Source organism: Bradyrhizobium sp. BR 10289, from assembly GCF_019455385.1.
Lineage (GTDB): Bacteria > Pseudomonadota > Alphaproteobacteria > Rhizobiales > Xanthobacteraceae > Bradyrhizobium.
The window spans coordinates 1-55976 of record NZ_JACOFR010000029.1 but is presented as its reverse complement, the minus strand read 5'-3'; the positions used below and the strand labels follow the sequence as shown (position 1 = coordinate 55976).

General features: G+C 61.6%; 55 protein-coding genes and 3 pseudogenes. 36 read left to right on the top strand and 22 right to left on the bottom strand.

Going from position 1 to position 55976, the window contains the following annotated elements:
- The first annotated feature begins 735 nt into the window (after window positions 1-735).
- Window positions 736-1470, top strand: a complete 735-nt coding sequence (locus tag HYH08_RS32415) for an outer membrane protein (RefSeq protein ID WP_035703233.1) — start codon at window positions 736-738, stop codon at window positions 1468-1470.
- A 509-nt stretch (window positions 1471-1979) separates the two neighbouring features.
- Window positions 1980-3839 (top strand): PAS domain-containing HWE histidine kinase family protein, encoded by a 1860-nt coding sequence (locus HYH08_RS32410; RefSeq protein WP_035709162.1) that lies wholly within the window; start codon window positions 1980-1982, stop codon window positions 3837-3839.
- 350 nt (window positions 3840-4189) lie between these two features.
- Here HYH08_RS32410 and HYH08_RS32405 read toward each other — a convergent pair whose 3' ends face one another.
- Window positions 4190-4327 (bottom strand): hypothetical protein, encoded by a 138-nt coding sequence (locus tag HYH08_RS32405; RefSeq protein WP_194403769.1) that lies wholly within the window; start codon window positions 4325-4327, stop codon window positions 4190-4192.
- Window positions 4328-4685: 358 nt separating this feature from the next.
- Between HYH08_RS32405 and HYH08_RS32400 the strand changes: the two genes are divergently transcribed.
- Window positions 4686-6038 carry a transposase gene (locus HYH08_RS32400; RefSeq protein ID WP_220013884.1) on the top strand — a complete coding sequence of 451 codons (1353 nt, stop codon included), beginning with the start codon at window positions 4686-4688 and terminating at the stop codon, window positions 6036-6038.
- Between the two features lie 353 nt (window positions 6039-6391).
- On the opposite strand, the gene HYH08_RS32395 is transcribed toward HYH08_RS32400, so the two are convergent.
- Window positions 6392-6847 (bottom strand): carboxymuconolactone decarboxylase family protein, encoded by a 456-nt coding sequence (locus HYH08_RS32395; RefSeq protein WP_028141951.1) that lies wholly within the window; start codon window positions 6845-6847, stop codon window positions 6392-6394.
- Window positions 6848-7057: 210 nt separating this feature from the next.
- Between HYH08_RS32395 and sigJ the strand changes: the two genes are divergently transcribed.
- The 5 genes and pseudogenes from sigJ to HYH08_RS32370 all read left to right on the top strand — a co-directional run bounded on the left by sigJ (window position 7058) and on the right by HYH08_RS32370 (window position 11378).
- Window positions 7058-7960: an RNA polymerase sigma factor SigJ gene (gene sigJ / locus HYH08_RS32390; protein WP_228748236.1), complete on the top strand. Its 903-nt coding sequence runs from the start codon at window positions 7058-7060 to the stop codon at window positions 7958-7960.
- A 449-nt stretch (window positions 7961-8409) separates the two neighbouring features.
- The gene (locus tag HYH08_RS32385) at window positions 8410-10008 is read left to right on the top strand and encodes a tetratricopeptide repeat protein (protein WP_220013883.1); all 1599 of its coding nucleotides are present in this window, start codon (window positions 8410-8412) and stop codon (window positions 10006-10008) included.
- A gap of 22 nt (window positions 10009-10030) precedes the next feature.
- Entirely contained in the window at window positions 10031-10597 is a 567-nt protein-coding gene (locus HYH08_RS32380; RefSeq protein ID WP_220013882.1) for a hypothetical protein, read from the top strand.
- 144 nt (window positions 10598-10741) lie between these two features.
- Window positions 10742-10942: a hypothetical protein gene (locus HYH08_RS32375; protein ID WP_220013881.1), complete on the top strand. Its 201-nt coding sequence runs from the start codon at window positions 10742-10744 to the stop codon at window positions 10940-10942.
- A gap of 20 nt (window positions 10943-10962) precedes the next feature.
- Window positions 10963-11378, top strand: a pseudogene (locus HYH08_RS32370) (hypothetical protein).
- Between the two features lie 663 nt (window positions 11379-12041).
- Here the strand turns inward: HYH08_RS32370 and HYH08_RS32365 are convergent.
- Entirely contained in the window at window positions 12042-12773 is a 732-nt protein-coding gene (locus HYH08_RS32365) for a winged helix-turn-helix transcriptional regulator (protein ID WP_097661455.1), read from the bottom strand.
- A gap of 130 nt (window positions 12774-12903) precedes the next feature.
- On the opposite strand from HYH08_RS32365, the gene HYH08_RS32360 reads away from it, so the two are divergent.
- Both HYH08_RS32360 and HYH08_RS32355 read left to right on the top strand, forming a co-directional pair.
- Complete coding sequence (locus tag HYH08_RS32360; RefSeq protein ID WP_220013880.1) at window positions 12904-13662, top strand: hypothetical protein; 759 nt, start codon at window positions 12904-12906, stop codon at window positions 13660-13662.
- Between the two features lie 29 nt (window positions 13663-13691).
- A complete protein-coding gene (locus HYH08_RS32355; RefSeq protein ID WP_220013879.1) occupies window positions 13692-14147 on the top strand; it encodes a vanadium-dependent haloperoxidase in 456 nt (151 codons plus the stop codon).
- Window positions 14148-14260: 113 nt separating this feature from the next.
- Here the strand turns inward: HYH08_RS32355 and HYH08_RS32350 are convergent, their stop codons facing one another.
- Entirely contained in the window at window positions 14261-15364 is a 1104-nt protein-coding gene (locus HYH08_RS32350; protein WP_220013878.1) for a DNA topoisomerase IB, read from the bottom strand.
- Between the two features lie 261 nt (window positions 15365-15625).
- Between HYH08_RS32350 and rnhB the strand changes: the two genes are divergently transcribed.
- Complete coding sequence (rnhB, locus tag HYH08_RS32345; protein WP_220013877.1) at window positions 15626-16450, top strand: ribonuclease HII; 825 nt, start codon at window positions 15626-15628, stop codon at window positions 16448-16450.
- A gap of 28 nt (window positions 16451-16478) precedes the next feature.
- Here the strand turns inward: rnhB and ligD (HYH08_RS32340) are convergent, their stop codons facing one another.
- Together ligD (HYH08_RS32340) and HYH08_RS37570 are read right to left on the bottom strand one after the other, a co-directional pair.
- Window positions 16479-17426 carry a non-homologous end-joining DNA ligase gene (ligD, locus tag HYH08_RS32340; protein WP_220013876.1) on the bottom strand — a complete coding sequence of 316 codons (948 nt, stop codon included), beginning with the start codon at window positions 17424-17426 and terminating at the stop codon, window positions 16479-16481.
- 13 nt (window positions 17427-17439) lie between these two features.
- Window positions 17440-17901: an MOSC domain-containing protein gene (locus HYH08_RS37570; RefSeq protein WP_349631486.1), complete on the bottom strand. Its 462-nt coding sequence runs from the start codon at window positions 17899-17901 to the stop codon at window positions 17440-17442.
- Between HYH08_RS37570 and HYH08_RS37840 the strand changes: the two genes are divergently transcribed.
- The gene (locus tag HYH08_RS37840) at window positions 17797-18045 is read left to right on the top strand and encodes a hypothetical protein (RefSeq protein ID WP_220013875.1); all 249 of its coding nucleotides are present in this window, start codon (window positions 17797-17799) and stop codon (window positions 18043-18045) included. The two genes, HYH08_RS37570 and HYH08_RS37840, sit on opposite strands and share 105 nt — an antisense overlap.
- On the opposite strand, the gene HYH08_RS32330 is transcribed toward HYH08_RS37840, so the two are convergent.
- Together HYH08_RS32330 and HYH08_RS32325 are read right to left on the bottom strand one after the other, a co-directional pair.
- Window positions 18003-19679, bottom strand: coding sequence for a DNA polymerase/3'-5' exonuclease PolX (locus HYH08_RS32330; RefSeq protein ID WP_220013874.1), 1677 nt, complete (start codon window positions 19677-19679; stop codon window positions 18003-18005). The two genes, HYH08_RS37840 and HYH08_RS32330, sit on opposite strands and share 43 nt — an antisense overlap.
- A complete protein-coding gene (locus tag HYH08_RS32325) occupies window positions 19680-19895 on the bottom strand; it encodes a hypothetical protein (RefSeq protein WP_228748228.1) in 216 nt (71 codons plus the stop codon). It lies immediately after the preceding gene.
- Between the two features lie 286 nt (window positions 19896-20181).
- Between HYH08_RS32325 and ligD (HYH08_RS32320) the strand changes: the two genes are divergently transcribed.
- Window positions 20182-21123: a non-homologous end-joining DNA ligase gene (gene ligD / locus HYH08_RS32320; protein WP_349631484.1), complete on the top strand. Its 942-nt coding sequence runs from the start codon at window positions 20182-20184 to the stop codon at window positions 21121-21123.
- A 35-nt stretch (window positions 21124-21158) separates the two neighbouring features.
- A complete protein-coding gene (locus tag HYH08_RS32315) occupies window positions 21159-21464 on the top strand; it encodes a hypothetical protein (RefSeq protein ID WP_220013872.1) in 306 nt (101 codons plus the stop codon).
- Window positions 21465-21980: 516 nt separating this feature from the next.
- Here HYH08_RS32315 and HYH08_RS32310 read toward each other — a convergent pair.
- Window positions 21981-22841: a LysR family transcriptional regulator gene (locus HYH08_RS32310; RefSeq protein WP_220013871.1), complete on the bottom strand. Its 861-nt coding sequence runs from the start codon at window positions 22839-22841 to the stop codon at window positions 21981-21983.
- A 135-nt stretch (window positions 22842-22976) separates the two neighbouring features.
- Between HYH08_RS32310 and HYH08_RS32305 the strand changes: the two genes are divergently transcribed.
- Together HYH08_RS32305 and HYH08_RS32300 are read left to right on the top strand one after the other, a co-directional pair.
- Window positions 22977-23726, top strand: coding sequence for a pirin family protein (locus HYH08_RS32305; RefSeq protein ID WP_220013870.1), 750 nt, complete (start codon window positions 22977-22979; stop codon window positions 23724-23726).
- Between the two features lie 197 nt (window positions 23727-23923).
- Window positions 23924-24550, top strand: coding sequence for an isochorismatase family protein (locus tag HYH08_RS32300; protein ID WP_220013869.1), 627 nt, complete (start codon window positions 23924-23926; stop codon window positions 24548-24550).
- A gap of 150 nt (window positions 24551-24700) precedes the next feature.
- Here HYH08_RS32300 and HYH08_RS32295 read toward each other — a convergent pair whose 3' ends face one another.
- Complete coding sequence (locus HYH08_RS32295) at window positions 24701-25519, bottom strand: 3'-5' exonuclease (RefSeq protein ID WP_249782305.1); 819 nt, start codon at window positions 25517-25519, stop codon at window positions 24701-24703.
- A 297-nt stretch (window positions 25520-25816) separates the two neighbouring features.
- On the opposite strand from HYH08_RS32295, the gene ku reads away from it, so the two are divergent.
- The 3 genes and pseudogenes from ku (at window position 25817) to HYH08_RS32285 (ending at window position 27747) form a co-directional block, all read left to right on the top strand.
- The gene (gene ku, locus HYH08_RS32290; RefSeq protein ID WP_220013868.1) at window positions 25817-26746 is read left to right on the top strand and encodes a non-homologous end joining protein Ku; all 930 of its coding nucleotides are present in this window, start codon (window positions 25817-25819) and stop codon (window positions 26744-26746) included.
- A pseudogene (locus HYH08_RS37565) lies at window positions 26743-27079 on the top strand (hypothetical protein). The gene ku and the pseudogene HYH08_RS37565 overlap by 4 nt, the downstream one beginning before the upstream one ends.
- Entirely contained in the window at window positions 27079-27747 is a 669-nt protein-coding gene (locus tag HYH08_RS32285) for an HAD family hydrolase (RefSeq protein WP_220013914.1), read from the top strand. The pseudogene HYH08_RS37565 and the gene HYH08_RS32285 overlap by 1 nt, the downstream one beginning before the upstream one ends.
- A gap of 85 nt (window positions 27748-27832) precedes the next feature.
- Here HYH08_RS32285 and HYH08_RS32280 read toward each other — a convergent pair whose 3' ends face one another.
- Together HYH08_RS32280 and HYH08_RS32275 are read right to left on the bottom strand one after the other, a co-directional pair.
- Window positions 27833-28177 (bottom strand): response regulator, encoded by a 345-nt coding sequence (locus tag HYH08_RS32280; RefSeq protein ID WP_220013867.1) that lies wholly within the window; start codon window positions 28175-28177, stop codon window positions 27833-27835.
- 60 nt (window positions 28178-28237) lie between these two features.
- Window positions 28238-28479: pseudogene (locus tag HYH08_RS32275) on the bottom strand (ATP dependent DNA ligase); the annotation flags it as partial.
- Window positions 28480-28546: 67 nt separating this feature from the next.
- On the opposite strand from HYH08_RS32275, the gene HYH08_RS32270 reads away from it, so the two are divergent.
- Window positions 28547-28741, top strand: coding sequence for a DUF3606 domain-containing protein (locus tag HYH08_RS32270; RefSeq protein ID WP_220013866.1), 195 nt, complete (start codon window positions 28547-28549; stop codon window positions 28739-28741).
- A gap of 31 nt (window positions 28742-28772) precedes the next feature.
- Here HYH08_RS32270 and HYH08_RS32265 read toward each other — a convergent pair whose 3' ends face one another.
- Entirely contained in the window at window positions 28773-29039 is a 267-nt protein-coding gene (locus tag HYH08_RS32265; protein WP_220013865.1) for a hypothetical protein, read from the bottom strand.
- A 238-nt stretch (window positions 29040-29277) separates the two neighbouring features.
- On the opposite strand from HYH08_RS32265, the gene HYH08_RS32260 reads away from it, so the two are divergent.
- Complete coding sequence (locus HYH08_RS32260) at window positions 29278-30969, top strand: recombinase family protein (RefSeq protein WP_220013864.1); 1692 nt, start codon at window positions 29278-29280, stop codon at window positions 30967-30969.
- 300 nt (window positions 30970-31269) lie between these two features.
- Window positions 31270-32514 (top strand): Gfo/Idh/MocA family protein, encoded by a 1245-nt coding sequence (locus HYH08_RS32255; RefSeq protein WP_220013863.1) that lies wholly within the window; start codon window positions 31270-31272, stop codon window positions 32512-32514.
- 39 nt (window positions 32515-32553) lie between these two features.
- Here HYH08_RS32255 and HYH08_RS32250 read toward each other — a convergent pair whose 3' ends face one another.
- From HYH08_RS32250 to HYH08_RS32240, 3 genes are all read right to left on the bottom strand, one after another.
- A complete protein-coding gene (locus HYH08_RS32250) occupies window positions 32554-34710 on the bottom strand; it encodes an exonuclease domain-containing protein (RefSeq protein ID WP_220013862.1) in 2157 nt (718 codons plus the stop codon).
- Window positions 34711-35009: 299 nt separating this feature from the next.
- Complete coding sequence (locus HYH08_RS32245) at window positions 35010-35381, bottom strand: response regulator transcription factor (protein WP_220013861.1); 372 nt, start codon at window positions 35379-35381, stop codon at window positions 35010-35012.
- Window positions 35382-35392: 11 nt separating this feature from the next.
- Window positions 35393-41041 carry an AAA family ATPase gene (locus HYH08_RS32240; RefSeq protein WP_220013860.1) on the bottom strand — a complete coding sequence of 1883 codons (5649 nt, stop codon included), beginning with the start codon at window positions 41039-41041 and terminating at the stop codon, window positions 35393-35395.
- Window positions 41042-41330: 289 nt separating this feature from the next.
- Between HYH08_RS32240 and HYH08_RS32235 the strand changes: the two genes are divergently transcribed.
- Window positions 41331-41993 carry a response regulator transcription factor gene (locus tag HYH08_RS32235; protein WP_220013859.1) on the top strand — a complete coding sequence of 221 codons (663 nt, stop codon included), beginning with the start codon at window positions 41331-41333 and terminating at the stop codon, window positions 41991-41993.
- A 120-nt stretch (window positions 41994-42113) separates the two neighbouring features.
- Here HYH08_RS32235 and HYH08_RS32230 read toward each other — a convergent pair whose 3' ends face one another.
- Together HYH08_RS32230 and HYH08_RS32225 are read right to left on the bottom strand one after the other, a co-directional pair.
- On the bottom strand, window positions 42114-42863 hold the full coding sequence (locus HYH08_RS32230) for an SDR family oxidoreductase (protein WP_220013858.1): 750 nt from the start codon (window positions 42861-42863) through the stop codon (window positions 42114-42116).
- 70 nt (window positions 42864-42933) lie between these two features.
- The gene (locus tag HYH08_RS32225; RefSeq protein ID WP_220013857.1) at window positions 42934-43794 is read right to left on the bottom strand and encodes a sensor histidine kinase; all 861 of its coding nucleotides are present in this window, start codon (window positions 43792-43794) and stop codon (window positions 42934-42936) included.
- 83 nt (window positions 43795-43877) lie between these two features.
- Here HYH08_RS32225 and HYH08_RS32220 point away from each other — a divergent pair, with 83 nt between their 5' ends.
- The 11 genes from HYH08_RS32220 to tetH all read left to right on the top strand — a co-directional run bounded on the left by HYH08_RS32220 (window position 43878) and on the right by tetH (window position 52355).
- A complete protein-coding gene (locus HYH08_RS32220) occupies window positions 43878-44804 on the top strand; it encodes an MBL fold metallo-hydrolase (RefSeq protein WP_220013856.1) in 927 nt (308 codons plus the stop codon).
- 25 nt (window positions 44805-44829) lie between these two features.
- Window positions 44830-45816 carry an alpha/beta fold hydrolase gene (locus tag HYH08_RS32215; RefSeq protein ID WP_220013855.1) on the top strand — a complete coding sequence of 329 codons (987 nt, stop codon included), beginning with the start codon at window positions 44830-44832 and terminating at the stop codon, window positions 45814-45816.
- A 44-nt stretch (window positions 45817-45860) separates the two neighbouring features.
- Window positions 45861-46682 carry an alpha/beta fold hydrolase gene (locus HYH08_RS32210; RefSeq protein ID WP_220013854.1) on the top strand — a complete coding sequence of 274 codons (822 nt, stop codon included), beginning with the start codon at window positions 45861-45863 and terminating at the stop codon, window positions 46680-46682.
- A 170-nt stretch (window positions 46683-46852) separates the two neighbouring features.
- Window positions 46853-47752 carry an MBL fold metallo-hydrolase gene (locus HYH08_RS32205; protein ID WP_228748226.1) on the top strand — a complete coding sequence of 300 codons (900 nt, stop codon included), beginning with the start codon at window positions 46853-46855 and terminating at the stop codon, window positions 47750-47752.
- Between the two features lie 108 nt (window positions 47753-47860).
- Window positions 47861-48313, top strand: a complete 453-nt coding sequence (locus tag HYH08_RS32200; protein ID WP_228748225.1) for a cytochrome P460 family protein — start codon at window positions 47861-47863, stop codon at window positions 48311-48313.
- The gene (locus HYH08_RS37560) at window positions 48310-48741 is read left to right on the top strand and encodes a hypothetical protein (RefSeq protein WP_349631483.1); all 432 of its coding nucleotides are present in this window, start codon (window positions 48310-48312) and stop codon (window positions 48739-48741) included. The genes HYH08_RS32200 and HYH08_RS37560 overlap by 4 nt, the downstream gene beginning before the upstream one ends.
- Entirely contained in the window at window positions 48738-49124 is a 387-nt protein-coding gene (locus HYH08_RS32190) for a YidH family protein (protein WP_220013852.1), read from the top strand. The genes HYH08_RS37560 and HYH08_RS32190 overlap by 4 nt, the downstream gene beginning before the upstream one ends.
- Window positions 49125-49170: 46 nt before the next feature.
- Window positions 49171-50421, top strand: a complete 1251-nt coding sequence (gene soxC, locus HYH08_RS32185; protein ID WP_228748224.1) for a sulfite dehydrogenase — start codon at window positions 49171-49173, stop codon at window positions 50419-50421.
- Entirely contained in the window at window positions 50408-50950 is a 543-nt protein-coding gene (locus HYH08_RS32180) for a c-type cytochrome (RefSeq protein WP_220013850.1), read from the top strand. The genes soxC and HYH08_RS32180 overlap by 14 nt, the downstream gene beginning before the upstream one ends.
- A gap of 2 nt (window positions 50951-50952) precedes the next feature.
- Window positions 50953-51453, top strand: a complete 501-nt coding sequence (locus HYH08_RS32175) for a DUF302 domain-containing protein (RefSeq protein ID WP_349631482.1) — start codon at window positions 50953-50955, stop codon at window positions 51451-51453.
- 128 nt (window positions 51454-51581) lie between these two features.
- Window positions 51582-52355, top strand: a complete 774-nt coding sequence (tetH, locus tag HYH08_RS32170; RefSeq protein WP_220013849.1) for a thiosulfate dehydrogenase — start codon at window positions 51582-51584, stop codon at window positions 52353-52355.
- Between the two features lie 129 nt (window positions 52356-52484).
- On the opposite strand, the gene HYH08_RS32165 is transcribed toward tetH, so the two are convergent.
- The 3 genes from HYH08_RS32165 to HYH08_RS32155 are packed head-to-tail and all read right to left on the bottom strand — an operon-like array spanning window position 52485 to window position 54109.
- Window positions 52485-53207 carry an SOS response-associated peptidase gene (locus HYH08_RS32165; protein WP_220013848.1) on the bottom strand — a complete coding sequence of 241 codons (723 nt, stop codon included), beginning with the start codon at window positions 53205-53207 and terminating at the stop codon, window positions 52485-52487.
- A gap of 5 nt (window positions 53208-53212) precedes the next feature.
- Window positions 53213-53662, bottom strand: a complete 450-nt coding sequence (locus tag HYH08_RS32160; protein ID WP_220013847.1) for a hypothetical protein — start codon at window positions 53660-53662, stop codon at window positions 53213-53215.
- 15 nt (window positions 53663-53677) lie between these two features.
- Complete coding sequence (locus HYH08_RS32155) at window positions 53678-54109, bottom strand: hypothetical protein (RefSeq protein ID WP_228748223.1); 432 nt, start codon at window positions 54107-54109, stop codon at window positions 53678-53680.
- On the opposite strand from HYH08_RS32155, the gene HYH08_RS32150 reads away from it, so the two are divergent.
- Entirely contained in the window at window positions 54068-54415 is a 348-nt protein-coding gene (locus HYH08_RS32150) for a DNA cytosine methyltransferase (protein ID WP_349631480.1), read from the top strand. The two genes, HYH08_RS32155 and HYH08_RS32150, sit on opposite strands and share 42 nt — an antisense overlap.
- 320 nt (window positions 54416-54735) lie before the next feature.
- On the opposite strand, the gene HYH08_RS32145 is transcribed toward HYH08_RS32150, so the two are convergent.
- Window positions 54736-54972, bottom strand: coding sequence for a hypothetical protein (locus tag HYH08_RS32145; RefSeq protein WP_220013846.1), 237 nt, complete (start codon window positions 54970-54972; stop codon window positions 54736-54738).
- A 285-nt stretch (window positions 54973-55257) separates the two neighbouring features.
- On the opposite strand from HYH08_RS32145, the gene HYH08_RS32140 reads away from it, so the two are divergent.
- Complete coding sequence (locus HYH08_RS32140; protein WP_220013845.1) at window positions 55258-55860, top strand: hypothetical protein; 603 nt, start codon at window positions 55258-55260, stop codon at window positions 55858-55860.
- Window positions 55861-55976 lie beyond the last annotated feature (116 nt).

Sequence of the window (55976 nt, the reverse complement as noted above, 5' to 3'; positions counted from 1 at the left end):
CACAGGGATAAAGGCGGTCCTGCGATCGAGCGCAACTCGCATATCGCGGCACACCACGCATGCAAGGCTTTTCGAAAGTTTGCGGATGGGCTGCTGCCTGGAAGGCTTTTTCCGTGCGAGCAGGGAAAGCGACCAGTGGACCCAGTGGACGCAGATGATACAGGGCCGGCGGCCAAGGGGACCGACTGGACGGCCGAGCAGGTCACCATCGCAGTCGCTAAACTATTTCCTGATGCTCGGACGCGAACGAGCCACCGACAAGATTGGCCGAGCACTACCGGCGGCTGGAGCGGGAGGTGGGACGGTCGGAGAAGTCGATCGAATGGAAGCAACGTGTCGGCTGTTCTGGAGTGGCTCGGGATCGCCTGGATTCCGGGCCTGTTGCCCACAATTCGCAGGACTCCCTGTCGCAGTCCGTCGAGGTCCGGTTGGGTCTACATCCGAAAATTGTAACGGACCCCGTGCCGTTGAAGCCGCGCTTCACGTCGTCAGTGACTGGCCAGAAGCAAAAGAGTCTGCCGGCCTTGAAGACGTTCGCCACCCTATAAGAAATGCTAAGCCTTGTGGAACTTAAGTGTCTAATTGATATGAGCTATTTGGAATTATCGCGGCAGAGTGTTGCAAGCCGGCTACAGCAACGAGCGAGGGAAAGGTTAAGGTGTGCTCGGCAGTGGGGGTACGCGTGTCGTGCTTTCAACTCTTTTTCGGGGAGACACTTTAGTGAGAAGACTTCTGATGACAACGGCCGGGGCATTGGCGCTCGGTCTATCGCCTCCGGCCAGCGCGGCAGATCTGGCTGCGCGTCCCTACACGAAGGCACCTCCAATGGTCGCCGCGATCTACGACTGGAGCGGCTTCTACATCGGCGCCAACGGCGGTTGGGGCTCAAGTCGCAACAGCTGGGATTCGGTTGCCCCGTTCCTGGTGGGCCCCGAAGGTTCGCACGACGCAACGGGCGGCGTTGCGGGTGGTCAGATCGGCTATCGCTGGCAGACTGGAACATGGGTGTTCGGCCTCGAAGCGCAGGGCGACTGGGCTGACCTGCGAGGCAGCAACTTGAGCACGCTCTTCGGACCGGGCTTCCGTAACGAATCGCGGATCAATGCGTTCGGTCTGTTCACGGGTCAGCTCGGCTGGGCCACCAACAACGTCCTGTTCTACGTCAAGGGCGGTGCTGCTGTGACCGACAATCGAAACCGGATCTACTCGACTGCGACTGGCGCCTTGCTTGCCAGCACCGGCGATGACACCCGTTGGGGCGGTACCGTCGGCGTAGGCTTTGAATACGGCTTTGCCCCCGGCTGGTCGGCTGGTGTCGAATACGATCATCTGTTCATGCAGGATCGCACCCTTACCTTCACAACCCCCGCGGGCGTTGCATTCGGTGCGGATCGCATTCGTCAGGATGTCGACCTCGTCACGGTTCGCGTGAATTACAAGTTCGGCGGGCCCTCTGCCGGACGGTACTGACCGCAGCTTTCTCATATCCAGTAAACTGGCCTGGCCGCATTTGCGGTCGGGCCTTTTTCTTCATCATTTTGTTTTCGCTTCTTGATTGTCTTGAACACCAATGAGCGCCCGCCTGAAAGGCGATGAGGTGGAGTCCGCTGTGGGTCAAAAGTGGCCTCCAGTCGGCATGGCCGTGAAGGTCAGCTAGGGGCCAACAGCGGAAATCCAACTTGGGTTGAAATGAAGAGGGCCGCCAACCCGGGGGCGTCTTTAGTCAATGCGCGTCCGGGTGAAGACGCCTATGATCACACCGGTATGGTCCCGAACCGTCACAGTCTCTCGGCTTCGCTCTGCCAACTTCTTGCCCACTTGCAGAGCTTCCCGGGGGCGGTCTAGATCGAGAGAGATCAGCAAATATTTTGGACGGGACAGAGCCGGCCCATCAGTTCGCTCTGTAAGGACATGCCAGGGGGTATCCGTCCGCCGAAATGCTGGATAAGTTGCTCCCGGAGGGCTGAGACGGGCATTCGATGCGTGACGAGATGCTGACATTCCTGAACGGGGGAGGACGGATGGGAGAGCGCATCCGCCTGTTCGACTGGAGGTCAAATTCACTCGGGCCTCCGGATTCGTGGCCGCAATCGCTTCGTTCGGCACTGTCCATTTGCCTGTATTCGAGCTTTCCAACGGCGATCTATTGGGGGCCGGACTTCAGGCTCCTTTATAATGACGCGTGGTCTGTCATCCCGGGCGAGCGCCATCCCTGGGCTCTCGGCCGCCCCGCCAAGGAAGTCTGGTCCGACATCTGGCACGTCGTCGGCCCGCAGTTCGAGAACGTGATGGCCACGGGTGAGGGCTTTTCTACCTATGACGAAATGCTGCCAATGGTGCGTGGCGGCGTCCAGCAGGAGACCTACTGGAACTACAGCATCAGCCCGATCCGCGGCGAAGACGGCGAGGTTGCGGGCATCTTCAATCAAGGCAACGAGACAACTCAAATTGTCCTGGCGCGGCGTAGCTCCCAGCAGGAGATTGCGCGTCTCTCCCTGATGTTTGAACAGGCGCCAGGCGCGACGGCCGTTCTGCGGGGGCCACGCCATGTCTTTGAAATCGCAAACCCCGCTTACTTGCAGTTGGTGGGCCGTAACGACATCCTCGGCAAGTCGGTCGACCAGGCCCTGCCCGAGGTGGCGTCGCAAGGTTTCATCGAGCTACTCGACACCGTCTACAAGAGCGGAGAGCCTTACGCCGGGCGCGCCATTCCGGTCGTCCTGGATCGAAGTGGAATTCGCGAGCAGCGGCATCTCGACTTCGTCTATCAGCCGATAAGCGACGGCGCGGGCGACCGGTACGGCATTTTCGTGCAAGCGACCGATGTGACGGACACGATCCGGGCGGTGGCTGCTCTTCGCGAAAGCGAGGAACGTTACCAGGCCATCGTTAACTCCATCGACCAGATGATCTGGTCGACGCTGCCTGACGGCTATCATGATTATTACAACGACCGCTGGTACGAATATACGGGGATGCCCAAAGGTTCAACCGATGGTGAGGCCTGGAACGGAATGTTTCACCCCGACGACCAGGAGCGAGCCTGGAAATTGTGGCGCCACAGCTTGGCTACGGGCACCCCCTATCATATCGAGTATCGGCTGCGGCACCGCTCGGGTGAATATCGCTGGGTGATCGGACGTGCACAGTGCGTCCGCAACGAGGCGGGCGAAATCATCCGCTGGTACGGCACGTGCACTGACCTGCATGATTTGAAAATGGCCGAGGAGGCCCGGCAGCTGCTGATGCAAGAGCTGAATCATCGGGTGAAGAACCTCTTCCAGCTCTTCGAGGCCATGGTGTACATGACGGGCCGATCGAGCAATACGACGGCTGAAATGAGCTCCGCGCTTAAAGCACGTTTGCAAGCGCTATCGCGGGCACATGACCTCGTCCGGATCGGCGCAGCAGATTCGATGCCGGCGCATTCGGTGTTGCTCATCCATCTTGCTGAACAGATATTGGCACCGCATTTGAGTGACGCGCAACATGGCAAAGTGAGCTTGGCCGGACCGGAAATCCTGCTGGGCGAGAAATCAGCCTCCGCTATGGCGCTCATCCTGCATGAGCTTGCCACGAACGCTACCAAGTATGGCGCACTGGGTCGTGCAGACGGGAAGGTGATGATCGGCTGGGAACTTGCTGGAAAAGATCTGGTTCTGACGTGGAGCGAGCGCAATTCCTCTGCTGCGATTGCCAAGCCGACATCGACCGGTTTCGGCAGCAGGCTCATTAAGTCTGCGGTCGAAGGGCAGCTCGGCGGAAAAGTCGATATTGTTTGGAAGCCTTCTGGCGTACAACTCCGCCTGGAGTTAAGCCAGGCACGGCTGCGCGACTGATCGGAGCACTTCGCTCAACGCAGCATTGATCACAGCGGTTCGCGATTTAGCTCGAAGTTCTATGTACTCCAGTCGCGTCCATAGAGCCCACTTTGTCTGATGTCTGAAAGGGTCAAGGGCCGTCCATGGCAGCCGGATGTCCCTGATGCGGTCATTCTTTGGAAGCGGAAATCGCAGCTCTGTGGGCGGAAGTCAGCAACGGGTCAGAAGCGCCGGTTTGAGCAGCGCCGCGTCACTTCCGGTATGCCCCCGATGCGCTAACAATACCTGAACTAAAACGCACTTCGCCATCGGGCCACAAGCGAAAGTCAACGTCGGCTGAATGATTGAGGCCGCCAACTGAAGCAGCCTTAGTTCAGCTTGCGCTTTAGTTCTTGGACGAACTTCCGCTGCTCCTCGATGTCCTCTTCGACCATCTGGCGCAGTTCGTCGATGGGAGACGGCTTTTGACTTGCGCGGGGCTTCTTGGGTGGTTTCTTGTCGGTCATCAATCCTCCCAGATTAGCTCCCCGCATTGGCATTTGTACACGTACACGTATTTTCCCGTCTTTGTGCTCCAAAGCCGTTCGAGAAGCCGCGTCCTCTTCCGGCACTTAGGGCAAAAGAGCGGGGTTTCGATGTGATGCTCTGGCATGGCGGCGGTCCTCTCGAATAGAGCCAGACGCTAAACCTCCTTTGACGTTCCTAAAAATAACCAAGGATACTCAAATGGGAACAAACGGCGACTTCTATACGGAATGAGAACGGTCCAAAAGTCTGCTCAGGGTCGATTCTGTTGAAAAAGGCTGCAGTTGCGACTCAGAGGTAGCGGTGATTCAGTCTGTCTAATCGGCAGGACTGAAGATCATGATGGGGCATCGGCAAGTCGAACAGGCTGCTTTGTTCTACGAGTTCTCGCTCGAGAGGCACGTGCCTTCCGACCATTTGCTTCGCTCGATCGATAGATTTGTCGATCTTGAACAGATTAGGCAGGACCTGGCGCCCTTCTACAGTGCGATCGGCCGGCCTTCGATTGATCCCGAACTGATGATACGGATGCTCTTGATCGGCTATTGCTTCGGTATCCGATCGGAGCGACGTCTGTGCGATGAGGTTCACCTCAATTTGGCTTACCGCTGGTTCTGCCGGCTCGGCTTGGACGGTGCGGTGCCGGATCACTCGACGTTCTCCAAGAACAGACATGGTCGCTTCCGAGAAAGCGATCTCTTCCGCCGCGTGTTCGAGAGCGTCTTGCACCGTTGTATCGAGGAACGGTTGGTCGGCGGTGAAGGATTTGCCGTCGATGCGAGCCTGATCAAGGCCGACGCCAATCGGCAAAAGGGGATTGAAGGAGACAAGGGACTTCCAGCGGAGGCAGCGGGCCGAGCGATAAACGAGTACCTTGCCGTCCTTGACGATGCCGCTTTCGGAGCAGCGACTGAGGTCACTCCGAAGTTCGTGTCGCCCGCCGATCCGGCGGCCCGCTGGACGGGCGCACATGGCGGCCAAGCTTTCTTCGCCTACTCGACAAACTACCTGGTCGACGTCGAGAACGCGATCATCGTCGACGTCGAGGCGACGACGGCAATTCGGCAGGCGGAGGTGTTGGCTGCCAAGCGCATGATTGAGCGGTCGCTCGAACGGTTCGATCTTTATCCGAGCCGGCTCCTCGGCGACAGCGGCTATGGCTCGGCCGAGATGCTCGCCTGGTTGGTCTACGAGCACGGGATTGAACCCCACGTGACAGTGTTCGACAAGTCGGCCCGCACAGACGGTACCTTCTCGCGCGAGGACTTCACCTATGATCACACCAGCGACGTCTATACCTGCCCCGACGGCAAGATGCTGACAACAACCGGAACACTGGTGAACGACGGCGCGACGATGCTCTACCGAGCGAGCAAGCACGATTGCACAGACTGCGCCTTGAAGGCTCGCTGCTGCCCCAAGGACTTGGTCCGCAAAGTGTCTCGCTCGATCTACGAGGGCGCTCGCGACATGGCGCGCCAGATAGCACGATCATGGGAGGGCCGTACCTCACGCCGGTTGCGAAAGAAGATCGAGATGCTGTTCGCGCACCTGAAGCGCATTCTCAAGCTCGACCGTTTACGATTACGAGGCCCGAACGGCGCACGCGACGAGTTCACTCTCGCAGCCACCGCGCAGAACCTTCGGAAGATGGCCAAGCTGATCGCGATGCCGGCCGCAAGGCCAGGATAGGACCAACTCGATCTCATCCTGGTTCAACGATTACAACGGAATACTGCCGACCTTTTTCAACGAAATCGGTCAAAGGCTGCCCTCAGCAGCCAGCATGCCCTCGGTCGGGTCATTGCCGCGCGGTGGGCTGAGGTCACCCACGGGCCAATAGCTGGCATTGTAGTCGGCGCAATGCCTAGGCTTGCGATTCCGGAAGAAGCCTTCATCTCGGTAAAGCTCTGAGCGAGAGACCTGAGGCGCGCGGCGAGCTACAGCTCTCCGGGCGCAACTTCCGCTCCGGTTCATAGGCCGGCACCCGCGGCTCCGCTTCGGAACGGCCCTTGGGCCATTCCGAATCGATGCGAAGAAGCGGATCAGGCCTTGGCCTTGACCGGGAGCCGAAAGGGCGCCCCCAACCGGTTGAACGCGTTCATGGCCGCAATCGTAATCGTGAGGTCCACGAGATCCTTTGGGGCGAAAGCCGCGCTTGCGGCCGCATAGGCCTCGTCGGAGGCGTGCGTCTCGCTGACGAGCGTAACTTCCTCCGCCCACGCGAGGGCAGCCCGGTACTTGTCGGGAAACAGGTGGGGCACCTCGGCCCAGACTGGAACGAGGGCGACTTTTTCAAATGACATCGTGGCCAAGAGGTCCCGGGTGTGCAGGTCAATGCAGTGCGCGCAGCCGTTGATCTGCGAAACCCGCAGGAAGACGAGGTGGATCAGTTCGTGGGGCAGGTCGGTACCCGTGGTGATGTAGTGGTGGATGCTGAAGAGCGCCTTTGCACCGTGGGGTGCCACTTCGTTCCAGACCAGCCGCTTGTTCTCGCTCATGACGTGCCTCGTTGTTCGGAACGCCGGAGATTCGACGCTCGGAGCGATGACGGGCCAAGCGGTCAGGGTGTGACATGACACTCGGCGGTTCCATTCAAAGCGGCCGATGTCACATCCACGCAGGTCCGATCGTCTTATTCTCGGGTTCGGGATGCGCGAGCGACGGTGACAGCGGATATGATCTGCGAGGAAACTGGGCGGATGGAGGCGATGGACGATCAGCGGACCACTGAGTTCGAAGCGGAGCGCAGGCGCCTGACACGCTTGGCCTATCGGATGATGGGCTCGCTCACCGAGGCGGAGGACGTCGTTCAGGACGCATGGCTACGGTGGGTCGGGGTGGAGGGTGGCGTCGATTCGCCTCCCGGCTATCTGACCCGCATTGTCACACGCCTGTGCCTCGACCGACGCCGCTCCGCGCGGGCGCGCCGGGAAACCTACGTCGGACCCTGGCTGCCAGATCCTCTCGTCGGTTCCGTGGAGCCGAACGAGACGGTCGCCGACGACGTCACGGTCACGTTGATGCTGGCCCTTGAGCGCCTGTCGCCTCTTGAGCGGGCCGCTTTCCTTCTCCACGACGTTTGTGACGTGCCGCTGACCGAAGTGGCCATCACGCTCGGCCGCCAGCCGGCAGCTGTTCGTCAGCTCGCGGCGCGCGCCCGCAAGCACGTGCAGACCGCACGTCCCCGCTTTGATGTCGAACCCGCGGATGCGGATCGGATCACCCGTGCTTTCTTCGCCGCAGCACGCGACGGGGACGTGGCGGCGCTTTCGGGGCTGCTGGCAAGGAATGTCGAGATCCATACCGATGGCGGCGGCAAAGTCCTTGCTTTCCGCAATGTCATTCGGGGGGTCGAGCGGGCCCTGCGCCTATTTGCTAGGCAGCGACGCAAATACGTCGTACCGCCGAAGCTGCTTCGTGTCGTCACCATCGACGGCCTGCCAGGCTACGTTAGCCTCGATGGACGCGGCGTTCTGCAGACGACTGCGCTCGACATCCGCGAGGACGGGATCACCGCGATCTACATCGTCAAAAACCCGGACAAGCTGTCGCACTTAGCGACAGAAATGGAATTTCCAGCTCGCATCTCGCCGATACCGCCAGCTTCATGAACTGCCCGAGTGACTGCGGCAACGTGGAGAGTCGTTCGATGGGCTGCATATGAGGCTCGCCCACGGTCGACGTCCGCTCCGGGTCATTCGCGTCGATCTGACCGCGTTCTCCGCACGTCCGGTGTCGCCTCAATTGCTGCCATGCTGAGCTCGACTTTCCTCCTTCGCCTGAGGACAAAAGCCCTCACTACAACCTTCTTACATCGCGCCATCGGTTTTGCATTTTAGCGGCATTGCATGCGACCGCTTCCCCTCCGGATATTCCGCTTGCAGAAGGATGAATTCTGACAGGCGTTCTTCCCTAACCACATCATTCCCTCCTATTGACACCTGCCGCAAATGGGCAAATCCTTTCCAAAGCGAATTTTCAGCACGATAAATTTCGGCGCTAAGGCCTTTCTTTGGCGCCTTCTGAATCCATTTGCTTCTAACCGAAAACGGAGGGGCCCATGCGCGCGCTCGCTTTAAGAAGCGTCTCTCTTCTCCTCGCCACTCTTGCTTCGATCTGCGCCACGGCCTGCGCCCGCGCACAGGATGCGACCGACGAGCAGTTTGGCAAGGTGCACTTCCAGACCACTTGCAACGAGGTCGCGCAACGCCGCTTTGATCGCGGCATGCGCTACCAGCACTCGTTCTGGTACCGGCCTGCGAAGGAGATTTTCAAGGAGACGTTGCAAGCCGATCCGGAATGCGCGATCGCCTTTTGGGGCATTGCACTGAGCCTGCTCTACAATCCTCATTTTCCCGCACCGAAGGAAAATCTCGCCGAGGGCCTCGCCGCGCTGCAAAAAGCCAAGGCACTCGGCGCCAAGAGCGACCGCGAACGAGACTATGTCGACGCACTGCTGGCCTTCTACTCGGGGGACGAGAAGACGACGTTTGGCCAGCGGGCACAGGCCTATCTCAAGGCAACCGAGGCCGTCGCGGAGCGCTATCCCAATGATGACGAGGCGCAGATCGCCTACGCCATCACCCTGAATGTCCCGGCCTCACCAAACGATAAGACGTATGCTAACCAGCTCAAGGGCGCGGCCATCCTGGAGCCGATCTTCAAGCGGCAGCCGCGGCACCCCGGCGTCGCGCATTACCTGATCCACCTCTATGACTATCCGGCGATAGCGGAGCAAGGCCTCGACGCTGCCAAGCGCTATTCCGAGATCGCGCCGGCGGCGCCGCACGCCTTGCACATGCCGTCACACATCTTCACGCGCGTCGGCTACTGGAACGAATCCATCGATGCCAATAGCCGTTCCGCCAAGGCTGCCAAGGAGGGCAAGGACCCTAGCGAGCAGCTCCACGCCGACGACTACATGGTCTACGCCCTGCTCCAGCTTGCACAGGACAGCCGAGCCCGCGACGTCATCGCGGACATGCTTGCGACCACGGGCTATGCGCCGGCCGTTCGCGCCGGCCCCTACGCGATAGCGGCGAGCCAAGCGCGCTACATGGTCGAGCGAGGTGATTGGCCGAGGGCTGCCGCACTGAAGGTCGAGCCGAGCCGGTTTGCCTATGTCGATGCGATCACCTACTTCGCCCGCGCCCTCGGCGCCGCGCGCTCCGGCAATGCCGACGCAGCGACGGCGGACATCGCCAAGCTGGCGGAGTTGCGGGACAAGCTGCAGCAGGACAAGGACGCCTATTGGGCCGAAATCGTCGAGATCCAGCGGCAGGTCGCCACAGCCTGGCAGCTCAACGCCTGGGGGAAACCGGCGGACGCGTTGGAAGCGATGCGCCTTGCGGCCGATGCCGAAGACAAGACCGAGAAATCCATCGTCACGCCTGGACCGCTTGCTCCGGCACGCGAGCTTTATGGGACCATGCTGCTCGAACGCGGCATGGCGACGGAGGCATTGGTCGCGTTCGAAAGCACGATGCGCAAGGAGCCCAACCGGTTCGGCGCGATGATCGGCGCGGCTCACGCCGCCGAGAAAGCAGGGGATGCCGTGAAGGCACGCCAGTACTATGCGAAGGTGGTCGACATGGCACGGGATGGCGACTCCTCGCGGGAAGATCTGGCGGCCGCACGAAAGTTCATGGCTCAGAATTAGAGAGAGTTCGGCGGCAGGTGCTATGCGTCTGACCAGCAAATTCACCGCGATCGGCGCAGCCGCGGCACTGTTCTGTGCGGTCGCTGCGGTCTGGATGCTGCGATCCGGCGACCTGACACGTGCAAGAGCGGCAACCGGGCAGATCCGCCCGGTGTGGACGGAAACCGAGTGGCCCTTCGGGGTAGATCCTTGGGGGAAAGGCAAGGCGTTTCGCTGCAATGCCAACGATTGCGGCGGTGAGGTCCAGCTTTACGTTCGCGCCAAGCTCGGCTTTTGCAATTGCACCACCGGCGTCGCCGACGATACTGACCTCGAGCAAATGGGCGACTTGGCGCTGATTGGTAAGACAACGCCGATCGGTGCCAGTCGGGAGATTGTCGTTGGGCCCATGCAAGGCCGCAGCCGCGCGTATCGGGTCGAGGGAAATGGTAACGCAGCGCTTTCGTTCGCTTTCAATCAGCGCTGCGACATGGTGGCTGCAACGGCCTTGGTTGGACGGGGCGTACCCGGCTCACTGGAGCCAGCGGTGCTGGCATTCCTCAACAGCGATCGCATGTTGAAGTGGGCCGAGATCGCGTTAGGTTTATAACTCGGCGCTACCTCGAAGCTCGCATTTCGGCACGTCAGCGTCGCTCCCTAATCCCCGAGCACAAATCCGCAAACTTAGCATGCCTCAATCGTAAGATCGGGAAAACTCGGCTAAGATGCTACTTTCCCTTGTTGGGGGCATTTCATGTTCGACATGGCAACCACGGCGCTTTTGCGCGCGGTTTTCGACGAAGTGTGCGAGGGTCTTCCGCAGCGCGAGATCGGCGCGCGGACGCGTGTGGCTTCGAAGATCCTGGAGGCCGCCAATGGCGGCGAGCTCTGTCCCGAGGACCTCAGACAGGTCGGCCGCAAGGCCCTTTCGCACGCGCCCACCATGTGGCGCTAACTGAAAACCGGGACGCGGGCGTGAACTTCCAGGTCACCGTTTTGAAGATTTTGGCGGCATATCCGGACGGGTTTGCCGTCATGGAGGACCTCAAGCGGGACATGGCAATTCTGGCGACCAGTGGCCGCGATTGGGCGGACCGGACAGGCGGCTCGCGGCACGGGTTCCGGATCTCGACATCTGGTCACAAGGGCTGGTCGAACGCATCAGCGGCGGCTGGAAGATCACTGTAAAGGGACGGGCTGTGCTCGAGTTCATGGAAGCTCGCCCTGCTGCGCCGGAGCCCATTCCGGTGCCTTCGGTTGAGCAGACGGTCGTCGCTTCGCCGACACTGGTTCCTCCGCTGCGGCAGCCGGCCGACCGGGCCAAGCGCCGCCGCGAACGTCGGGAACGGCGCCGCGAGGCGCGCGAAAGGGCTAGGGCCAACGCTTCCTAAGTAGGATCAGGCCAAGAAAAAGCCGCCGGTACGCGCGGCGGCTTGGATAGTGCCGGACTGCCGGTTACTTCCCCAGCCCCAAGCGTACCGCCGTTACCTTGTTTGCGGCCATGCCAGTCCGACCTACCGGACGAGCTTCGATTCGGCGATCGGCGAGCCGAGTTGTGCACCGGCTCCTACAAAGCCGGCAGAGGTCCAACGAGGAGGACGGAAGGCGAACCCGCGCGGCATCACCAGCTGCGAACGCCCCCGGCCCGTACCATGTCCAGCACACCGGATTCGAACGGAGGGCCCGTTTCCGCCGACGAGAGCACCTGCCGTTTCAGCCGGTCCGGCAGCGATCAGGACACAAGGAGGGCGCACGGGCGCTCAATGGCCGCCGTGGCATGGGATCAATGAACATCCCTAGGGGCACAGATGTCCAGTGGTGGTGATGATGTCGCCCAAGTCTTCCGCTGCGACTGCGAACTCGGCTCTGTAGGGGTCTAAAAGAGCCCGGACGCGATGAGGTGAACCTGCTGCAGGTTGGGAAGCTGGCCCGCGGACGGTGATATAGCGATGGTGACGAGGGGCCGGCTGGGCGTCGCCTTCGACACCCCGGCCGATCCGACCCCGTGGCGGCCTGCGACACACCGCGGAAGACGCCGCCGATGGGGCGGCCGATTAAATCGCTCCGGTGGTGCGCTCGCGGACAACTCCCTTCACGACAGGAAAGTCGCGCCCGACGATTTTATCGAGCCGGATCCACGTCGGCACCTCCTTGATCAGGCGACGATCTGTCCCTTCCACGATGATCTCTTTGCCTTCGACCTGCCGCCACGGCAGATATCCCAAGTACACCGCAACGAAATCGGCGATTTTGCCGCGGAAAATAACGTCGACTGCGAAGCCGGGATCCTTGGCGCAGACGTCTACGCCCTGCGGATCGAGGACCAGCCACAGAATGCTGTACTTCGTTCGGTTGGCCGGCACGCCGGCGAATTCGAAGCGAGCGACGACTTTCTTATCAATGGCGTCCCGAACCGCCCTCTTTCGGAAACCCCATACAAGGAAGAAGGGATCAAGGTCCGTCGGCTTGATCGCATCCCGCGCGTGTACCAGACCCCAATGTCCCATCTCGCTGACGATCGGCCGGAGTGCCTCGCCAGCGGGGGTAAGCCAATATTCGTGTCCAGTCCCGTTGGACCGCGCGCGCCTTTCGATTATTCCTTGATCTTCCAATTCGCGAAGTCGTGTCACAAGGACCGCTCTCGAGATAAGCGGCACGCCACGATGAACATCGTTGAATGTTCGGTTGTCAGCCATCAATTCGCGCAGGATCAGCGGCGTCCAACGCGTCGCCAGTACCTCAGCCGTTTTAGCGATGGGGCAAAATTGGTCATAGCCGTCTTGCATGATCGCGATTGAACCACCGAAGGCTTTGCTTCGCTAGTTCGAAAAACAGACTTGAGCGGAACCGGTAGCGATGTTTGCCTCGGCGCGCCCGGCTCTCACGCCTGGTCGGTCGCAGCAAACGGAGGCCTACATGAACCGAGCACCCCTGCGCCGCAGCATTCTCGCCGGACTGATGTTGTCGCTCCCTGTCACTTCTGCCTTTGCGGATGTCATTTCAGACTGGAATGAGCGAGCTGTCACTTTGCTGCTGGCCCAAAAGCTGGGACCGCCGGCGGCAGAGCGCGTGCTGGCGATGATGCACCTCGCCATGTTCGATGCAACCAACTCAGTGGAGCCGAGATACGCACCGTTCCTCACCAAGCTTCACATCAGCCGCGAAGTCTCCAAAGAAGTAGCGGCAGGCGTTGCTGCCGCAACCGTACTACTCGCGAGCAGCCCGGAGGCAAACGCGCCCGAGCTCAAACAAGCGCTCAGCAACGACCTTCAGCGCGTCCCCGACGGCCCAGCGAAGGAAGAAGGCATTAGAGTTGGCGAAACGGTGGCCGCGAAAATCCTGACGAACAGAAAGGACGACGGGTCCGCCGCGCCCGACGGCCATCGGCCCATCACCACTCCGGGCGTCTACGTTCCGACGCCCAGCCTGGTCGTCGCACAGTGGCCGGGCGTTCGACCCTTCGCGATGAATAAGGCTGACCAATTCCGACCGGAGCCGCCCGTTGCGCTCTCCAGCTCGGAATGGGCGCACGACTTCAACGAGATTTCCAAAGTCGGCCGCTTCGACAGCAAGTCCCGCACCGCGGATCAGACCGAAGCGGCCAAGTTCTGGATCTCGATCGGCGGCGACGTGTTCTATCCGCTCGCACGCGCTCTGATAGCCGCAAGAAGCTAGACCAAACCGATAATTCCCGCATCTTTGCCTTGATCGCCGTCGCTCGGGCAGACAGCCTGATTGCAGTGTTCGACGCCAAGTACCACTACAATTTCTGGCGGCCGATTACGGCGATCCGCAATGGCGACAGGGATGACAACGCCGAAACAGAGAGGGACCCATTGTGGCGTCCGATCGCGGATACTCCGATGCACCCAGAATACCCATGCGCTCACTGTGTGCAGGCGTCTGCTATGTGTGCGGTTCTCGAAGCCGCATTGGGTACGACCACGTTCTCTGAGATCAGCATGACGAGCACCACTGCGCCGGGGGCTGAGCGCCGCTGGACAGACCTTAAATCATTCATCAACGAGGTGTCCGAAGCCCGGGTTTGGGCAGGCTTTCACTATCGGTTCTCGACAAGGGTCGGTCGTGAGATGGGGTATGAGATCGGCAAGTACGTCGTCAAGAATCTTCTCAGGCCGGTGGAAAGCGCGTCTAAGTGACTAACAACAGTTATTTGACCGAGGCCGGCCGGTGCGCTTGGCGAGTCCAGGCATGAAGATAGGGTAGGCCGTCCTTCGCGGCGCCGCCAGCGTGGTAAGCGTCGCAGGAGGCACTAGTCGGGGGCCTTCAAAGAATCGAGGCGTTTGCGGAGAAACGCCAACACCATGACTTCATCCGACGTGAGCTTGGCATACTGTCGCTTGAACTTCCGAGCGATCTTGGCTTCGATCATCTTGACAAGATCACCGGACATGTAGGCGTTCAGGACTTCCGGGTGCACGTAGCACTTGCGGCAAATGGCCGGCGTATTCCCGAGCTGCTTGGAGACGCTTTCGATCGCGGCGACGACGTTGCGCTTCGCCTCGGCCTGGCTGTCGTACTTCTTGAACTCGGTCAGCGCCAACGCCGCCAGAACCGTCCCCGCCCAAGTGCGGAAATCCTTGGCGCTGAAGTCCTCGCCCGTGATCTCCTTGATGTAAGCATTGACGTCGCCGGAATCGACCGTACGCGGCTGCCCGTCGTCGTCCAGGTACTTGAAGAGCTCATGTCCGGGGATTTCCGCGCAGCGCTTCACGATGGCGGCAATCCGCTTGTCCTCGACCCGAAGTTTCCACTGTTTGCCCGACTTGCCCGTGAAGTCGAACCGAAGGACGCCGCGACCCACCGCAACGTGCTTCCGTCGCATGGTGGTGAGCCCGTAGGATTTGTTTTTCTCGGCATACTCGGCGTTGCCGACCCGGATCAAAGTCTTCTCCAGAAGGCTGACGATCGTGGCAAGAACCTTCTCGCGAGGTAGTCCTTCCAGCTTCATGTCGGCCGCGACACGGTCGCGCAGCGCGGGCAACGCGGCTGCGAACTGGACGATGTGTTCGTACTTGTTCTGGTCGCGCAGCTCGCGCCATTTCGCGTGGTAGCGGTACTGCTTGCGGCCCCGCGCATCGAGCCCGGTCGCCTGGATGTGGCCGTTCGCCGAGGGGCAGATCCAAACGGATTCATAGGCCGGCGGGATACCGATGGACTTGATGCGCCGGATGACGGCGGCATCGGTGATGCGCTTGCCGTCCTTGTCGTAGTAGCTGAAGGTAGTCCCCGTCCGCTTGCGGGTGTAGCCGGGCGCGGAGTCGCTGACATAGCGAAGACCTTCTTCCGCAATGGCTGCTGCGACCTCGGCGGTGCGGTCCAGAACCTGTTCTTCGTTGCGAGTCTCTCGGAGCATGGGCCTGTTCCCTCGGAAGCACCCAGGGATCGAGGCTCCACTCCTTTCTAAAGGAACGGAGACAGCGGTTGGTTCCGTTCGTGAGATCGGCGGTTCGTAGATAAGATCAGTGGCCGCGCAAGATACTTGCCCTATCTGAAGCCGGCGGTTCCTTTCGACGGTCCGCTGCGCAGGCCGACGATGGCTGCAAGGCCGAGCTTCAGACAATCGCCACAAAGTTTACGGACACGCTTTCCCAATTAGTCTGTGCGAAGGTCCGCTATGTCCCAATATTCGCTCGATGTATTGCGTCAGCGCTATGTCGTCGAGAAACGACCGCTCGAGGCCAGCGTCGAGCAGATCCTGCGGGCTGACGCTCGCGCGGGAGCCCGCGCGATCCTGGCTTCGATCGATAAGAGGCGCTTCGAAAACAGGTCCGAGGGGCAGCGCCTCCGCAAGATGCTGCGCTTCGAGACCTCTCTCTGGGAAAGCGGCCTTCATGCTGTGGCAGGCGTGGACGAGGCCGGAATGAGCCCTCTTGCGGGGCCAGTATCCGCGGGCGCGGTGATTCTGAAACCCGGCACGCGGATCGTCGGGATCGATGACTCGAAGAAGCTCGACGCCGCGGCTCGCGAAGAACTCGCGAAGGAGATCAAGGCAAAGGCAGAGAGTTGGTGTGTGGCGTTCGTAGAGGTCGAGGAGATCGACGCGATCAACATCTATTGGGCTGGCATCCAGGCCATGCAGCGTGCGGTCCGGGGGCTGGGATTGACGCCGCAACACTTGCTGATCGACGCCAAGCGATTGAAGGAGATCGACATCCCTCAGCAGGCCATCATTAAGGGCGATGCCAAGTCAGCCAGCATCGCTGCGGCGTCGATCCTCGCGAAAGTCGAGCGCGACATCGTCATGCGGACCCTCGACGCGCGTCACCCTGGCTACGGCTTCGCGGATCACAAAGGCTACCCCGTGCCGGCTCACTATGAAGCTCTTGCCAGGCTCGGCGCATGCGCAGCTCACCGTCGGTCGTTCGGACCAGTACGCAAGACTCTCGGGTTGCCGCCCCTGCCGCCGTGGCCTTCTGCATCCGAGCGAGCCGCCGGCTGAACAGGTCGATTACTTGGTCTAGACGGCACTATTCCCGCGACCAACTCTTTTCGCGAACGACGTCCTTGGCCTTTTTGTCGGACCGCAGGCCGAGATAGACTGGCTGGCGCAGCTCTCCCTTGCTGGTCCACTCCGCGAACTTCACCTCTGCGACCAACGAAGGACGCACCCAGGTCGTGACCTCCGCATCCTTCACCTTGGCGGAAAAGGGGGACTTGGCCGTCTTGAGCTTCAGGAGCTTGCCGTGAAGCTCTTCGAGAACCTGGTGGCTGAAGCCGGTGCCAACGTGGCCGATGTACCGCCATCCGCCATTTTCCCGCACCGCCAGCGCGAGAGCGCCGAAGAAGGGCCGGGTTCGCCTCGGCGCCGTGAAGCCGGCGATCACGACCTCCTGCCGCTGCGCCGTTTTTACCTTCAGCCAATTGGCGGTCCGGCGTCCGGACGCGTACGGGCTGTCGGCGCGCTTGGCCATGATGCCTTCGAGGTGCCTCCGCTCGGCTTCTGCGAAGAACTTCGTTCCCTTGCCTTTGCGGTGGTTGCTGAATGCGATCAGCTTATGGCGCGGCAGGATGGCCTTGAGCCGCTTCTTGCGCTCAAGGAGCGGCAGCGCGCGTAGGTCCTCGCCGTCCGCGAACATGAGATCGAACGCGCAGTACAGAAGCTTGGCCTCATGGCGCAGGGCGTTCTGGAGCAACTGGAAATGAGAGACGCCGTCTTTGCCGATCGCGACGAGCTCGCCATCGATCACGGCATCCGCCTTCACGCCCTCAAGCGCCTTCGCGACCTCCACGTAGGAGTGGCTGATGATCTTCCCATTACGGCTGTATAGCGCGACCCGTCCACGCCGGATTTCCGCGACCATACGAAAACCATCGAACTTGTCCTCGAATATCCAATCGGGATCGTCGAACGGTGAATCGGTTAGGGTGGCCAGCATGGGCTGCAGGCGGCGAGGCAGGATCGATTTTCGGGCCACGGTAGAAGTCTCTCTATAGGGCCGGCAAAGGCCGAAACGAGGAAGATGGAAGGCGAACCCGCGCGCTGTCGCCGGCCACGACCGGTCCCCCGGACCGGACCACGCCCAACACCCCGGATTTGAACGGAGGGCCCGTTTCCGCCGGCGACAGTACCTGCCGCTTGAGGCCGGCTCGAAAGCGGTCAATTAGGACACAGGGCGTCCGGAGGCCAGTCAGCTCGACGACCGCGGAGGGTCCGAGCTCGATCAAGGTCCCGAGCGGCATCCGTTCGAGGTCCAATCCGACGGTGGTGACGTTCTCGCCGAGGTCGCCCGCGCCAACCTCGAAGCCAGCCTTGAGGAGAGACGGGAAGAGTTCGGATGGTATCAGGTGGACCTGCCGGAGATTGGGCAGGCGGGGCCGGCGGCGTGCCAAATAGCGGTGTCGGACGAACGGGCCGGCGTGAACGTCGCCTTCTACGCCGTGGCCTTCCACCAGGATTATGCGCTCCTGAGTTGGTTTGCTGAAGTGATGCCCGCGATCGGCGGCGACCGCCACGACCCTGCCCTCGAGCGCCGGATCGTGGCCCTGCGACATCAGGCGGCGCGGGCGAGCGAGCGCCGCTTCTGGCGAAGGTAGCGCGTGATTTCCGCAAGCGTCATCACGTTCAGGACGCGGTCGGCAGGGACACCGCCCTTGCGGGCCATCTGAACGCCCCAGTGCATGTGGTCGAGTTCGGGGATCGAGTGCGCGTCGGGATTGATGCTCATCATGCAACCGAACTCGAGCGCCGCCTGGTGCCAGCGCCAGTCCAAGTCGAGCCGCCATGGATGGGCATTGATCTCGACGACGACATCGTGCTTCGCGCAGGCCCGCAGTACCTTTTCGACGTCGATTTCATAGCCCGGCCGCCGCTGGAGCTGTCGCCCCGTCATGTGGCCGATGATGGTGGTGTGAGGGTTGGAAATAGCCCGAAGCAGGCGCTGCGTCTGCGCCTTGCGGTCCAACTTGAAGCGCCCATGGATGCTGGCCACCACGAAATCGAAGCGCTCCAGAACGTCGTCGTCATAGTCGAGCGACCCGTCCGCCAGGATGTCGGACTCGATACCCTTGAGGATCCGGAAGTCCTTGCCGAAACGCTTGTTGAGGCGGTCGGCTTCACGGTGCTGCTGCGCGATCTCCTCGACGGAGAGGCCGCCTGCGTAGTGGGCGGACTTGGAATGGTCGGCCACGCCGAAATACTCGAAGCCCCGCTTGCGCGTGGCCTTAGCCATGGTCTCCAGCGTCTCGGTGCCGTCGGAGGCATCGGTGTGGCAGTGAAGGATGCCGCGCAGGTCCTGGTCGGTGACGAGCTTCGGGAGCTTGCCTTTCAGGGCCGCCTCGATCTCGCCGCGCCCCTCCCGGAGTTCCGGATCGATGAAGGGCAAGCCGAAAGCTTGATAGATGTCGGCCTCCTCGCCGGCGATCAGCGTGCGCCCCTTGTGGAGGCCGTCAGCATCCAACCGCATGCCTTTCTCGGCGGCCAAGGCTTGGAGCTGCTCGATGTGGGCGGCGGAGCCGGTGGCGAAGAGAAGGGCGGCGCCGAAGTGCTTGCGGTCGGAAACTTGAATTCGCAGCCCGTTGGCCGATGGCGTCGATGTCTTGTGCTTGGCAGCCTCCGCAACGATCGTGAGATCGCCGACGAGTTCGCAGCCGCGGCGGAAATCGCCGGCGATCGTCACACGCTTCAGTTCGGGGCGAGACTTGCGGATCGAGTCCTCCGCCTGCGCGAGCAGCGCGGCGGCGCGGTGCAGGTGGAGGCGGCCTTCTCCGCTTTTGGCGATCGCGAGGTTCTGCAGGATCTTGGTCTGCAGCGTGGCGCCGAGTCCTTTCGCCTTCTTGATGCGGTCATCCTTGGCGGCGGCCTCCAACTCTGAGAGCGAGCCGATGCCGAGATCCTTGTACAGGCGCAGCACCTTCTCCGGACGAAGGCCGGGTACAGCGAGCATCTCGAGCACGCCCGCGGGGATCTCCTTCCGCAGCTTTTCGAGGCTGGGGTGACTGCCCGTCTTGTGAAGCTTGGTGATGATGTCGGCGATCGCGTCGCCGACCCCCGGGATCTCCGTAAGTCGGTCTTCGTCGATGAGCACGTCCAAGGGAACGATAAGAGCCGCCAGGCTGTCGGCGGCCCGAGAGTAGGCTTTCGCCCGGTAGGGATTGCCGCCTCGCAATGCGGTCCGCTGTGCGTACTCTCGCAGAAGGCTTGCCACACCGCGCGCGTCGAGCGAAGGCATTCAGCCAGCCCCCCGGTCCGAGCCTTGCGGCACCGCCGGAGCAACGCGGCTGCCGGAGCGGTCACTTGGCCGGCGATCGAGGGAGGCTTCGAGCTTCTGGGCTGCGCGAAAGTCCTCAAGGTGCTGGACATTGGGGCCGTAGGCAGCCTCCTTCTTGAGGAGATTGTAGATCCGGCCGGCCACCAGTTGCAGATGCTTCATCTTGCCCCGCGGCATGGATCTCGCATTGCAGAGAGCTCGGACAGCGTAGGCGCGGAAGTAATCGAATGCGTCTGACATGATGTCAGTAAACGCCGGCTCTCGCCGAGAGTTCGATGCGCTCTGAGACGGACTGGACCGCCCATCGGCGCCCGTCGCGACCTCGCAAACCCGAAACCTTGCGAACAGTACGTTCTTGGGAACTCCTCGCTGCCTTCGAAGTTGCGAGACTCGTTGATTAAGGTAGGTAGACTGATCGCAGTCGGCCCCCAACCTGGCGGCGGTTTTTTGTGAGTTTGGTGGCGTGGCAAAGCGTATCAAGGCTCCTCGGGCCAATGAGCCGGAGGTCCCTACTATGCCGGGGTTCATCGAACCCCAACTGGCGACCCTGAAGATGAAGGCTCCTTCAGGACCTCTATGGATTCACGAAGTCAAATACGATGGCTACCGCATCCAGCTCCGCATCGACGGTGACGACCGACGGGCCTACACCCGCAACGGTTACAATTGGATCAGCAAGTTCTCAAGAATTGCGGGTGCCTTCGATATCGAAGGACAGGCCATCGTCGACGGCGAGGTCGTCGTCATCCATGATGGGCGCACGAACTTCTCCGAGCTGCAGGCAGACCTCGGCAGGGGCGATCAGGATCGACTGGTCTACTTCGCTTTCGATCTGCTCTGGCGGGACGGCAGAGATCTGCGCAAGGAGCCGCAGATCGAGCGGAAGAGGCTGCTCAAGGAGCTGATTGAGGAGCACGACCTCCAGGAGCCCGTCCTCTATAGCGAGCACCACGAAGGAGACGGCCAGGCACTGTTCGCCGCAGCCAGCAAGCTGAATTACGAAGGCATCGTCTCCAAGCGGGTGGACGCACCATTCCGATCGGATCGGGTGGAGGCCTGGCAGAAGATCAAGGTCGTTCAGAAGGGCAAGTTTCCCGTGGTCGGCTTCATCAAGGACCCATCCGGCGTGGCCGCGCTCTATTTGGGCAAGAAGGAAGGCAAGGATCTGGTCTACATGGGAAAGGTCGGGACCGGATGGAGCCGAACCACCTCGGCGCAGATACGCAAGACGCTCGACACCGTGGTAAGCCCGAAGCAAAAGCTGACCAAGACCATCAGGAAGCCGAAGGCCACGTGGGTCGAACCCGAGTTCTATGCCGACATCGAGTACCGCGACATCACCTCCGAAGGCCTTCTGCGGGCCAGCTCGTTCAAGGGCCTCAGCAAAGGAACGCGCCGTTCATAGCCGCGTTTTCCTGCGGAGTATGTGGGGTACCGGTCATGGATCCGGAAAGGCGAGTTGCGAAGGCCTTGGAAGACGCACAAGGCATCTTGGCCCGGCATGTCGAGCCCGGCCCCAGAAATTGCGAGCAAACCATAAACAGACTGCTGGATGTGCTCGACGACGGAACCGTTGTGCAGGCGCTCAAGGATGCGAAGATGGAAAAGCCCACCACGGAACAACTCGACGAGCTCAAGAGGCTCAGTGCAATCGCGCGCGTGCCGGACGAATCGGAGATCGTGACTTCGAAGGAAGAAGCCGAAATCCGGATCCGCGATCTGAAAGTCAAGGCGCGGATGGAGTGAGACGATCCCGGGACGACGTCCAGAGCAAAGGGTCGGCCGGCGAAGGGACGTCGATATGACTGTCTGACAATGGCGCTGATTTGCGCATGGCATCGGCAACCGGCAGCGTATTGTCGGTATGGCAACCGCAGATCAATCAAGGCCTTCGGGTGACGAATCTTCAGACCGGTTTTGTCAACGCTAATCCATATGGCATTGCCACTGTACTGATGATCCTTGTGGGGTCGAAATTCCAATCGGAGCAATGAGCGGAAGTGACACACACGCGGCCTCCGCAGCAGCGTGAGCTGGCTCTAAACGGGAGCCATTCGTGAGCACTTTGACTATTCCCGCCATTGCCCAGCTTTACTTTCGGCCCAAGCCGCGCTCGGCGCAACGACGCTCAGTCACCGAGGGGTTCAACAATCGCAGAAGGGAGAACGATTGCGAGTAAAAAGGAGAAATAATCTGCTGCAGGCGCGGTGCTGCCCAGGAGAATGATTGAGACATCAGCGCTCTAGCGAGCTAGACGAAAAGTCAGCCGAACCTTTCCGCAAGCACATCGATAAGCACCCTCACCTTGCGGGCCAGATGCGCGCCGGGTGGACGTACGACGAAGATGCCGACCTCGGGCAGACGGTAGCGGGTCATCACAGCGACGAGGCCGTCGGACGCGACGTAGGGCTTCGCGATGACATCCGGAAGGGCGCCGATGCCGATCCCGGCCGCGATGGCTTCGGCGATCGCGATGGCACTGTCCGACTTGAAGCGCCCCTGCGGGTTGACCGGAATGGTCTTTCGCCCATCGGCGAACTTCCAACTCTCGGTACCTATCATCACGGCCTGATGTCGGAGCACGTCTTCCGGCTTCTCCGGCGCGCCATGCTCCAGCACGTAGTGCGGGCTCGCGTAGAGACCGACGGAGAACGAACCGATGCGGCGGGCGACCAGGTTCGAATCCGGCAGATAACCGACCCTGATCCCGCAGTCGAACCCCTCGGCAACCAGGTCGACGTAGCGGTCGCTGTAGCGGGTGTGGACCTGCAGCAGAGGGTGTTGTTTTGCGAAGGCGGCGAGCGCCGGCGCGAAATGCTGCCCGAAGGAAGCCGGTCCAGTAACCCGAAGCAGCCCGCGAAGGTCGCCGTCCGGAGACAGTTCCTCACGCGCGGCTTCCATCTCCGAGCAGATGCGGGCGGCACGCTCGCGGAAGGAGATGCCTGCTTCGGTCAAGACCGCACCGCGGGTGTTCCGGGACAAAAGCTGGCTTCCAAGTTCATCTTCCAGGCGCAGCAGCCGCCGGCTGACGATCGACTTGGCGAGACCGAGGCGCCTCGCAGCGGCAGATACGCCGCCCGCGTCGGCGACTTCGACGAAGGTCCGCAGGTCTTCAAATTCCATGTTCGCGTCCCTCTTTGGGCGACACGAGATACCATGAACCGCATCTATTGTGCCTGATGTCGCGACGATACCTTTGGCTTGGTTAATACGACGAAGGCGCTGCCGCCGACGTCCCGCCGAAGAAAGGAACGAGCCATGAAGACGACGAAGATGAAACGCGGCACGAGACGAGGAGACCCCGATCGGGGCTTCTCGCTAGAGATCATCCATCCGGGGCTGACGCTCGGCACGGACGACAGCGGGATCGGCGCGATCGGTCGCATCGACCGTGCGCGCATCCATCCAGGTCACACCATCGCGATGCATCCTCACCGCGACGACGAGATCCTCACCTACGTGCGCGTCGGATCGATGCTCCACAAGGATACGGTCGGCAACCGCGAGGAGATCCGGCCGGCGCGACTGATGATGATGAACGCGGGCCATACCTTCCAGCACGAAGAGACGATTCTCGGCACTGAACCGCAGGAGGCGTTGCAGATATTCCTGCGCCCCCATGCTCCGTCGCTCGAGCCCAAGGTGCAATTCCGCGCCTTCAGCGAAGCGACGAGCCGCGACGTATGGCGGCTGCTCGCGGCTCCCGAAGGCGCGCCATTCGAGGTACGGGCGCAAGCCTGGGTGCACGACATCCGCGTGGCCGCGGGGAAAACCGTGTCGCTTCCGCTCATCCCCACTCCGGGCGCGGTGAGACTGCTCTACGTCTTCTCGGGCGAGATCGGCGTCGGTGCGTGGCGGCTTCAGACCGGCGAAGGAGCGTTCCTGGCCGAGGACGAGGTCGAGGTCGCGGCCACGACCGAGTCCGATCTGGTGCTGTTCTCCACCGATGCCGGCGCGCCTGTGTTCAAGGGCGGCATGTTCAGCGGCAACGTTCTCCTCCGCGCCTGAGACGAATGGCTTCCAAGCAGAGCGCCGGCACCTCCGATCGGGGTGCCGGCGCTCTGCCTTCGTGCGTCCACACGCGCTCTCGTGTTCCTGTTTTCGAGACGCGGAGTAGCCGTTTCGCTGGCTAGTGATCCGGCATCTGCGACGTCATGTTGAGGGCGTCGAACACACCGAAGCAACGTCAAACCGAAGGAAATGCCATGTCCTACGACCGCCTCACCGCCGAGAACACAGCCGTCCTCTTCGTCGACCACCAGACCGGACTCGCCAACGGCGTGCAAACCCAGAGCCCGCCCGAGTTCATCAACAACGTGAAGGCGCTCGTCACGATCGCGCAGATCTACAAGCTGCCGACGGTCGTCACCACCAGCGCCCACGACGGCCCGAACGGACCCATCATGCCGGTCGTCGAACAAGGCCTGCCGAATGCAACGATCGTGCACAGGCCCGGGCAGATCAACGCCTTTGACAACGAGGATTTCGCCGCCGCCGTGAAGAAGACCGGACGCAAGAAGCTCCTGATCGCCGGCATTTCGACCGAGGTCTGTGTGGCCTTCGCAGCCTTGTCCGCCAAGAAGCTGGGTTACGAGGTCTATGCCGTGCTAGACGCCTCAGGTACCTGGAGCAGGCTGGTCGAGGACGCCGCGGTCGCCCGAATGGTGCAGGCCGGAATTGTGCCGATCACCTGGGTCGCGGTCGGCGCCGAACTCCTCGGCTCCTGGGCCTCGCCGACGGGTGAGGCCCACGCCAAGCTGATGGGCGACCACTTGCCGTTCTCGGCCAACAACATGGCCGGCTTCCTGGCAGCGAAAGGCCCGGCGCGTTGAAGGCCGTCCTAGCCCACGCGATAACCTTGCAAGGACGCCGCCTCGGCCGATGCTGGGACGGCGTCCTAACTCAGTCTCAAGCCGGTGTCAGAGAGTAGTGCGTCCTTGCAGTTGCGCTCCCCGCAGCACATCCCGCACAACCGTCTCGCTTCAGACCCGGCTCGAAAAGCGCGTGTAAGCGGTCAGCCTCTGCACGGTGGGCTCGACGTCCTGCATGTAGATTTGGCTGCGCAGGAACGCGATCTCGTCGTCGAGGGCGGACTCGTCGACGTCCATGAACCAGCTCTTCGGTCTCCCATCGCTGCCGTCGTTCCAGCGGTATCCGCGCTTCTTCAACGAGTCCTTGAGTTCGAACGGCGACTGCTCCGCCCAGACCCGCAGCGTCGGCTTGCGAGCGGCCTCGAGCAGGAGCGCGAGCGCCGGCGAGACCGTTGTCGGCAGTTCGAAAGCGAGGACTTCGAGCAGAGCGTGGCAGTCGTCGACCGCCCGGTGCGCCTGGTGGAAGAAACCCGCACCGTTCAGCAGATAGCCGAGTTGCGCTCCCGCGAAGCCGTGTTTGCGCCAGTCGATCTCGCTCATGCTGCAGCCCCAGGCCTTGTGCTCAAAAACGGGCCAGTAGCGCTCGACGAACCTTCTGTCGAAAGAGCTGTTATGCGCGATCGTAATGACCCCGCTTTCGGCGAACGCCGTGACGGCGGCATCGTCGAATTTTTGACCGGCAACCACTTCGTTGGTGATCCCGGTGAGTGCCGTCACTTCCGCGGTGATCGGCGCACTCGGTTCGTTGAAAGCGGAGAACGTGTCTCTGACGCCGACGATCCGCCCCTCTGGCGTGTAGTCGAACTTGACCATCCCGAGCTCGATGATCTCGTCTTTGGCGTGGTCGAGGCCGGTTGTCTCCGTGTCGAGGAAGATGCCGGTCCTGACCTCCTGCCCGGCGGCCGGTGTGTAGGGAGATCGGGGGATCAAGCGTCGAAGGACCTGTAATCGGTCGACCGGGCCAGCGCCTGGGCCATTGCGGCCAGGTCCGCCGCGTCCAGAGTATGCCCGTCTCTCATGGGCTGGGTCAGCGCGTCCATGGATCCACAATACCGGCCAAAAGCTGCGCGAGGTACCCGGAAGACAAGCGATTCACGACGTTTTCGGACGTGGCCGGGGGCGCTGCGGGCAGATGGTCAATTTTCCTGTTGACCGGCCCGGAACATGTCGGAACCGGCAGGCTCCATTCGTCTTGAATCCAGCACCGTCACCCGGAGTACCGCGTTAATGGCCCCCCGCGCCAACTGGAAAGGCTTCCTGCGTCTGTCCCTCGTGACCTGCCCAGTAGCCCTCTATCCTGCGACGTCCGAGTCAGAGAAAGTCTCATTCAACCAGCTAAATCGCGCGACCGGCCACCGCATCAAGTACCTGAAGGTCGACGCCGACACCGGCGACGAGGTGCCCAACGAGGACATCGTCAAGGGCTACAAGGTCGACACCGACACCTTCATCGAGGTGACGAAGGAAGAGCTCGAGAACGTGGCCCTGGAATCGACCCGGACCATCGAGATCGACGAGTTCGTCGACAAGGCCGACATCGATCCGCGCTACCTGATCCGGCCCTACTATCTGCGTCCAGACGGAAAGGTCGGCCATGACGCCTTCGCGGTGATCCGCGAGACCATCCGCGAGATGGACAAGGTCGCGATCGGCCGCGTCGTGCTGACGAACCGCGAGCACATCGTCGCACTCGAGCCGCTGGACAAAGGCCTGATGGGGACGCTGCTGCGATACCCGTACGAAGTGCGCGACCCGAAGGAATACTTCGACGAGATTCAGGACGTGAAGGTGACCAAAGACATGCTGGACCTCGCCCGGCACATCGTCGAGCAGAAGGCCGGCAACTTCGAGCCCGACAAGTTCGAGGATCAATACGAGACCGCGCTCGTCGACCTCATCAACCAGAAGCGGGCGGGGAAGCCGATCGTGCCGAAGGACCGGCCGAAGGGCGAGAACGTCGTGGACCTCATGGAGGCGTTGCGCCGAAGCGTCGGCGGTGCAGCGGCCGAAAGCAAGGCTCCGAAGAAACCGGCTAAGAAGGCGAAGAAGGCTTCCGCTGGCCAGAAGGAGATGCTGATGCCGATCGCCGGCAAAAGGGCTGCCAAGGAAAACTCGGCCAAGAAGCCGGCGGCCGGGGCGCGGCGGAAGTCTGCGTGAAGCACCCGGTCACTCCGGATGGCCGGTACTTCGTCGTCCGCGGTCGGCTGTGGCGGCTGGCAAATCCGGAACTGGATGAGGCCGAGAGATCTAAGCTGACGAAGCGGCTGATGGCGGCTAGGCGAGCGGTCCGGGACGCGAAGGCCAACGCAGATCCGGATGCCGAGGCGACCGCTCATCGCGCCGTGGACGACACCAAGAGAGCACTCGGCGAACGCGGGCCGGTCTGGGTGGGCCGATGGATCGCCGGACCTTAACCGCCATATGGCGAAGAACACGCCTTACGCCGAATGGTACACGAAGTTAGCGCGGTCGCGCCCCGGAGGGACATGATGACAAAGGCAGCCATCTTCGATGTCGACGGAACTCTCGTGGACTCGGTCGATCTGCATGCGCTCGCTTGGCAGGAAGCGTTGGTGAAGTTTGGCCACGACGTCAGCTTCGAGCAAGCCCGGAGCCAGATCGGCAAAGGCGGCGACAAGCTTATCCCGCACTTCCTATCCGAGGACGCGCAGCGGGATCACGGCGACGATCTGGAGGAATGGCGCGGCCGGCGCTTCAAGAGCGAATACTTGCCGCTGGTGCGCCCGTTCTCCGCGGTCCCGGATCTCCTGAAGCGCGTCCGAGACGCCGGCATCCGGATCGCCGTCGGTTCGTCGGCCAAGAAGGACGAGCTCGCCGAGTACCTCGATATTGCGCGCGTTGCCGATCTGATCGACGTCATCGCCTCGTCGGAGGACGCCGAGGAGTCGAAGCCCGCGCCGGACATCTTCGACGTCGTGCTCCGGAAGTTGAAGCTCGACGGTCCCGCCGCCGTCGCCGTCGGAGATACGCCCTACGATGCGGAAGCGTCCGGCAAGGCCGGCGTCCACACGATCGGCGTTCTCTGCGGCGGGTTCACGGAGCAGTCGCTGCGACACGCCGGATGCGTCGAGGTGTATCCAGGCCCAGCGTCGCTGTTCGCCCGCTTCAAGCATTCGCTGCTCGCGGAGCGGACATAGAACTCAGCCGCTTAACTGCCTTCCCATCGTTCCCGGCAATCGGGCGGCCCGATCCAAACTAGGATGACGAGCCGATACGCTCCGGTCAGCCTCTGACGGCATCCAAAAGCTCGCGGGGCGCGAAGGGCTTCTGGAGGAATACGGTCCGCGGTGGCAGCCGACCGACTTCCTTGCCGGACATCACGACGATGTTGAGCAAGGGGTGACGCTCCCTCGCGTAGTCCGCTAGGTCCAAGCCGGTCATGTTACCGGCCAGGTTGTGGTCCGTGACCACCGCCTGCAACTCGGGACCGGTGGAGGCCACGATAAGCTCCGCCGCTTCGCCCGTCGCGCACTCGACGACTTCGAAGCCTTCGTCCCGCAGCAGGTCGGACATGATCTCCCGCTGCAGCGGGTCGTCCTCGACGAGAAGAGTTACGAAGTTCGACATCCGGGTCTCCTAGGCCAGGGTGTCAATCCGGAGACGCCGATTTGGTTCGAGGTGGCGCCATCACAGGTCTTCCCGCAGACCCTTGAGGAACGGGTGCCTGACTTTTCCTTCCGCTGACTTCGCGCGATATGCGATCTCGGCTGACAGCTTCGGCTCGACCCAGATGCCCTTGTGCGAGGTGCGCTCTTGAACGCCTGGGTCTTCCGGATCAACGGCTCCAGCCTCTTCCGCAGGTCTGCAGCCGAAGCCTTGTCAAATCCATGGTCGACTTTGCCGGCGTAGACGAGGTCGGGGCGCGAGCGGAATCGTTCCGGAACCCGTGAATCCTTGTGACGTTGCTACGACATCGTTCAACGAGGAGGAGCCGTGATGGCTTCAGCGAAGAAAACTACGAAGAAGACCGCACGCGGTCGGAATCAGGACCGGGCCAAGGTTGCCGGCGGGCAGAAGTACGAAGTGGGTTACGAAGCCAAGAAGACTGGCCGCTCGGCATCGGCCGTGAAGAAGGCTGTGAAGAAGGTCGGCAACACCCGCAAGCGGGTCGAGAAGCGTCTCGCGCGCTGAGATGCTCGGGGCCGGCCTCACAATGGCCGGCTCAACTTTCCGGAAGGCACTCCGGGCAAGTGTCTCCGATGGAATCCAGAACATCCCGAACTTCCGCGATGGCCTGGTCCGGAGAAAGGCCAGCAGGCGGCTCCTGACGGGCGAGATCGAGGGCGCGCTCCCGGGCGTGAGGGTCCGCCCGGTCCTTCGCCCATCCGTGCTCCGCGCATTCATGGATGGCGGCCGCCTCCTGCAGCACGTGGATCGCCCAGCCGCGCAGCGTCCGGATCGCCGGTCGTCTTTCCTTCGTCATCAGCATCGAGATCGCTCCTGCGAGGACGAATCCTTCCGCCCGTCTGCTCGTTCCGAGCGGTTAGCACAGGTCAGGGATTCGCAATCGGTAGGGCTGAGGCTTGTCCCCCTGTTCCGCGGCGCTGTGCACAAACCAGAAGCGCTGGCCGGATGAACCCGGACCTCAAGTTTGATCGGCATTGCCAGCCCGAGCGCGCAAGGTGTATTTGCTAGACTTGGTACCTCTGAAGTAGCAGGAGGGGTGCATGGGCAACTGGCTTGTCGTTCCCAAGGGGACAGGCCTAGCGAAGCGGACCCGAGCCCGCCGCGCGGCGCAATACGTCCGGATGTCGAGGGAGCTACAGCGCTACTCAATCAAGAACCAGATGGCGGGCATTGCTACCTATGCCGAGGCGAACGCTCTCACGATCGTCCGCACCTATGCGGACGAGGGCCGCAGCGGCCTCCGGATTAAGGGACGGCCGGGTCTCATCGAACTGATCGAGGACGTGCAGTCGGGGCAGGCCGACTTCGATCACATCCTCGTCTACGACGTCAGTCGCTGGGGCCGCTTCCAGGACGTCGACGAGAGCGCCTACTACGAATTCCTGTGCAAGCGGAGCGGCGTCCAGGTCGAATACTGCGCGGAGCTCTTCAAGAACGACGGCACCTTCGTTTCCGGTATCGCCAAGAGTCTGAAGCGCGGCATGGCCGCAGAGTGGAGCCGGGAACTCTCGGTCAAGGTGCACGCTGGACACTGCCGAGTCGCGAGCCTGGGGTACCGCGTCGGCGCCCCCGTTGGTTACGGCCTCCGGCGCCTGATGGTCGACGAGAGCGAGCATCCGAAGGGCTTCCTCGAAAAGGGCCAGTTTAAGGCTTTGCAATCGGATCGCGTTCGACTACAGCCCGGCTCCGGTGAGGAGGCAGCCGTGGTCCGGATCGTTTTTGATCAGTTTGTCAACGGCCGGAAATCCTACAGCGACATCCGGCGCCAACTGAACGATGCCGGCATCGCCAATCACAACGGTCGGCCGTGGACCGACGGCATGATCCCGACCATCCTCGCGAACGAGAACTACATCGGGAAGACCATCTACAATCGCACCTCGCGACGTCTGGGACAGAAGCTCGTCAAGAATCCGGAACACGCATGGGTCCGAGGCGCAGCGGCTATCGAGCCTATCGTGGACCCCAGCATCTTCGCTCGAGCCCAGAAACTGCTGGCCGAACGGCGTGTGGAGATTCCCGAAGATGAGATGCTGCTGCGCCTTCGTCTCACGCTACGCCGCCGTGGAAAGCTCAATTCGCACATCATCAACACGACGCTTGGTCTCAATCACGTCTCGTCGTACGTGAAGCATTTCGGCTCGCTGCGGAAAGCCTACTCGCTGATCGGATACAAGTCGCCGCGGGATTGCGATTGGATCGATACCCGGGAGCATTGGGCCTCCGAACAGGCGAGGCACGCAACCGAACTCGCGGAGCTGCTGCGAAACGACCTTGGTCTTCGGCCGGAGCTCGCTCCGGACGGGATCGGCGTCGATGTCGAAGGCAAGCGGGTGGTCTCGTTTCTCGTCGCGCGGCAGCTGGCGCGTCGGGGCGAGGACCACGCTGCGCAATGGAAGGCCTATCGAAGGCAAATCTCATCGGGCCTCCTTGCCGTGATGCGGTTGGATGCGGCAAATCGCGAGATCGAGGATTACGTTCTACTGCCTGCCTCGTTGAGATCGGGACGCTACGTCTGGCTCGCATCCGGCTCCCTTCGTCGCCATCGCGGGGCGCTTTACCGGGAAAGGGGGGCACTGTTCGCGGCCATCAAGGCAACGCTGGCAAAAACCAACCGTGCCGCCCCAACCAGTTCAGCACCGCCGAAAAAGCGATCGAGATCAGGCCGGCCCAAAGCCAAGGGCTTCGGCGGGCGGCGCTCACGGTGCGGAGATACAAAATCGCACCGATGAGAGTGCCGTAGTTCCTTCGGAAGTCACCGTTCAGTTTCGCAATCTTGGACAGTTCCGAGGAGGTATCGACGTCATTCGCCATCGGGCTGGCTCCGGTATCTGCGAGGACCAGCGCCTTATGAACCACTGTTTTGCCCGACGGAGCAAGTAGAATTCGCATTATCAGAATTTTTTCCGCCTGCAGTTCGGAGTACGGGGACGTCTCTGCGGCCTCTTCGGATCACTGAATGAAAATCTTTTATTCGTCGGATCGCACCCGCGCCACAGGAACCCCTCGGTGGTCTGACCGGTTTGAGTGCGATGACAAAGCGTGACATCGACAACATTCGCTCAACCCTGACCCGTCGCGGCGCACTCGGACTTTCGGCAGCCACTCTATTGGCGGTGAACGCCTCGCGGACGGGCTTCGCCCAAGCCGCTTCTGTAGACAGTGGGTTTAGTAAAGATGGCCAGGTCGGCTTCCCATCCATAGTAAGGTCCAATGAGGCGAGTGAGGGAAACGCGGAAGGACCGTTGCCGGCTAACGAACGGGTCGGCTTTGCCGTCGTCGCACTTGGCCGACTTTCCGTCGAGCAGATACTGCCCGCGTTCGGGCAAGCCAAGAAGAGCAGACTAGCCGCGCTGGTTTCGGGATCGCGGGACAAGCTGACGGTGCTCGGCCGCCAATACGGCGTTCGGCCGGAGGCTCTGCTCGGCTATGATGAGCTCGAGCGACTGCGCGAAATCGAAGACGTAAAGGTCGTCTACGTCGTTCTGCCCAACTCGATGCACAAGGAATACGTCCTCCGGTCGGCGGCGATCGGAAAGCACGTGCTCTGCGAAAAACCTATGGCGACGAACTCGGAAGACGCTCGAGCGATGATCGACGCCTGCTCCACGGCGGGCGTCAAGTTGATGATCGCCTATCGATGCCGCTACCAGCCTCATCACCTCGAGGTCATCCGTCGCGCCCAAAGCGGGGACCTGGGCCCGGTCAAGCTGATCGATTCGATCAACGGACAGAACCAGGGAGATCCCGAGCAGTGGCGCCTCCGCAGGGCGATGGCTGGAGGCGGGTCGCTGCCGGACGTCGGCATCTACTGCCTCAACGCTGCGCGAGCCATAACCGGCGAAGAGCCCGTCGAGATCGAGGCCCGCATCAACTCTCCCGCGGGCGACCCGCGCTTCCGCGAAGTTGAAGAGAGCGTCGCCTGGATTTTGCGATTTCCTTCCGGCGCCATGGCCAACCTTTCGAGCAGCTACGGCATCCATAGGGCGTCGAGGCTGGCGGTCCATTTGGATGGCGGCAATCTGCTGTTGGACAATGCCTATCTGTACAAAGGTCAGCGGTTGACGGTGCGCCATGCAATCGAAGGCCGCGAAACCGAAACCCTGGTGGAGGTCCCAGCGAAGGACCACTTCGCCCTCGAACTCGATCACATGGCCGAATGCGTGCTGACCGGAAGGCAGCCGAACACGCCGGGCGAGGAAGGCTTGCGCGACATGAACCTCATGGAAGCAATCTACAGATCGGCGGACCAGCGGACTGTCGTCAGAATGGACTAATATTCAGCGACAGCGGTTCGAGCTTGCAATTGAAGAGGTCTACGCAGCTTCGGCGTCAAGTTCTTCCTCGCTCCGCTTTCGATTGATGAGGTTCAGCAGATGCGCCGAGGCTCGCGCATCGCAAAGGGCTCGATGATGATTCTCGAGTTCGATCCCGTAGGCCTCGCAGAGCTTCCCCAGCCCGTACGATTTGTGCCCCGGATAGCGACGCCGCATTCCTGCGCACGTGCAGAGCTTCGGAAACCTGAAGCGCCGCCCGATCCGCTCGAATTCATAGACTATGAAACCGTAGTCGAAGCTGACGTTGTGAGCGACGAATATGCCGTCCCTCATGAACTCCATGAACCGGTCCGCCACTTCGGCGAACACCGGTGCGTCCCGCACCATTTCGTTGGTGATGCCTGTCAGCTGGACGATCTTTGCCGGAATGGAACGTTGCGGGTTGAGGAGCGAGTGCCATTCGTCCACGACGCGGTGGTTGCGAACCTTCACCGCGCCGATCTCGGTGATGCGGTCGCCGTTCGACCATGAGCCGGTGGTCTCGATGTCGACCACCACGTAATCCTGCTCGGGATCGAAACGATAGTCGACCCGACCGATTTCGGCCGTGATGCCAGCGGCGCCGAGTTGGCGAAGCCGGGTCAGTTGGTTGCGGCGGATCACATCCCCTTCCGCCTTGACCTCCATGAAGGACGCCTTGCCGTCGCGCACCAGCATCAGGTCCGGAAAGCCGTCCCGCATGCCGCGGAAGTCGTCGCACATGTTGCCAACGATGCTAGCGACGCCCGCCGGATCGGATCCCTCAAGCAGCGCGCGCAGCGCCTCTACTTGCACATGATCCCAGCTGAAGATCCCGTTCGGGCGGCCCCATTTGGCTGCGACGGTGCGGAGTATCAACGGTAGGGAGGATCCAGATGCGACGGCCTCCAGCTTTTCGTCGATCGTCGAGGCGTACAGCCGACGGAAACTGCGATCCTTCAAGCAGTGGGGCAGCCAGTCGAAGCCACTGGCCATCCGGGTATTTTCAAAGAGCTCGTCCCAGAACAGCAGGCCGAACAGGCTTTGCCACAGGACGTTCTCTGTGAAGAAGACCTGGGTCCCCTGACGCCGCATCACGCCGGCGACGCCCGCCTCGGGATTGCCGCGATAGGTGTCGTCGACGGTGATCGTGCGGCCGGACCGTAGCAGTTCGGTGTGGAGCCCTGTACGTCTGCCGCCGAACTTACGGGCGTAGAAGTCCGTGGCAAAGAGGTGCTCGCCATCGCTGGCGGGATCATCGATCATCCGCTGCAGCAGCGCCTCGGCCTCGGCCTTGTCGCCGGTGTTGTAGAGCAGACGAACCAAGCGCTCGTTGCAGTCGGGGCAAGGCCCGGCACGATAGAGCTGCCGGGCGAGATCGCTCTCGCCCGCCTTCTCGAAGAAAAGCCCGGTTTGATGCGCTGCTTGGCTGCGGAGATCGGCGGCGAACTCGGTTGTGCAGGCGGGTCCGGCCAGCACGTCGATAGCGGCCACTCTGTGAACAGCCTCCGATCCGTCCTCCAGGCTGTCCAAGACCCGGCTGTAGTGGAAGGAGGCGAGCGCCTCTTCGGCATCGGTGAAGCGCGCGCTGAACGAGGTCTCGCGGTTGGTGCGGAGAATTCCCAGGTCGCGCAGCGCGAAGTTCTTCAGATCTACCTCGGTCTTGCCGAAGTAGAGGTAGAGCAAGAACTCGATCGGACGCGTACCGTCGAGGGCGATGAAGTTGCGGGCGCCGCAGTGCTGCGCGGCGACCGAAAATGGGATGCGCTCAAGGTAGTAGTCGATGAACTTCGGCTTCGACCAGGACTTGCGGACGTCTCCTCGCCCTGCCGCCTGCGCACCAGTCACAAGGACGTCCTTCGGCAGGCATGAGACGAAGGCCGCATAGTCCCCCTCGCCGAGTTCGCGTGCGTGACCGGCCGCAGTCAGATCGGATGCCGCCCGCTCGACGTCATCGATCTCGGGGTAGCTGAACAGGGATCGGTTGAATATGGCACCGCGCCTGTTGATCATCCGGACCAGCAGGCATCGCGCATCTCTTGGAAGGGCCTCGAACCGCGCTATGAAGGCGTGATGCTCTGGACCAAGCACGGGGGCGTACGTCCGCTGCACGAACCCCAGCATTTCGGCGAAATGGTCGAGGTAATAGTAGACCGGCAGTTGCGGAAGTTTGGCCAAGCGGACCTTCGCGGCAGGAATCGTTCGTTCTAGTTTTGTTCGAGTTTTGCGCTCCGAGTCAAGCGCCCCGAGGGACTATGGATGGCCAGCGCCGCGGACTTCGACCGTCCGTGACGAGCAGCACCAATTCAAACCAGCGCGGCCGATCGCATGATCGTCCCCTTCAAGCCCACCGCTTTAAAATTCATTGGAAGCCTCTTTTCGCCGACGAACGCCATCCTGGAAGCTACGCAGAGAGCGGCCGACTAGGAATTCGGTGCCGGTCTGGGCTTCGGATGATGTCTTTCGGAGGTGGTTGCTCACGTGGAATGCAGAGCGACGCGGATGCAGTCGATGAGACTTTCTCGGCTGACGGGCTTCCCAAGAACACAAACGGCCCCCGCTTTGATGGCTCGTGCGCGAATCTGATCGTCCGCGAATGCCGAGATGACGATAACCGGAATCTTCGAACCGCTGGCTGCCAGACGGCTTTGCAACTCCAGGCCGGATATTCCGCCGAGTCTGACATCGGTAATCAGGCAAGTTGTCGCATCAAGCCGCCCCCGAGACAGAAACTCTTCCGCCGACGAAAATCCGTCCACCTCGAAACCCGAAGCGTCGAGCAAATCCTGCAATGCCTCCAGAACCGTCGGGTCGTCATCCACGCACGAGATCAAAGTTGGTTCGGTCACGAGCGTTTCCTTCAAAACTTCGGCATGCCACCGGGCAAGCCGCCTTCAACGATGGTCTGATCGGCAGATCCGGTAGGCGGGACACCGGCCACCACCGGTATTTGGAAGATGAACCTGGTGCCGCCGGAGTGCCTCGACTCGGCCCACAGACGTCCACCATGTATCTCGACGATCGATCTGCAGATCGCCAAGCCCATACCCATGCCGTCCGGCTTGGTGGTGAAGAAGGCGTCAAAAATTTTGGCCGAACTGACCGGGTCGAGGCCCCGACCCGAGTCTTCCACGCTGACCATCAGATTTCCCGCGACATCCCGCGTCTCGATCCGTAGCAATCTGGCTCTGCCGATGACATCGACCATCGCGTCGATCGCATTCGCGACAAGATTGAGCACGACCTGCTGGAACTGGCCGCGATCGCCGACGACGCCAACGGCTCCCCGAAGGTCGACATCGAGAATTATGCCTTCCTTGCGGATTCTCCCCTGCGTCAGGTCGATGACCTCGCGGACGGCTCGGTCAGGGTCGAACTCCAGGTTTTCAGATGGGGCATTCTTGAGTAGCGCGCGAATGCTCTTGATCACTTCGCTTGCCCGATGGCCGTCTCGGACGACGCGTTGCGCGGCTGCTCGCGCCTTTTCGACTTCGGGCGGGCTTTTCTCGAGGCGAAGGAGGCAGGTTTCGCCGCTTGCAACAATCGCCATCAAGGGCTGATTGAGCTCGTGCGCGACGGAGGCCGCGAATTCGCCCATCGTCATGCGGCGGGCGATATTCTCCAGATCCGCCTGCGCCTTCCGCAAGGCCTCATCCGTACGCCTCTGCTCCGTCAAATCCTTGCAGATCGATGCCGTGCCTCGTCTTTCTCCGGTCGTGCTGTCGACGATATAGAAAAGATTCTGCAGGACGGGAATTGGCGCATTCGTCTTGAAATGTCTCAGATTCCGTTCTCCGGTCCACCGGCCGTCTCGCTCGAGGGCGGGGAGAATCTCCCTCAAATATCGATCGTCTTCTTCGGCCGGCCTCAGGTCGCTGATCTGAACCCTGGAGACATCGGCGTCCAGTTCGATACCCACCATGCGCCTTCCGCCCGCGTTGATGTATCCATCACGCCCCTTTGACGGCAGATAGCCGATGAAGTCGCTACTGTTTTCTACCACCGAGACCAGCATCTGCATTTGATCATGAGATGCCTGCAGCCGGTCCTGGGTCATCTTGAGATCTGCATATAGGCGGGCGTTCTCGAGTGCGTTGGCCGCCTGCGAGGCCAATGCGCGAAGTACCGCGGTGCGTTCCGGCGTGAACGCGTGCGTCGTCAGGCGGTTTTCCAGATAGAGCGCCCCGACCAGGCTCGATTGCTTCGTCAGGGGGAGGCACATCAAGGAGCGGATGCGCTGGCCGCGGATGTAGGCGTCGATTGCGAATTGACCCTCCATGGCGTCGTCCAACAGGACAGTCTGCTGAGTCCTCAAGACATAGCGCAGGATCGGCTGGCAAAGTTCGCTTGGAGAGGAAGTCTCGTTCCGAAGTTCGACCCTTACGACCCCGCCCACAACTCGAGCCTCCGCCTCGACTCGCGCATCCGCGCTGCCCGACAGGATCAGTAGCCCCCGTTCAGCGCCGGCATGTTCGAGGGCGATTGCCATGATGCGCTCGATCAGGCGATCGAGAACGATCTCGCCCGAGACCGCAAGCGATGTCTTCATGATTGCCGCCAAGTCAAGATGCTCCGGCGTATGGCCGGATCGCGCCTCCTCGGCAGATTGTCGCTTTGTCGCGTCCGGATCGAGTTCTTCGAGCTGCCGAACCTTCGGCATTGCGCCCCATTGCTGGTAACCCGCCCGGGCCCTCCTCAAATATCCCTCCGCCGCGGTGTCGGCTCCCAATGCCCGATAGAATTTACCGGCCAGCTCGGCGGCGATCGCCTCGTTCTGAACGAAGCCGTTCTCATGAGCAGACCGGATGGCGACCTCGTACAACTTGATCGCCTCACTCGTTTCTCCACGAAGGCGCGCGAGTTCGGCTGCCAACAAAGCCTCGCGGTGTGCTTGGTTTTCCTGGCACCCTTTCGACCACCTCGCGATCCGCTGCCGATGCGCCTCGATTGCCTCGACGTAATCGTGACGCAGTGACGGCGAGATTCCCTGGCAGGCGGCGGCCAGCGCCAGGGCGCCGTAGAAATGGTACTCGCCGATCTCCAGAAAATGCTCGGTCGACCAGACCAAGCCTTTGGCGTTCCGCGCCGCCGCAAGCGCCTCCGGAATTTTCCCCGCCATGAAGTGCTGTTGCAGCTTGCAAATGTGATATCTGGCCGCTCCGATGGCAGATCGGGCGCCGGACTGCATAAGGCGCCGCGCGAACGCGAATTCGCTCCCGTCAGCCTCGGGAAACAGGCCGACGTCCGTCCGCTCGCCCCGAAGCGAACGAACGAGAAGCAGTTGTGCGACGAGCGAGTCGATCGCCAGCCCGAATTTCGCGCCTCGCATCGACGACAGCGCCGCTTCGAGCTCCCATTCAACCTCCGCAAGGGAGGCCCCGGAAGCCAACAGATTGGCCACCAAGCTCCTGACGCTGTAGGCCGCGTACGTAAGGTCGCCCGATGCGTAAGCCTCTTCTAGGGCGCGCCGGAGCACCTCCCGGCTAGACGAATAAGGTCGCGCCCATGGCAGCACGAGAGCTCCGAAGAATGTATGGACTTTGGCCTTGAAGCGATCCAAGCCGCGCTTGTCCACCAGGTCGCAGCCGAGCTGACCGAATCTTAATGCCGCTTCATAATCGTCTTGGCGCAATCCCAAGACGATGCTGAGCAGCGCGTAGGCGCAAGCGGAAGCATCGCAATTGCCGTGCACAAGACTGAGGTTGGTCATGCGAATGACCGCCAGATAGAACAGGTTGTTGTCGGTGAAGGAGGCTGGCGCGAGGAAGTCCGCGAGCACGTCGATGGTCGCGAGCAGTTCGGGCTCTTGCAGCAGAGGGAGATCGATCATCGCCTCGATCGTCCGGTCTCCGAGTAGACGCCACACGCCTGAAAGTTCCCGGTCCACTTCCTCGTCCGAGGGATGGGAAGACCATTCCAAGCCGGCTTGGCGCAGATATTCGAGACCAACGGCGATTGCGCGATCCATCCTGTCGATGGTGGTGTACAGCGTCATGCGCAAGCGAGTTACCACCGCCCGATCGACCGCCGACAGGGCTAAATCCGTGAGACGGTCTAATCGTGTCTCCGACTCCTCGTGAGCGCCCGTCAGCAATTCGCATTCCGCCCGGTTCAATTCGAGCTCGAAGCTCAGGCGGTGGCTTCCCGGCCCAGGTTCGATCCCCTGAAGCGCCAGCGCTCCCGCAGCGAGGTATTGCAAGGCCGCTGCATAGGCGATGGATGCTTTGGCACGGGTCCCGGCCGAAAGATTGAAGCGGACAACCTGCTCGCGTTCGTGGGGCGTTTCGATGAGATGTATGGAACGATTGTACTGCTCCACAATATCGAATATCCGCTCGTCAACTTCCTTCGGGGAGAGTGTTTGGGCGAGAACTCTCGCCGTACGGAGATGCTGATGGGCGCGTTCGTCTACGGGAATCCGCGAATAAGCAGCTTCTTGGATCCGATCGTGAGCAAAGGAGTATTCGTCGGCGCTCGCAGACACGAACTCCAGGCGGACCCCCTCCCAAAGCGCCGCTTCAAGCGCTTCGCGCGTCTCACCGTAGAGAGCAGCGAGGGTAGCTGTATTCGCTCCGTTGCCGATGCAGGCCAAGTGCTTCAAGGCCTTCTGCACGTGAATTGGCAGCCGGTTCAATCGTGCCACCATGAGGTCCACGACATTGTCGGTGAACTTCCTGCGCGCGATCTGTTCGATGTCCCATGTCCAACCCGCCCTATCGGTCGCGAACACAAGCAATCCATCGTGCTCCAGCGAGGTGAGGAACTGGATGACGAAAAAGGGATTGCCTCCGGTTTTCGCGTGCACCAACTGCGCCAACGGCCGCGCGCGGTCCAGACGGCACCGCAATGCCCCGGCCACCAGTTCGGTGACCTCTCCGAGCGCGAGATTTGTCAACGAGAGGCGGCGCAGCGGAACCTTGGATTCCTCAATGTCTGAGAGCGTCGTCTTCAGGGGATGGCCGGGGCTGACTTCATCGTCCCGATAGGCAGCCACCAGAAGCAGGTGCCCCGATTGGTTGCGCTCGCAGAGATTCCTGAGCAGGTCGAGGGTGTCCGGATCGCTCCAATGGAGATCGTCGAAAAAGATGACGAGAGGACGCTCTGACCGCGCGAAGGCGCCGATGAAGCGGCCGATCAATGTCTGGAAGCGGAGCCGTGCATCGTCCGGCGACAGTTCCGGGGCTTGCGGTTGTCTACCGATGATCACCTCCAGCTGCGGGACCAGGCTGACGATGGATTGTGCGCTATGGCCCAGAACCTCCATCAGACGGTCCCGCCAGCGTAACAATTCGTCGTCGTTCTCACCCAGCACGCCTTGGACAAGGTCCCGCAGCGCCTGCGTCAGAGCGGCGTACGGAACATCGCGCTTGTATTGGTCGAATTTGACCCGCGCGAAGGATCCCCGGCGGGCAGCGATGGCTCGGTTGAGCTCGTTCACGGCCGACGACTTACCGACGCCTGCACCGCCCGACACCAGGATCATTTCCGTCGAGCCGCCATTGGCGACCCTCTCGAAGGCGTTGAGCAGAAAATCGAGGTCTGATTTCCGACCGTAGAGCCGTTCGGGAATGAGAAGACGATCCAAACCATCGTTCTCGCCGGGCGAAAAGGCATCGATCCTCTGGTGGGACTGCCAATCGTCTTGGCAACGCCGCAAGTCGGCGAGAACGCCAGAAGCGGTCTGGTATCGGTCCTCGGCGTTCTTGGCGAGGAGCTTCATAATGACGTCGCCGACAGGGGCGGGCACGCCATCCATGTGGGCCTCAGGTCGGAGCGGCTGTCGTGCGATATGACAGTGCATCCATTCGACGGGGTCGGCCGCCTCGAACGGTAGGCGTCCCGTGAGCATCTCGTAGAGGGTGACGCCCATGGAGTACAGATCGCTGCGGATATCGATCGACCGGTTCATCCGACCCGTCTGTTCCGGAGCCATATAGGCAAGCGTGCCCGCGTATGCGTCGATCGAGGGGACAACTCTTCGCTCGCGCGTCAAACGCGATGCGATACCGAAACCCATGACACGAACAATATCCCTTTCGTCCACCAGCAGGTTCTCGGGAGTGATGTTCTTATGGATGATGCCGGCTAGGTGTATTTGCCGAAGCGCTTCCGCCAGGCTCACCGACAGCCGAAGAAAAGCCGAGATTTCGAGAGCATGGCCGAGCCGTTCCTTGAGAGGCATGCCGCCGGGGTCGTCGAGAATGAGTGCCGGTCCTCCCTCGCCACGATCCAAGTCGATGGGACGCACCGCCCAGGCGGCATCGAGGTCGGCGGCGATGGAGAACTCGTTCTCCAGCCGCTGCGTCAATCCGGGATTGCGCCTGGTGCTTCGGGGCTTCCGAACCATAACTTGGCGGCCATCCGAGGACCGGCGCCCCCTCAACAGCGTAAAATCGTCATCTTCTCCAATGATCTGAAATACATGGCCGAAAAGGCCACTTGGGGCCGCTTTGTCTGATTCCGCTTCGTTGACCGACTCGGCGCAACCTTTCTGGCAGCGGAACTGCATGACGAGCTTTCCTGCAACGACGGATGACCCTTCGAAGGAGTACCAAGAGACCCAAGCCGGCTCTATGGCACCAAGGTATCGGTGGCGTTGCTCCGGCGCGATGTTTGTTGCTCCGGAACCCCTGAAAGCACATAATACCGCTCGCCGGATCACTGACGATCGGACGCATCATGGCTCACAAGGCCGTCGAACATCGTGTCTTTTGGAAAGCCAGACGACGCGGTCTGTGGCCTGATGAGCTAGGGACCGCTCGTTTCGTCAGCGGAATCGAAGTCCAAAGGGAAGAGACATGACGACATCAAGCGCGGTTGACGCGGGCTCCTTGGTGCTCCCCTCCAAATCGAAGGTCTTCGTTGTCGACGATGATGCATCCGTTCGAGATTCTCTCGAAGGGCTGATCAGCACGAGAGGCTGGGAAACGGAGACGTTCGCCACGGCACAAGAGTTTCTCTCTCGGCCACAGGACTTCGTTCCGAGCTGCCTGGTGCTCGACGTCAGTCTGCCGGGGCTCAGTGGTCTGGAGCTTCAGAGCCATCTGGTGAGCCGAGGCATCAGCATTCCCATCATCTTCATCACGGGCCACGGCGACGTACCCATGACCGTTAAAGCGATGAAGGCCGGCGCGATGGAGTTTCTAACCAAGCCATTCTGTCACGGAGAGCTATTCGGCGCGATCGAACTCGCCCTCGCGCGCAGCCATTCCGCGATAGGTGGCGACGCAGAATTGCGCGAATTGCATGAACGCCACGGCTCGCTCAGTCGACGCGAGCAGGAAGTGATGGCGTTGGTGGTCAAGGGCTTGTTGAACAAACAAGTGGGCTACGAGCTCGGGATCAGTGAGATCACCGTGAAGGCCCACCGAGGCAAGATGATGCGGAAAATGAGAGCGCGATCCTTGGCGGACCTCGTGATCATGGGCGCCAAGCTGCGGCAAGAGAAGTCGCAGAACTAGGCTTCACCGTAGTCTGCGACTTAGGCCTTCGCGACGGAGACGTGAGGGTAGAACCGGCCAGCAGGGCTCGCGGCGCGCCGAAGCGTTTCCAGACACCGAGGCGAAGACATACCGCCTCAGCTAGATTTGGGCGGATCCGCCGTCGACGAACAGTTCGCTGCCCGTCACAAAGCTGCTGTCGTCCGAAGCTAGGAAGACGGCGGCCAAGGCAACCTCGTTGGCATCTCCGAGCCTTCTTAGCGGTGTCGTCGCCTCCAGCCCCTTGATCATGTCGGTGTGCACATCGTGCGAAGGCGCAAGCCCGTGCAATCCGGGAGTAGACGTCGCGCCAGGCACCAGCACGTTGACGCGGATCGCACGGTCGGCCAGATCCAGAACCCACGTACGCGCGAAATTCCTTATGGCCGCCTTGCTGGCGCTGTACACGCTGAAAGCAGGAGTGCCCTTCGTGCCAGTCGTTGACCCGGTCAAGATGATCGACGCGCCATCGCGCAGGAAAGGTAGGGCCTTCTGAACTGTGAACAGCGTGCCCCGTACGTTGATGGAGAATATGCGATCGAAGTGCTGTTCTGTGATGGCACCTATCGGCGCGAAGTCTCCGACGCCGGCATTGGCGAACAACACGTCGATGGTGCCGGCTTCAGCGGCAACGGTTTCATAGAGCGTGTCCAGGTCGCCGAGCCTCGAGATGTCGGCCTGGATGCCTCGAGCCCCGTTGCCGATGATCGATGTCGCTTCGTCGAGCTCCTTCCTGCGCCGTGCAGTAATGAAAACGCGTGCTCCTTGAAGAGCAAACTGCTTGGCGGTCGCCAATCCGATGCCGCTGTTGCCGCCCGTTATCACGGCAACCTTGCCAGTCAATCTTCCCATGGTCTTCTCCTTTTGAAACTCGTGCATTTTGCGGTAGTCGGCGAATGAGCGCAGATCACCGCTTACCCCTTCAATCTCTGACGCGCCTGCACGTCACGACGACCGATGTTCCCGTCGGTCCGGACCTGACGGCCATTTCGCCGCCCATCGCGTGCACCAACTGATCCAGAATCCGCGAGCCCGCGCCCCCCAAGGCGATGCCCATTCCCCGTCCATCGTCCGATACGATGCAGACCAGGGAGGCGCCGTCTTCGAGGATACTTACGCGAACAGTGCCGCTGTCTCGCCCGCCGAAGGCGTGGCGGGCGGCATTCGTCACGAGTTCGGCGATGACCAGCCCCAGCCTCTCGCAGCGTTCGGCGGGCATATCGCCGACTTCCACGACTAGCTCGCACCTGACGCCCATCGGCATGAGTAGCGCCTCGGAAAGGGACCTGCACAATTGCTCCATGTAGTCGGAAAGCGAGATATTTCCTTGGAGTCCACCGACGACCAGAGACCTATGCAGCATTCCGAACGCAGCGATCCTGGCCTCGCAACGCTCGAAAGAGCGCCGGGTCTCGGCGGAGACCGAACCGGCGAACTCGCGCCGAAGAGCGAAGGCAAGGACCATCAGAGTGTTGGCGAAACGATGATTGGTCTCCCGCAGGAGCACCATCTCGTCGTAGATCGGCGGCAAAGCCAGGCTTTGCCTGGTGGTGCCCATATCCAAATTCACTGACATCGCATCCTCCGACAAGATCGCCTCCTTGAAAGGCTTCTGGCTGATCGGTCGTGGAGCAGGCCACGACGACCGACGTGCTGCGTCATAAATGCCGAGCGAATTGCTCCGAATCCATTGCACGATGGTATCGGCGCGGCGCTCGTCGTTCGTTTTTCGAAATCGAACGGCATCGACCGATCCGAAGGTATCACCGACACCTTCGTGCAATAGATCATCGCCGGACGTCCGATCATCTTCGCATCGTCGGTCGCACAATCGCACCGATCGAGAACGATAGTCGGAGATCGACGATGCGCGTTGCCATTCAGAGTTTAGATCGCCCCAAGTGGGACGCATATTCGCGAGAATCGAACGAACCGTGCGAAGTTGGTCCCGGCACGTCGTTCTTTGCGTTCGAGCACGGCGACTTCGAGATCAGCATCATAAGCGACGGATACCTCGAGATCCCGGAAGAGATTTTCGTGCCCTCAATGGCGCTCAGGGAGCAGAGTGAGGTCGTCCAGCGTCTCGACACGGCGGGAGAGATCGTCCGCGCGCCCACTAATGTCCCCGTGCTGCGCTATCGTGACGAAGTGATCCTGTTCGATGTCGGTGGCGGCCAGAGATACCAGACAACCGACGGTCGGCTCGTCGATAATCTGCAGGCTGCCGGCTTCCATCCGGCCGCGGTTACCAAAGTGGTCTTCACGCACGCGCATCCGGATCACACGGGCGCCACTCTCGCCTCTGACGGCTCGCTCCTGTTTCCGAACGCCGCTTACTTCGTTGGCGCGGCGGAGTGGGACTACTGGATGGATCCGGACTTCTTCAGCAAAGCACCCGAGGGAATTCACGAATTCGGCAGGGGCGCGCAGCGTGATCTGGGCGCGGTCCGGGACCGGGCGGTCATGCTCAAGCCCGGGGACGACGTGATCAGCGGCATACGTGCGATCGACACCGCCGGTCATACGCCCGGGCACCTGTCATTCGAGCTCGCAGGGGACGTCGGGCTCATCATCGCTGCGGACGCGGCGACCAGTGAGATCGTCGGGGTCGAGCACCCCGACTGGCACTTCGGCTACGACAGCATTCCCGAACTGGCCGTCCGGAACAGGCGACGGCTGCTCGATCTGGCATCGACCGACAAGACAAAGCTCTTGGGATTCCACTGGACCTATCCAGGTCTTGGGTTCGTCGAAGCCCACGGCAATTCCTACCGCTACGTCCCCATCGCTTGAGCCAAGCAGCACAGGAGTATCCGACATGACACATCCGAACAACCGGACGATCGGGTCGCATCTTGCCTCCCGTCGCAGCGTCCTGATCGGGGGAGTGGCCGGAGCATCGGCGCTGGCGCTGATTGGACCCGGGCCGCTCGCGGCTCGGCCGCGAGAGATCCCTTCAGTGGACCGCCACGCGGGGCGCGCCATCAAGACGAAGGACGGCACCGAGATCTTCTACAAGGATTGGGGCAAGGGTCCGATCGTCATCTTCAGTCACGGGTGGCCGCTCAATGCGGACGCCTGGGACGACCAGATGTTCTTCATGGCCTCGCATGGTTTCCGTTGCATCTCATACGACCGGCGCGGACATGGACGATCGGGACAACCGTGGCAAGGGAACGACTACGACACGTTCGCCAACGACCTGGCCGATCTCATCGACTCTCTGCGCCTCGAGCAGGTCACGCTGGTGGGCCACTCAGCCGGCGGCGGCGACATCGCACGCTACATCGGTCGGTTCGGAACGGGTCGTGTCGCGAAAGCGGTGCTGGTCTCTGCCATCCCGCCTTTTATGCTGAAGACTTCCGCCAACCCGGGTGGCGTGCCGATCGAGGTGTTCGACAACATCCGGACGGCCGTGGCCACCGACCGCGCTCAATTCTACCGAGATCTCGGCGACGGGCCCTTCTATGGGGCCAACAGGCCGGGCTCGAAGGTCTCGCAAGGGGCCAAGGACGCGTTTTGGCTCAGCTGTATGCAGGTCGGACTGCGGGCGTCTTACGAGGGCATCAAGGCTTTCTCTGAGACCGATTTCACGAGCGACCTGAAGAGGTTCGACGTTCCGACGCTCATCGTCCATGGCGAGGACGATCAAAACGTTCCGATCGCAAACTCGGCCCTGCTCTCATCGAAGATGATCGGAAAGGCGAGCCTGAAGATCTATCCGGGCGCACCGCATGGGCTGACGCTCACCCACAAGGACCAGTTCAACGGCGATCTCCTCGGCTTCATGAAGGACATGAGCTGAGGGAACGCCGACTACACCCCGCAACCCAAACGAGGACAACGACGATGAGCACGATCACGACCAAAGACGGCACGACGATCCACTACAAGGACTGGGGCAAGGGCCAGCCGATCACCTTCTCGCACGGATGGCCGCTCAACGCGGATGCGTGGGACGACCAGATGCTCTTCCTGGCTTCCCACGGCTTTCGCTGCATCGCTCACGACCGCCGAGGGCACGGCCGCTCGGGACAATCGTGGGAGGGCAACAATCTTGACACCTATGCCGATGATCTGGCCGAGCTCATGGATGCGCTCGATCTCAAGCAAACCATCATGATCGGCCACTCCACGGGGGGCGGCGAGGTGACCCGCTATATCGGCCGTCATGGGACCAAGCGCGTCGCCAAGGCCGTGCTGGTGTCCGCCATCCCGCCGTTGATGCTCAAGACGCCGGCCAATCCCGGAGGACTGCCGATCGAGGTGTTCGACCAGATCCGTGCCGGCGTGAAGGGCGACCGATCGCAGTATTACCAGGACCTCAGCCTTCCGTTCTACGGCGCAAACCGCCCCGATTCGAAGGTGTCGCGCGGCGTCAAGGACAGTTTCTGGCTGTGGTCGATGCAGGCCGGAGAAAAAGGTGCGTACGACTGCATCAAGGCTTTTTCGGAAACGGATCTTACGGCCGACCTTAAGAAGATCGACGTTCCGACCTTGGTGTTGCATGGCGACGACGATCAGATCGTCCCGATCGCGGATTCGGCGCTGCTGTCCTCGAAGCTCATCAAGGGCGCGACCTTGAAGGTCTATCCCGGTGCGCCGCATGGGCTCTTCGCCACGCACAAGGACCAGCTGAACAGCGACCTGCTGGCCTTCATTCAGGGCTGAAGCCCTCGAGCGACAGCGACGGGCGAACCGGCCCGCCGCTGAAGACCGCAAGATCGCGGTCGACAGGAAATTTTGGCTGCAAGATGCAAGCGAGGACGATCATGGAACACCGGACTCAGAAGACCATGTCCCGGCGCGGGTTCTGCCTGTGCTGCTTGGGCGGCGCTGCGATGGCGGCGGGCGGATGGTTGACGCCGCGGCAGGCGTTCGCCGAGGCGAGAGGCATCGTCAGCCTCATCAAGGATAGCGCGGCGACATCGCCGATCGCCATCCACGAGGTGCGCGGCAACATCAGTGTTCTCGAGGGATCCGGCGGCAACATCGCCGTGCTCACCGGGAAGGATGGCAAATTGCTGATCGATGCCGGCATCGGCGTGTCGCGCCCGCAGTTGACCAAGGCCCTCGCAACAGTGAGCGACGCGCCCATCACACACTTGGTCAACTCCCATTGGCATTTCGACCACACCGACGGCAATACCTGGCTGAACGAGAGCGGCGCTCAGATCATCGCTCACGAAAACACACGCAAACATCTCGCGGAGCTCCAGCGCGTCGAGGATTGGGACTACAATTTTCCTCCGATGCCGAAGGGCGGGGTTCCGACTGAGGTCTTCGCGACGGAAAAGACCTTGAAGCTCAATGGCGCCTCCATTCTGCTGAAATACTACGGGCGCGCGCATACCGACAGCGACATCTGCACCATCTTCGGCGAGGCCGACGTCATTCATGCCGCGGATACTTTCTGGAGCGACATCTACCCGTTCATCGACTATTCGACCGGGGGCAGCATCGACGGAATGATCGCCGCATCCGACGCCACTCTCGCGGCGGCGACCAAGGACACGATCATCATCACCGGCCATGGGAAACCCGTCAGCAACCGCGCCGAACTGCAGCAGTGGCGCGACATGCTCGTAGACGTCCGGGACGCGGTCGCCAGGCTCAAGCAGAAAGGAATGTCCCGAGACGAGACCGTCGCGGCGAAGCCAACGGCCGCCTACGACGAGCGATACGGTCAGTTCCTCATCGATCCGGGCTTCTTCACCAGGCTCGTATACCAAGGCGTGTAGAGCGCCTGCTGACGAAGTCAGTCCGTCGAAGTTTCCTCCGCAACGTTCCGTTCGAAAAGGCCGACGTCCATGAAGAAGCACGTAACATCAGTCCTGCTGAGAGCAGGCATGATGATGCTGTACACGCCGGTTCATGCTTACCCGGAGGGTTCGCCGATCTTCGGAGTGATCATTCCCGAAGGGTATCGCCAATGGGAGATGATCGCGCCTTCGCACGAAGAAGGTAGTTTCAACGAACTCCGCGGCATCGTGGGCAACGCAATTTCAGTCAAGGCCTACCGAGAGGGGACGCTTCCATTCCCCGACGGGGCGATATTAGTCAAACTCGCCTGGAAGCGCGTGCCTTCTGCCGAATTTAACGGAGCATTCGTGCCAGGCCGTGCCACGACGGTCCAGATCATGGTCAAGGACTCCAGAAGATACGCCTCCACCGGGGGATGGGGCTTTGGGCGGTTCATAGATGGTAGGGCCGTCGACCAGGCGCAGCACGAGACCTGTTTCGGCTGCCACCAGGCCAACGTGAAGGATCACGACTTCGTCTTCACGAGATACGCGCCATGACATCCGCGAACACCGAAGGAAAAAGCGTCATGCCCCCGCAAATCGAGACATACTCGAGCGACGAACCCGGCCCGAGAGCTATGACGGCCGGTAGCTGGACCATCATGATCGTGCTCCTGCTGCTGCTTGCCGGGACGCTAGTGATCGCGGTCCTCGGCTGGTCGTCAGGAAGCGGGGCCGACGTTCCGGCTTCCGGGTATGTCGCGCTTGCACTCGGGGTTCTGTTCTCCTTGGCCGTAGGGTTCGGCCTCATGGGACTTGTCTTTTACAGCAGTCGAGGAGGGTACGACGAGCCGCCCCAGCTGCTGCCGGCCGAGAAGACGGACGACAATCGACAACAACCCGGCGCCGCGGCAGCAGAACTTGGCTTCATCGCGGAAGGCGCTACGAGGAATCAGTCGGCCGCCAAGGAAAGGGAGCAATCATGATCCCGGCTTACAGCGATCACGCGGCCAACGAGCGAACTTTTCTTGCGTGGGTCCGAACCGGATTAGCCATCATGTCGTTCGGCATCGTGGTGGAAAAATTCGATCTGTTCATTCAGACGCTGGCGATTTCCCAAGCCAACGACGTGCTGCGCAGAGCGCAATTGGAGCGAATATCCAATCATCTGGGTCCCCACGAGAGCATCGCCCTCGTCGCCGGCGGGGTCGCGCTGATAGCGATCCAAACGCTGCGCTTCGCACGCAACAGCCGTCTGCTGGACGACGTCGCACCGCAGGCCTCGAGGGCATTTCTCACGAGTTCGGTCGTTTCGTCCCTGCTCATTCTGCTTCTCGCGGCCGTCGCGACCTACCAGGTCTTCGACTGATCCGCTGAGCCACAATAATTCATCGACCTTGAAGGAGAGGATGTCCATGCCGGAAGACTACAGAGACGAAGTGCTTTCGCGGCGATGGTTCTTGACGGCGACGGCCGGGGCTGCCGGGGCGGCCATCGCCAGTGCCGCCTCCGCCGAGACCTTGGCCGACGTGCCCGATCGAGGGCCGGGGGCCGATCTGAGCGCGCATAGCGAACGCTCCCGTTTCGCGAAGCTCGACCGCATTCCGGAGTCCACACCCGGCAAGCGGAACATCGATCCGAGCGATGCCATCAATTCAAAGACGCCTCACCAGAAACTGGTCGGCAACATCACCCCGACCGATCTGCACTACGAGCGCAGCCATTCAGGCGTGCCCGACATCGATCCGACGCAGCACCGGCTGCTGATCCACGGCATGGTCGGGAAGCCGCTGGTGTTCAGCGTCGATGATCTCAGGCGCATGCCGTCGGTCACGCGCATCGTCTTCATCGAATGCACCGGCAATGGCTGGGAAAACTGGAAGAAGGCCGATCCTGAAGTCACCGTGCAGAATACCCACGGTCTCGTCAGCACCAACGAATGGACCGGCGTGCCGCTGAAGTTCCTGGTGGACCTCGTGGCCAAGGACAAGGGAGCCAACTGGATGCTGGCGGAGGGCGGCGACGGCGCCGGAGTCGACCGCAGTATTCCGCTGACCGAGGAGATCATGAACGAGGCGTTCGTCGCCTACGGCCAGAACGGGGAACCGCTGCGCCCCGCGCACGGCTTTCCGATGCGTCTGCTGATGCCGGGCTTCGAGGGCAATCTTCACATCAAATGGCTGCGCCGCCTCAAATTCGGCGCGGCCCCCTGGATGACCCGCTGGGAGACCGCACGCTACACGCAGCTGCTGGCGGACGGCAAGGCGCGGCAGTTTCAGCTGCGGATGGAGACCAACTCCGTCATCACCCAGCCTTCGGGCATGATGCAGATCCAGCCGGGCTACAACCGTATCTCCGGCCTCGCATGGAGCGGCCACGGCAAGATCGCCAACGTAGAGATCTCGACCGACGGCGCCAAGACATGGAGGCAGGCGCAACTGACGCTGCCGGTGCTGTCCAAGGCGCAGGTGCGCTTTCAGATGGACTGGGTCTGGGACGGCAAGCCGACCAAGATCGTGAGCCGCTCGACCGACGAGAAGGGCAACGTCCAGCCCGACCGGGCGTCCTTCATCGCCGCGATGGGGACCAACGCGCTGTTTCACTACAACGCCCAGCAGACCTGGAGCATCGACGAGGCCGGGAGGGTCCGCAATGTCCTCGCATAGCAAGCTTCTTGGCACCTGCATTCTGGTCGTCGGTCTGCTCGCGGTCCCCGCGCTTGCCTCCGACTTCGGCCGTCCGGCGACGCCGGATGAGATCAAGCTATGGGACATCGACATCGGTCCCGACGGCAAGGGCCTGCCGGCCGGCAGAGGCACTGTCGTACAGGGCAAACAGATCTTTGCCGACAATTGCGCGGCCTGTCATGGCGAGAACGGCCAGGGTGGCATTAAGGACCGTCTCGTCGGCGGACAGGGAACCCTCGCCTCCAACATGCCGATCAAGACCGTCGGCAGCTTCTGGCCCTATGCGACGACCTTGTTCGACTACATCCACCGCGCGATGCCCTATCCGACGCCGGGTTCGCTCAGCACCGACGAGACCTACGCCGTCACCGCCTACATCCTGAGTCTCAACGGCATCGTTCCGGCGGACGGCAAGGTCGACAGGGACTCGTTACCGAAAATCAAGATGCCCAATCGCGACGGATTCGTCCCGGATCCCGAGTTCGATTTGCGTCAGAAAAGGAAATGACGATGGTCCGGAAGAACATGCGGTGGCTGAGAGCGGTCGTGATCGCCTGGTCGACGGTGGCTCTGTATTCGATAGTGATGGCAGGAGAGACGAAGATGGCTGCAGAAGGGTTGACGACGGTTAAGAGCGCATACGGCGCGTCGGAGACGATGGAGCGACTGAAGGATGCCGTTCGCTCCAAGGGCATGACGATCTTCGCACAAATCGACCATGCGGCGGGGGCGAAGGAGGTCGGAATGCCGTTGCGGCCTACAGATTTGCTCATCTTCGGTAGTCCGAAAGGTGGCACGCCGCTCATGCAATCGGTTCAAACAGTTGGAATCGATCTGCCGCTCAAGGCGCTGGTCTGGCAGGACGAGGCCGGCGTGACTTGGGTATCCTACAACGCTCCCACTTGGTCGGCGGAGAGGCACCATGCGAGCGCCCCGGAGGCGGTTCGAGCAATGAGCGCGGGCATAGAGGCGGTTGTCTCGGCAGCGGCTTCTGCGAGTCCGGCTCGCTGACTTAGCTCGAGAAGATTTCTAACAGTTCAGAGCCGCCCGAACCGAAATGCCAAGCAAGAGCGACGGGTCACGCTCCATGGGGCGGATCTGCGCGCATTTCGATCAAACCTTGAGATGGGAGAAGTCGCATGTCTTTCGCACTAAATTTTTTGAACAGGCGAGCGGCCCTAGGCTTGTTCGGCCAAGCTGCGCTGCTGACGGCCGCGAGAAATGCAGCGGCGTCGGGCAATCAGGAAACCGACGCGGATCTCGAACTGTTCAAGCAGAGGCTCGCGGCGGCGCCTCGCCGGCGAAACTTCGGTTCGGTGCCTCTGGTAGTCACCTTGGATGAGCAATGGGACCACGAGGCAGCATCCATTCTACTCTCGTACGGCAACCGAGCGCGGCAGGTCTGGGAGTGCACCGAGCTTGGCGGGCCATGGCTCAACCTCATGAGAGAAGCACTCAACGGGCAGATTTTCGCGCACGGAAATCCTGGATTCCTTGCCGCAGCTGCTGTTCACGGATCGGCGCACCTTGCCCTGTTCGACCAGACTGGGTGGGAGAAATACGGATTGGCAAGGCTTACCGGAGGCGTCGCGACCGCCAATTCATACTTCGAATCCAGGAGGAAGATGTCTCGCTCGGATAGTCTGCAGGACCTTACGGGATACTATGGTCCGGAGAACAACAACATCGCGACGCTTCAAGAGCGAGGAATGGTATTCGTCGCGTGCCACGACTCGATCCATGCCATCGCCCGAAACCTCAACCGCTTGGACCGCGGAGATGTAGCCGACGCGGACTCGTTAGCAGCCGATCTGACAAATCACCTCGTTTCCGGCGCCGTTTTGGTGCCGAGCGTAGTAGCCTTCCTGGTGGAGCTACAGAGGTCTGGCTTCACCTATGCGAAGGGACCCTAAGAAGCTCGGAGCGCCACAAATCTTCCGGACGACCGCTCAAAACATTTGCCATCTGCTAGTTTGTGTTTTCACGTTTCTGAGGGGACAGGCACTGCTCTCCGTACACGTTTGAGGCTGCTATGCGGAATTCTACATGGCACGCCCGGGATCTTCCCTCACACCCCGGGCGACGATCCGCAGCGTCCCGTCCGGAAGCGGCCGCTGCAGCTTGAGCGCTTCGTCCGCGGGCGCGGTCATCCAGGTCTCGACTTCCTCAGGCGTCGTCAGAATCACCGGCATCGCCTTGGGGTGGACGGCTCCGACCTCGGCGTTGGGCTCCGTCGTCAGGAACGCGTAGAGGTCGTTGGTCGTCTCGCCATCCTTGACCTTCCGAACCGACGTCCAGTTGGTCCAAATGCCGCCGAAGCATGCGAGCGGGCGGCTCTCGTCGAGCGCGAACCAAATGTCGCCGCCCTCGGCCTTGTTGAACTCGCTGAAGCTGTTGAACGGCACTACGCAGCGGTGCTCCGGCCCCAGCCAGCGGGTCCAATGCTTCGACTTCACATTCCGGATGTTGGTGGTTCCGGAATCCGGTTCCATCCGGAGCAGCTCCTTGAAGTCCACGGTCTTGCCCTTGGCCTGCAGTTTCTCGGCTCGTTTCTTCGCCGCATCCATGAGCGCCTTGGACGACGAAGGCATGCCCCAGCGCGCAGTCGCGAGCTCCCGGCCCTCGGCGCCGCTTCGGACGATCGGCGCCTTGTAGTCGGGAAAAACGCCGGGCATCGGCGCCAGGTTGCCGACGTACAGGTTGACGACGCGGAACAGCGCGCTAATGGCGGCCTGGTTCGTGGTGATCGAATACAGATTGCACAAGGTGGTTAGGTCTCCCGATCCGGATGACGGGCTCGCTGGGCCAGCTGTAGCAGCGTGGCCGGCGGCCGGCGATTGGCTTTGGAGCACTTGCTGCAGCGGAGGCGGCTCGCCAAGTCATGAACGAAAGTCGTCGGCGGGTGGTGCAGCGTCGCCAGGTCCACCTCCCGGCGGGTCTTGCAGCGCGAGCACTCGATTTCGAGCCATGGGTAGGTCCCGTTCACGGCCTGGTCGATCGTGGGCGAAGGGTCGATGGGACCGCCGTCTGCCCACATCCGCTCATTCCATGACTCGCAGAGCAGCTTGTCCGCCGTCCGGATCAAGGCCTCGCCCTTGGCACGGGCGTCGGCAGATTGGGCGGCGAGGATCGTCGTCATCGCGCGAGCTCTCCCCAACTCTTTGCTCAGCGCTTTTCGGTCGCCTCCAGAGAGCGGGGTCGGATGATGCTTGGGCGCCATAGCCGGTTCAGCCGGTTACGGCGCGTCGTACGACGGCCAGCAGCCGTCTTCCTCGTGCCGCCCGGTTCGCTGCGTACAGGTGTTGTCGAGCAGGCGCTGGCCCACGTCCCGCCAGATTGCGTCCCGACCGTAGAGCCGGACGGCGTCGACCTTTTGGATCTCGACGGTGCGCGCGCAGCGCCGGCATGACACCCTCAACAAGTGCTTAGGAATTTGGTCCAGTCGCAGCATGCGGACGGATGAGCCGCGCCCTGAATCGGGCCCGTGGAGGCGGGGGTCGTCCAAAAGCGCCTGCCAATATTCGGGCGGAAGGTCGTCTGCCGGGCCTACGGCGCCCGTAAGCGAGAGTTTTCGGCTGATCGCGAGAGAAGAGCCGGGCTTCTCCATTTGCTGCTTGGTGGGGACGTGCCAGCTGGCGGGGCGGTAATTGGTCATGGAATAGAACATAACAAGAACAACCAAAGAGTCGAGCCCCTTACTCGATCCCCAGACGTCTACGGCTGGCTTTCTTGGGATCGCCCGGCCGCCAGCTTAACCACACGCTGCATCAGCCTATCGAACGGTCGATTTGGTCATCCAGAGCAGCACCGGGCCATTTCCGCCCGAGAGGCCGCCTGCCTGCAGACGTTTCCGAAGACCTATAGATTTTTTGGCAGCTTGGAGTCACGTGCCCGCCAGATCGGAAACGCCGTGCCGCCCAAGATGGCGCAGGCGATCGGGCATTCAATTCTGAGGCAGGCGAGCGGCTCATAGCAAATCAGCGCGCTGGGCGCTCACGGATGGGTCGAGCGGGAGATCGTTTCTTCCTTGCGACACGCTCGATCCTTGTGCCGGACGGCTCTACACTTGAGATGGAGGACTTGGTGCCGTCGGTAGGATGCACGCGAAAAGCAATCGTCAGGCGATCTTCCCGATAACTTGGATCGCAGCGCGCGGCTCATCTCCGCAGTTGTTGACCACGTCGAAACCCGACGTCGCAAGGGGTTGTGGTTCACGCTAGAAAACCTCGACGTCACCCTCCTATTCAGAAGCTCTTAAGGAGAGCGCCGATGGGTTTGATAGGTCGCGCGAACTCAGGGAACCCATCTCTTAGAGTCCCGCGGCTTCTTCCAACCGAGAGCCTTGGCCACCGTACGTTCGACGAATTGCCAAAGCTTCTCATCGTTGGCTGAAGCCGTCTCCTTGGCAGCCTGTATCAGATCGGTCTGCAAATACACCAGCACCGCCTTCCGCTGGTCCCGCCGCTTCGATTCGGCTGGTTTTGCCGATTCCAATGCGCCCGACTTGGTCGTCTTTGCCGCCTTAGGCATATCATCGCACCCTTCCTGGATCCGATTGGGACTCTAACAGGATGGACGCGGAGCGCTATGGGCGGGTAACCATAAAGCTGTTGACCGCGCAGGGTGAGATATCAAACAGATATCCACTAGATATCTATTTTCTTGACTTTCCGCGGGTTTTGTGATCTAAGCGCAACTATCGAGCCACTCCACCTCTGACATGGGAGATGTTGCCGCCCTTCGGTTCGCCCCGCGTGATTTCGCGCGGGGCAACCGCTGTTCGCCGTTTCATTTCGACGATATCAGCGAGGATAGATGCAGAAGCGCGATTTGTTCATCGGTTTCAAGGCCAGCCGGGCGGTCCCCATCAGCAACGCCCTCACCCGCGATTTCTTGGTCCAGGCGACGCTCGACGGCGACGTGCGACGCATCGAATACCAGAATAGCATCGTCGTCGACCAACGCATCATGGCCGTCGAGGGTCTCGTCATCGAGCGCTTCGACGGCCGCTACGCCGTCGATATCGTCGATGCGCGTCCATCCCATGACCCCGCTGCGGAGGCGCTCACGCATCTCGCCTTTGCGCGCCGTTGTCACGGCATCATCGAGCTGAGCGCCGCCGATGTGCGCTCGGAGCCGCGCTGCTCGGCGGCGCGCGAGATCTGGAGCCATCGCGGGGTCCGGATCCACTCCGACGATCGTGCGGAAATCCGCGAATCCTTGGAGACCAGCGGCCCGGTCGCGCTGACCGAGCTCGTCGCGTCGGTCATGACTCGCGGCGACGCTCGCGCGGTGATCTACGCGCTGGCGTGCGAAGGCGCGATCGAATTCGACCTGCACGGCGGCATCACCGACGACCTGATCGTGCGCTCGGGATTGCCCGGCTACGCCGGCAGCTTGCGCGCGTACGGCGCCTAGTCTTCATCAACGGCGGCTTTATCCTCCCGCGCGATCACTGGTCGCGCGGGAGCCTGTGCTTTCTGTGCCCTTCGTCGTCCGCGGCCGCTCCATTCCGGCCTGCGAGCCGCAAGGGC

Excerpts from the sequence above, each read along its gene's own strand:
- HYH08_RS32215 (WP_220013855.1), top strand. The coding sequence starts at position 44,830 with ATGACACATCCGAACAACCGGACGATCGGGTCGCATCTTGCCTCCCGT.
- HYH08_RS32230 (WP_220013858.1), bottom strand. The coding sequence starts at position 42,863 with ATGGGAAGATTGACTGGCAAGGTTGCCGTGATAACGGGCGGCAACAGC.
- HYH08_RS32410 (WP_035709162.1), top strand. The coding sequence starts at position 1,980 with ATGCGTGACGAGATGCTGACATTCCTGAACGGGGGAGGACGGATGGGA.
- ku (WP_220013868.1), top strand. The coding sequence starts at position 25,817 with ATGGCCCCCCGCGCCAACTGGAAAGGCTTCCTGCGTCTGTCCCTCGTG.
- HYH08_RS32325 (WP_228748228.1), bottom strand. The coding sequence starts at position 19,895 with ATGCCGCGGGGCAAGATGAAGCATCTGCAACTGGTGGCCGGCCGGATC.
- HYH08_RS32175 (WP_349631482.1), top strand. The coding sequence starts at position 50,953 with ATGGTCCGGAAGAACATGCGGTGGCTGAGAGCGGTCGTGATCGCCTGG.
- HYH08_RS32205 (WP_228748226.1), top strand. The coding sequence starts at position 46,853 with ATGGCGGCGGGCGGATGGTTGACGCCGCGGCAGGCGTTCGCCGAGGCG.
- HYH08_RS32385 (WP_220013883.1), top strand. The coding sequence starts at position 8,410 with ATGCGCGCGCTCGCTTTAAGAAGCGTCTCTCTTCTCCTCGCCACTCTT.
- HYH08_RS32280 (WP_220013867.1), bottom strand. The coding sequence starts at position 28,177 with ATGTCGAACTTCGTAACTCTTCTCGTCGAGGACGACCCGCTGCAGCGG.
- tetH (WP_220013849.1), top strand. The coding sequence starts at position 51,582 with ATGTCTTTCGCACTAAATTTTTTGAACAGGCGAGCGGCCCTAGGCTTG.
- rnhB (WP_220013877.1), top strand. The coding sequence starts at position 15,626 with ATGTCCCAATATTCGCTCGATGTATTGCGTCAGCGCTATGTCGTCGAG.
- HYH08_RS32190 (WP_220013852.1), top strand. The coding sequence starts at position 48,738 with ATGATCCCGGCTTACAGCGATCACGCGGCCAACGAGCGAACTTTTCTT.
- HYH08_RS32145 (WP_220013846.1), bottom strand. The coding sequence starts at position 54,972 with ATGCCTAAGGCGGCAAAGACGACCAAGTCGGGCGCATTGGAATCGGCA.
- HYH08_RS32140 (WP_220013845.1), top strand. The coding sequence starts at position 55,258 with ATGCAGAAGCGCGATTTGTTCATCGGTTTCAAGGCCAGCCGGGCGGTC.
- HYH08_RS32220 (WP_220013856.1), top strand. The coding sequence starts at position 43,878 with ATGCGCGTTGCCATTCAGAGTTTAGATCGCCCCAAGTGGGACGCATAT.
- HYH08_RS32350 (WP_220013878.1), bottom strand. The coding sequence starts at position 15,364 with ATGCTCCGAGAGACTCGCAACGAAGAACAGGTTCTGGACCGCACCGCC.
- HYH08_RS37560 (WP_349631483.1), top strand. The coding sequence starts at position 48,310 with ATGACATCCGCGAACACCGAAGGAAAAAGCGTCATGCCCCCGCAAATC.
- HYH08_RS32160 (WP_220013847.1), bottom strand. The coding sequence starts at position 53,662 with ATGGCGCCCAAGCATCATCCGACCCCGCTCTCTGGAGGCGACCGAAAA.
- HYH08_RS32405 (WP_194403769.1), bottom strand. The coding sequence starts at position 4,327 with ATGACCGACAAGAAACCACCCAAGAAGCCCCGCGCAAGTCAAAAGCCG.
- HYH08_RS32180 (WP_220013850.1), top strand. The coding sequence starts at position 50,408 with ATGTCCTCGCATAGCAAGCTTCTTGGCACCTGCATTCTGGTCGTCGGT.
- HYH08_RS32415 (WP_035703233.1), top strand. The coding sequence starts at position 736 with ATGACAACGGCCGGGGCATTGGCGCTCGGTCTATCGCCTCCGGCCAGC.
- HYH08_RS32200 (WP_228748225.1), top strand. The coding sequence starts at position 47,861 with ATGATGATGCTGTACACGCCGGTTCATGCTTACCCGGAGGGTTCGCCG.
- HYH08_RS32360 (WP_220013880.1), top strand. The coding sequence starts at position 12,904 with ATGAACCGAGCACCCCTGCGCCGCAGCATTCTCGCCGGACTGATGTTG.
- HYH08_RS32365 (WP_097661455.1), bottom strand. The coding sequence starts at position 12,773 with ATGCAAGACGGCTATGACCAATTTTGCCCCATCGCTAAAACGGCTGAG.
- HYH08_RS32235 (WP_220013859.1), top strand. The coding sequence starts at position 41,331 with ATGACGACATCAAGCGCGGTTGACGCGGGCTCCTTGGTGCTCCCCTCC.
- HYH08_RS32375 (WP_220013881.1), top strand. The coding sequence starts at position 10,742 with ATGTTCGACATGGCAACCACGGCGCTTTTGCGCGCGGTTTTCGACGAA.
- HYH08_RS32155 (WP_228748223.1), bottom strand. The coding sequence starts at position 54,109 with ATGTTCTATTCCATGACCAATTACCGCCCCGCCAGCTGGCACGTCCCC.
- HYH08_RS32310 (WP_220013871.1), bottom strand. The coding sequence starts at position 22,841 with ATGGAATTTGAAGACCTGCGGACCTTCGTCGAAGTCGCCGACGCGGGC.
- HYH08_RS32305 (WP_220013870.1), top strand. The coding sequence starts at position 22,977 with ATGAAGACGACGAAGATGAAACGCGGCACGAGACGAGGAGACCCCGAT.
- HYH08_RS32380 (WP_220013882.1), top strand. The coding sequence starts at position 10,031 with ATGCGTCTGACCAGCAAATTCACCGCGATCGGCGCAGCCGCGGCACTG.
- HYH08_RS32265 (WP_220013865.1), bottom strand. The coding sequence starts at position 29,039 with ATGCTGATGACGAAGGAAAGACGACCGGCGATCCGGACGCTGCGCGGC.
- HYH08_RS32260 (WP_220013864.1), top strand. The coding sequence starts at position 29,278 with ATGGGCAACTGGCTTGTCGTTCCCAAGGGGACAGGCCTAGCGAAGCGG.
- HYH08_RS32300 (WP_220013869.1), top strand. The coding sequence starts at position 23,924 with ATGTCCTACGACCGCCTCACCGCCGAGAACACAGCCGTCCTCTTCGTC.
- sigJ (WP_228748236.1), top strand. The coding sequence starts at position 7,058 with ATGGACGATCAGCGGACCACTGAGTTCGAAGCGGAGCGCAGGCGCCTG.
- HYH08_RS32210 (WP_220013854.1), top strand. The coding sequence starts at position 45,861 with ATGAGCACGATCACGACCAAAGACGGCACGACGATCCACTACAAGGAC.
- HYH08_RS32270 (WP_220013866.1), top strand. The coding sequence starts at position 28,547 with ATGGCTTCAGCGAAGAAAACTACGAAGAAGACCGCACGCGGTCGGAAT.
- HYH08_RS32330 (WP_220013874.1), bottom strand. The coding sequence starts at position 19,679 with ATGCCTTCGCTCGACGCGCGCGGTGTGGCAAGCCTTCTGCGAGAGTAC.
- HYH08_RS32395 (WP_028141951.1), bottom strand. The coding sequence starts at position 6,847 with ATGAGCGAGAACAAGCGGCTGGTCTGGAACGAAGTGGCACCCCACGGT.
- HYH08_RS32400 (WP_220013884.1), top strand. The coding sequence starts at position 4,686 with ATGATGGGGCATCGGCAAGTCGAACAGGCTGCTTTGTTCTACGAGTTC.
- HYH08_RS32255 (WP_220013863.1), top strand. The coding sequence starts at position 31,270 with ATGACAAAGCGTGACATCGACAACATTCGCTCAACCCTGACCCGTCGC.
- HYH08_RS32285 (WP_220013914.1), top strand. The coding sequence starts at position 27,079 with ATGACAAAGGCAGCCATCTTCGATGTCGACGGAACTCTCGTGGACTCG.
- HYH08_RS32315 (WP_220013872.1), top strand. The coding sequence starts at position 21,159 with ATGGATCCGGAAAGGCGAGTTGCGAAGGCCTTGGAAGACGCACAAGGC.
- soxC (WP_228748224.1), top strand. The coding sequence starts at position 49,171 with ATGCCGGAAGACTACAGAGACGAAGTGCTTTCGCGGCGATGGTTCTTG.
- HYH08_RS32240 (WP_220013860.1), bottom strand. The coding sequence starts at position 41,041 with ATGCAGTTCCGCTGCCAGAAAGGTTGCGCCGAGTCGGTCAACGAAGCG.